Consider the following 57,671-nt stretch of genomic DNA (forward strand, 5'->3'; position numbering starts at 1 on the left):
TTCGGGAACGGGGAAAGAGGACCGATCACAAAGAAACTCCAAGTTGCATATGAAGAAAGTATTCGTTTGTTTAAAGTTACGAACTAATATTGAAGAAAAAAGCTGGTATTACTCCAGCTTTTTTTCATGATATAATTCAAACATAGGACAAGATTTGAAAACGCTGTAAAAAGGGGATTTAATGTATGAATTATGAAGATTTTAAAGAAGTAATTCACGGTAGACGAAGTGTTAGAAAGTTCACAGAACAAGAAGTATCCACTAGTGATATAAAAGAAATTATTGATTGTGCTCGTTATGCACCGAGTGATACGAACTCACAAACTTGGGAGTTCTTGGTCATTATGAACCGAGAGAAAATTAAAGAAATTGAACAAATGACATGGGATGCATTACATAAACTTGCGGCAAAAGCGGCAGAAAATGGAGAAGAGAAAGCAGGGAAATTACTTACACGTTCTTTTGGACCATATGCAACAGCTTTCTCGGAGGCACCAGTATTAATCGTATGTTTGGCAACGCCATATGAATCAAAGTTTCGTGAAAAAATATTTGATCCGATTGCTTTTGTTCCAAATTCAGTTTGGGAAGAAGAAGGAATTAAGAGCAGCTGTTTAGCGGCACAAAACTTAATGTTAGCTGCACATACGAAGGGGCTTGGTACATGCCCAATGACAGGACCGGTATTGTTAGCTCAAGATGAACTACGACAATATTTACAAATTGAGCCTGAAAAGCAAATAAATATGGTTATATCACTCGGTTTTCCGAAAGATAAGCCGAAGAAACTTCCAAGAAAAGAAGTAGATGAGATTACAACATTTGTTTTTTAAAGCCGAAAATAAAAAGACATTGAATGAAACAATGTCTTTTTATTTTGGATAGGTATGTAATTAATCCATTAGGCTAAAATGATAGATAAGAGGGAATTACTATTTATTTCATAAAAAAAATTAATGTTCTATTAAGGAAAGTATGATACATTAATCGTGAGCAAGATTCTAGTTGTTCATGAAAGTGTTGAAAGTAGTCTTAAAATTTAAAAGTTATTTTTGTATAATAAATTATAATGAAATGACAGGGGGGATGAATTTTGAAAAAATTCATAATCACTGGATTGTCTGTATTGTTATTAGTTGGTTGCGGTGCTCCAAAGGAAAAAGAGGGTACACAATCAAAGCCTGAAGAACAAGTCGTAAACGCAAGTAATGAGAATATAGTTGTATTTCCGGAAGGCGTAATGCCAATTGGAGAAGGAAAAGTAAAAGTTATTACACCAGACGGTACTTCTGAGAATGGTAATATACCAGCTGTATTCATTAAAAAGGATACTTTAATTCAACACGTTGAATTAGAGCTCTCTAATTTTCAGAATGATAAAGAAACATTCGTATTTGTAGATCGAGTGTTTGCAGATAAATATCAAGTAACTAGTACAACACAGACAACAGTACAATTAAAAGAAAAGACGCTTGAAACAGGTAGTCATACGATTACGGCAGTTCAGTATGAAAACAATGATCCGAAAGGAAAGGTTATTAGTTTTAATCAAGCAACATTCGAAACAAAACCAGCGTCATAAGAAGAATAAAAAGTACATTACTCAAAAAGTAGTGTACTTTTTTGTTTATACTAGAGGTTGTAATAGTGAATCACTTGTTTCGTTTTCTAATATGATTAAATTAGGAAGAGACCACTTGTTACTACTATGACAGAAAAAGCGGTTGAAGAGGTGAACTGGTGTATTTGTATCTTCTTGATTAATATGATGATGTCAGTAATTTGGTTTATGATGCAAGTTAAGTTCCATTATCAAATTTATGACGTATCGATAGGGTCTATTTGTTTTACCATTGTTTAGCTATTATATGATAAACTCGGAATAAGGTAAGTTTCAGAAGAAAAATGTAGGTATTTCATTTGAAATGTCGAATAGTACATACGATGTCGTAATAACAAATTTTCTATTGTTTACTGTGAAACAGGAGAAGGAGAGATAGTAATGAAACGAGCTCTTATAAATATTGATTATACATATGATTTTGTAGCTGAGAAAGGTGCTTTAACATGCGGAAAACCAGGACAAGAAATTGAGAAGGAAATTGTCCATTTAACGAAGCAATATATTGAAAATGGAGATTACGTAGTCTTTGCAATCGATAAACATGAAGAAAACGATGTATATCATCCAGAATCAAAGTTATTCCCGCCTCATAACATAGCCGGTACAAATGGAAGGGATTTATTTGGTGAATTACAAGATGTGTATGAAACATATAAAAATGCAGAGAATGTATATTATATGGATAAAACACGATATAGTGCATTTGCAGGAACAGACCTAGAGATGAAGTTACGAGAAAGAGGAATAGAAGAAGTTCATCTTGTAGGTGTTTGCACTGATATTTGTGTTCTTCATACAGCAGTAGATGCTTATAATAAAGGGTTTAAAATTGTAGTTTATGAAAAGGCGGTTGCATCTTTTAATGCGCAAGGGCATGAATTTGCACTTGGACATTTTAAATCTTGCTTAAACGCAGAAGTGAAGTGAAAAAAAGAGGCCTTTAAAAAAGGTCTCTTTTTGCGTTTAAATTGAGACGAGGTTTTGCTCAATTAACTTTTTTATAAATGGGCTAATATTCTCTGGTAGCTTATCAAAATCAAAAAATTGTACACTTAATGATTCGATCCCATCAGCTTTTAGCAAGCCGCCTTTAATGTCTTTGCAAAGATATGCGATTGTTATAGGATAAAACTCATCCCCGTTTGGTAATTTTACAAAAAATTCTTTTCCAGAAAATACGCTTATTAACTGTAAGCTTCCTATTTCAATCCCTGTTTCTTCGAGCACTTCTCGTCTCCCAGCTTCTTCTGTTGATTCACCAAGTTCAACGAATCCACCAGGAACACCCCAAATACCATTTCGCCTTTGTTGAAGTAATATTTGTCCTTGTTCATTGAAAACAGCTACAGCAACTCCTGCTAGATTGAGTGGTCTTGATCCGACAAATTTTCTAAGTTCTTCAATATACCCCATTGTATGTAACCTCCGTAAGAAAAAATAAGAGCAAATATACTATTCGTTGTTATGTGAATATTTTCCTCTTTATAAGAGGGAGAGAAGTCATATAACTTATTTGTTTTATTTGGTAAAATATACATCAAAAAAGGTCAAATAAAATCTTTGACCTTTTTTGACCAAGTGTTATAATAAAGGCAGAAAGAGATAATCTTTCATTCATAAATAATAAGGAGGAAAAAATATGCGTAATTTATTTCCAGAGATAACAAAACGTCAAAATGGTATTTTTGATTTTGGGCCTTCTTTATTAGAAGGGATGACAGATGCTTTCTTTAAACCGATGAACATGGATACTTTTAAAGTAGATGTTCATGAACAGTCTGATAAATATACAGTAAAAGCAGATTTACCGGGTTTTCAAAAAGAAAACATTCAAGTTGAATTTGAACAAGATGTATTAACGATTCAAGCAACTAATCATAATGAAGTAGAAGAAAAAAATGAGAATGGCATATATATTCGTAAAGAACGTTCTATAGGTTCTGTAACTCGACGCTTTAATTTTCAACGAGTTGAGGAAGAAAATGTTAAAGCAAATTATAAAGATGGCGTACTGACAATTGAATTGCCAAAATTGAAAGAAGAAAAAAACAGTAAAACAACAATTAATATCGAATAAAAGAGCTGATAAATTCAGCTCTTTTTTTATCTAGTTAATGAATAAATTAGTTGAAATCGTAATGAGTAGAATAAAGTTTTAACGTTTAAAAAATTTCACGATTAGCTCCCCTTAGGTTATTAAAAAGGGTATATTTAAAGGGAAAGGAAAAGAACATCTAGACATACTGTTTAAAGTGAATTAGTAATAAAGTCAAAATACATAGTAAGGGTAGCGACGTTTTAGAGAAGATAATAGATTTTCCTAGAATAAACTGAGACGATTATGAATTTTTTAATTAGTAAGGAAGTGGTTAGATGAGTTTATTAACGTATACTGAAGAATTTTTTAATTATGTAAGAGAGTTTTTACTTTTAAGATTTTTACTGTTTGCTTTCGTTCTAATCATTATTTCATTTGTCATAAACCGCATTATTGATTGGTTTTTTAGGAAATCAAGCTTTTTTGATGAAGAGGTAGAGCAAACGATTCAAAGTGTGATTCGATCTATTTTTAGATATATCATTATCATTAGTCTAATCATATATTTAATTAGCCAATTTGTAGATATAAAAAGTATCATTGCAGGTGCAGGGATAGCGGGGGTTGTTATCGGTTTTGCTGCACAACAGATGCTGAAAGATGTTATATTAGGCTTTGCGAGATTAGCGGACAAAGAGTTTCGTGTTGGCGATTTTGTTACTTTTAACGGAACAAACTCAGGAACGATTGAGGAAATTAGTATTCGTTTTATGCAAATTCGTGAATGGTCAGGAAAACTCCTTACCATACCACACGGAGAGATTAGAACGATACAAAATTTTAATAAAGGTTGGATGCGTGTAATTGAACGAATTACGGTAAGTTATCAGGAAGATCCGACAAGAGTTAAGGAATTGTTAGAGGAAGTTTGTGTGAATTGTAATGAAAAGTTGACTCCAAGTCTTTATAAAGTAGAGGATGAAGCTGTTGAACCTTTTAAATATGTAGGTGTTACAGATTTAAATCCGAATCTGAAATACGTTGGATATGAATTTTGTATTACAGGTTTAATAAAACCGGAAGATTATTTTGAAACTTCTAGACAAGTAAGATTTGAATTAATGTCTATGTTCCATAAGAATCAAGTGCAAATGCCAGCAGCAAATATGGTTGTTACTACTGAAAGTTTACAGCATAGCCAAGGTGGACAATATTTATCGGACAGCTAAAGTAGAATAGTTTGGTAACGGAAATGCTGCTTTCAGCATTGGATAGAAAAATAATAATAAAATGATTGATATAAAAAAGAGCTGAAGAAATTCAGTTCTTTTTAATTTGTAGAATTTAGAAATTTCTTAATGTTATAATGATAGATGGTGATGAAAATGAACTTTGAAGAAAAAGAGATGCATCGTTTAGAGGCATTAAAAGCAATTGCTGAATTATTAAATGAAGCAACAGACTTACAAGACATGTTGGAAAAAGTGTTACATACATTGTTACAAGTTATGAATTTGCAAACAGGCTGGATCTTTTTTATTGATGAAAGTGGAAAGCACCGTATGCTTGTGGATGAAAACTTACCGCCAGCTCTTACGTGGCAAGAGAAGAAGCCGATGTGTGAAGGAGATTGCTGGTGTGTAGAGCGTTTTGTGAATGGCAGGTTGGAAAAAGCGACTAATATTATTGAATGTAAGCGAATAGAGGATGCGATTGAATGTAATTGGGGAGATACCGAAAATGTTACGCACCATGCGACAATTCCCCTTAGGTCTGGATCAGAGAAGTTTGGTCTATTAAATGTGGCCTCGCCTCAAAAAACAAATTTTTCAGAGGAAGAATTAGCATTATTAGAATCAATTGCATTTCAAATAGGAACAACTATACAACGTATTCAGTTAGTAGAGAAAGAACGTAAATATGTAGTTGTAGCAGAACGAAATCGACTTGCACGTGATTTACATGATTCAGTAAAACAATTGTTATTTTCTATCATGTTAACCGCAAAAGGTACTCTAAATATGACGCAAGATAGAGACTTGCAAGAGATGTTGAGCTATATTGGAGAATTATCACAGGAAGCATTACAAGAGATGACACTCTTGATTTGGCAATTAAGACCGGAAGGATTAGAGAAAGGGTTAGCTGAAGCAATTAAAAATTACGGAAAGTTGTTAGGAATTCACGTGGAAGTTCGAATTGATGGAATGGTTTCAATTGGTGATGAAATAGAAGAGGTTTTATGGCGTATTAGTCAAGAAGCGATACATAATTGTAAAAAACATGCTTCATGTGAAAAGGTACATGTTCTTTTAAAAATAGAAGATAACCAGTTGTATTTTTACATAGAGGATAACGGAATAGGATTTATACAAGAGCAAGTAAGAGAGTCAGCACTCGGTTTAAAAAGTATGAAGGAACGTATTCAGTTAATGAGGGGATCATTTCAAATAAAAACGGAGCTGAAAAAGGGTACGAAAATTGAAATTCAATTGCCAGTTTGAAGGGGAGAAGAAGGTTGAAAATTAAATTACTACTAGTTGAGGATCATCATATCGTTCGAAGAGGACTTGTATTCTTTTTGAAAACGAGAGAAGAATTTGAAATTGTTGGGGAAGCAGAAAATGGAGAAGATGCGTTAACATTCGTCCAAACAAAAAGGCCAGATGTAGTATTAATGGATCTATCAATGCCGAAGATGGATGGTATTGAAGCAACAAAACAGATAAAACAATATGATGAAACAATAAAGATACTAATATTAAGCAGTTTTTCAGAGCAAGATTATGTTTTACCAGCACTTGAAGCCGGAGCAGATGGTTATCAATTAAAAGAAGTACAACCTGAGCAACTTGTAGCTTCTATTATTGCAGTACATGAAGGAAATACGAATTTTCATCCGAAAGTAACACCAGCACTATTAGGACGATCAGTAGTCAAGAAAGAAAAAGAAAACCCTTTTTCTATGTTAACGAAAAGAGAACAAGAAGTGCTTCGTGAAATTGCGAAAGGGCGAAGTAATAAAGAAATTGCAGCAGTGCTTCATATTACAGAACAAACTGTAAAAACACATGTTTCAAATATTTTAGCTAAATTAGAAGTAGATGATCGTACGCAAGCTGCATTGTATGCAGTGAAACATGGGGAAAATAATAATAAGTATGAATAAATGTTTCGTATAGTATGACAGAATACATAAGAGCAATTAAAATGTTATAGTTAAGTCTAATAAAGGTGCTTTTTAGCCAAAATCGAATAAAAAGTGAAAGGCAGAAATGTTGATTTTATAACGTTTCTGCCTTTTCAATTTCATGTGATCTTACTTCGAAAGAGACTTATGAGACAGCCCCTTTTTTATTAGTGAATAGTTTGTTTATTTATTTTCTTGTAGAAATATGTGACTTACTTATAGCCAGTGATGACTCTCATTAAAAAAATATAAAACGATTTATACAACAATTCAAACATTGTTCATAATTTCACAATTTGTTTTTGAAGTGTCATGTTATGATGAACATGTAATGATGATTGAACACTTAAACTTGGCACAATGATTAGCCAAACTAGTGAAGACAGAAGTTGTGAGATGAACTCATGAAAAATTCTAAAACACTAAAGGGGAGATCACATATGAAAGCAGTAGTAGTTAATAAAAATAGTAAAGCAAACATTGAAATTATTGAAAAAGAATTACGTCCGTTACACTCAGGTGAAGCGCTAGTAGATGTAGAGTATTGTGGAGTTTGTCATACTGATTTACACGTTGCAAATCATGATTTTGGAAATACAGATGGCCGTATTCTTGGTCATGAGGGTATAGGTATTGTGACGAAAATCGCTGATGATGTTACTTCACTAAAGGTGGGGGACCGTGTAAGTATTGCATGGATGTTCCAATCTTGTGGACGTTGTGAATATTGCGTAACAGGTAGGGAAACATTTTGCCGTGAAGTTAAGAATGCTGGTTATTCAGTAGATGGTGGTATGGCTGAACAATGTATTGTGACAGCTGATTATGCGGTGAAAGTACCAGAAGGATTAGATCCAGCTCAAGCATCATCAATCACATGTGCGGGGGTAACTACATATAAAGCTATAAAAGTATCCAATATTAAACCTGGCCAACCTATCGTCATCTATGGTTGTGGTGGATTAGGTAACCTAGCTATTCAATATGCTAAAAACGTATTTGGTGCAAAGGTAATTGCGGTAGATATTAATGACGATAAATTAGCCTTAGCAAAAGAGGTTGGAGCTGATATGACAATCAATCCAATTTCTCAAGGTCCTGCTGATAAGATTGTTCAAGATGAGTTTGGTGGTGCTTATGCTGCTGTAGTAACAGCTGTTTCAAAAGTAGCATTCAACTCTGCAGTTGATGCAGTACGTGCTTGTGGTAAAGTCGTTGCAGTAGGTTTACCAGTAGAAACGATGGATTTAAACATTCCGCGACTTGTATTAGATGGAATTGAAGTGGTTGGCTCTCTAGTCGGTACTCGTAAGGATCTAGAAGAGGCATTTATGTTCGGTGCAGAAGGAAAAGTAGTGCCTGTTGTTCAAACTTGTTCTCTAGATAAAGTACAAAATGTATTCGAAGAAATGGAACAAGGTCGAATTCAAGGACGTATGGTAATCGATTTTAAACAGTATAATTGTGATTGCAAATAATTCACATTAAATATAAAAAATATGAGTTTAACAAAGTACATGTAAAAAAGTTAGACTGCATAAAAAGATGATCCCTGTATGCAATAGGGATCATCTTTTTTATATTCTACTAATATCAATGCCAATCCATACTTGATTAATGAGACAGGATTAAAGGTTCACTTTATTTGCAAAAGAAAAAGAATCTTTACCTTTAACAAATTTTTTATGATCAGGAACGGTTTGAATCGCTACAGTTTGCGAATCTCTTGCTTTCAGTGCATCTTGAATCCCGATTGTCATAAGCTTAATAAATAGAATCGTAATAAAGAAAGAAGCGAGAGTATAAAAAATAATCCACCATGAAAGATTCATTTCATTACGATTTAAGCCAATAAGACCTGCCCAATCATTAGATAGAGAAACAGGTTTGAGTACTCCGTCATAGAGTTCACGCATTTGAATCCCGCCAATTACAATGTTAAGCAACGCTAAATGGATAACGAGTATGAGTGTTTGGACGATATGTTCCATAAATAATACAAATAAGCGGTCAAGTAATAAGACTCGTAAGTGTTTTTTCATAATATGAAAACGGCTAGCACCCAATAATTGTGAACTTAAAATGTAATCTCGTTTCATAAATTCATCAACCTCTGAGGATATATATAAAGAAAGTGTAGGCAGAGCGACGAAAATAAGTACGAGTACTTGATAAAACGTAAATGAAATATTTGGATTTAACCCATCAGCATTTGATGTGATTACAATATTAACGGGTGTGATGAGTATGAATGCGATAAATAGAGTTGGAATATAATAAAAAACTTCTGAGCATGCCTGGAAAAATCTCTTGAGTTTTGGAGCATATAAACTTAAGAGGATTCCTATACATGTTCCGCATAAAATTCGAAAGAAGCTAATTGCCACGGCTAATAGAATAGTAAATTTTGCTCCTTCTATAATTTGAAAGAAAACAGACTCTCCAAAACGATCAGATCCAAAAGGCGGAATTAACGACGGCGGAAAGGGAGCCTTTCCAAGTAATTCGTTATTGTCATTGTAAAGTAACTGAGGAGGTTTTGGGATGTTATCTTTAAAGAACCAACTATAAATAAAACTAGCTGAAATAAGTATAAATAAATAGGTAAAGCCGATTAAAAAGCGTTTTGATTTCCAAATAGATTTCATAATGCTACTCCTTTCAAGTGCTTTTGCCATCTATTCATCATGAATGAGATTATTTGAAAAATAGTATAAAACGGTAAAATAATCATAACCAGTATGATAAATGCAGCTGGAGGTGAAATAAACGCCTTATTAAATAAGAATTGAATAATGCCTTCCATATTAAAAACAAATTCTAAAATGAATAAATTAGAAAGTAAGAAAACAAAAATCGTTTTTAAATGGTGGAAGAAGTGGATAGATATATTTTTGAATAAATGAATGCATAGTATATAACTTGATGAAAGGCCTTTTCCATAGGCAACCTCTACATAATCTTTTCCATGTTCTTCTTTTATGTATAACACCATCATCCGAAACATTTGTAATGTAGGTAAGACTGCTAAAGATACAATTGGGAGTAAATAAGCTCGATTTTCATTAAAAGAAATAATGGTGAAAGGAGCTTCCCCGAATTTCCTAAGTACCCATATGAAAAATATTTGCAAACAAATCATCATCATCATATCAGGGACAGCTTCTAATATGAACACAATTCGGTTTATCCATTTTTTTATATAATCTTTTGCTAAAAAATAAAAAAATGCCATGCTGGATGATAGAAAGAGCGCAAGTAAAAAGGCTAAAAATAATACAGTAAATGAATATAGGTAAGGTTCTAAAACAGTTGGGAATAAGGGTATTTTTTTGAAACTACCAAATTTTGGATCTGATCCTATCACTACTAATGATTCAGGGGAGAAAACATCTTTTAACATAGTAACAATCTGATTAAAAAAAAGAATGGGTTGAAAGGTAAATCCATTTTGAGTGATAAATAAATAAGGTAAATTTAATAATAATAAGAGTGATAAAAGAATTGATGAAAGCTTAATTGTGAATTGAGATATTTTATGTAACATTAAATCCCTCCGACATCTTTTTACAACATTATACAATAAATTCTGGGATTTTTTTGTATTTTTCTGAAAAATAAGAAATTAATTAAGTTTTATAATTATAATACGTTATATATTTACATAAGGAAATTTCTATATTGAGGATCAGATTTCTATGTCTATCAAGAGGAATTCCTATTTTTTCTATTTTTGAAGCATTTACTTTACTTCAATTGATTGGCATTTGCTGTTATTCCAATGTTACCAAGTTAATAGAACTAAATTTTCTTAAAATAAAAAATACCGAAATATAGAAGTAGTTTTGAACGTAAGGAATTTGTAAGGAAGGAGTAAGAAAAAAGAGATTTTCAATGTGTATGATCAAAATATAGAGAAGAACGGGAGGGGGAGTAGTTACTATCTATTTATATAAAAACAAATATTGAATCATACAAGTGGTATTGCTGAATATATGAATTCAAAAGACTTCGATATTATGGATACAAAAAAATCGTATACGGCTGAAGAATTTGTAAAGATGGGGATTTCCCTTCCCCCAGACTTTGCCCCGGGAAAGGGTTGGTCTTATTCAAACACAGGATACGTATTACTGGGGATCCTTATTGAAAAAGTAACTGGCAACAGCTATGCGGAAGAGGTTGAAAATCGGATTATTGAACCTCTTGATTTGTCAAATACATTCCTACCTGGTAATTCAAGCGTGATTCCAGGCACCAAGCATGCCCGTGGTTATATCCAACTAGATGGAGCAAGTGAGCTAAAAGACGTTACGTATATTAACCCAGGTAGCTCGGATGGAGATATGATTTCTAATGCTGACGATTTAAATAAATTCTTCTCATACTTACTTAGTGGTAAATTGCTGAAGGAACAGCAACTAAAACAAATGCTTACTACAGTTCCTACAGATAGAGAAGGAGCGGGATATGGTCTTGGAATCGTTGAATTTAAGCTTCCGAACGGTGTCTCGGTATGGGGACACAGAGGTAGCGTCCTAGGGTTTTCCACTTTTGTTGGTGGAACACTTGGAGGCAAGCATACATTGGCCGTCAATTTGAACAGCTTTAACTTTAGTAATCCTGATCCTTTTAAAAGTATTTTACTTGCTGAATTTAGGAAGTAGGCAAAAAGGCGAAATGGATAAGTTTTGTCATAGGTTTATAGTTTAAAATATATCATTTTGGTGCAAAAAACAACTTGCTCTAAAAAAATTTAATACTCGTAATTAAGTATAAAAGAACGCTATCGTTTTAAGTAAATATTTCAGGAGGGTTTTATGAAAAAGAAAATGATTACTGCACTTGGTGTTTCTGCTATAATACTGACTAATTTTGTAGGAAGTACTTATGCAGACTCTAAAACAGGAGTTTCTGTTACAGCTCCCTACAATAAAAATCAAATAGCGGAATGGTTAGAAATGCACGCGAAGCCTTTAAAAACAACAAATCCAAATACACCTTTTAATGATTTAAAACCATTTAAGAATATGGTGGGTTCAGCTTCAATTGTAGGTTTAGGTGAAGCTACGCATGGGGCTCATGAAGTTTTTACGATGAAAAACCGTATTGTAAATTATTTAGTATCTGAAAAGGGTTTTACCAACCTAGTTTTAGAAGAGGGGTGGGACAGAGCTTTAGAACTTGATCGATATGTTCTTACTGGTAAGGGTAATCCAAGCCAGCATCTATCACCTGTATTTAAGACGAAAGAAATGTTAGATTTACTTGATTGGATTCGGCAATATAATGCTAATCCAAAACATAAATCTAAAGTGCGTATCATCGGGATGGACATTCAATCAGTAAACGAGAATGTTTATAATAATATAATAGAATATATTAAAAGAACCAATTCAAAACTTGTGCCGAGGATAGAAGAGAAGATAAAAGGTCTTATTCCTGTAACAAAGGATATGAATACTTTTGAAAGCCTTACGAAAGAAGAAAAAGAAAAGTATATTTCAGATGCTAAACAAATTAGTGCTTTATTAGAGGAAAATAAAAGTTATTTAAATGGGAAATCTAAAGAGTTCGCATGGATAAAACAAAATGCTCGTATTATTGAACAGTTTACTACAATGTTAACGTCACTTCCTGATAAACCATCTGATTTATATTTGAAACATGATATCGCAATGTATGAAAATGCAAAGTGGACTGAAGAACATTTAGGAAAAACTATTGTATGGGGGCATAATGGCCACGTTTCGAAAACAAATATGCTTCCTTTTGTATACCCTAAAGTAGCTGGGCAGTATTTAGCAGAGTATTACGGAAAACGGTACGTATCTATTGGAACATCAGTTTATGAAGGACAATACAATGTCAAGAATAGCAATGGTGAATTTGGCCCATATGGAATATTAAAATCGGATGATCCAAACAGTTATAACTACATCTTTGGACAAGTTAAAAAAGATCAATTTTTTATTGATTTACGTAAGGCAAACGGCGTGACAAAAACTTGGTTGAACGAACAACATCCAATTTTTGCTGGAGTAACTACCGAAGGGCCTGATATACCAAAAACAGTTGATATATCATTAGGTAAAGCGTTTGATATACTTGTTCAAATTCAAAAAGTGAGTCCATCTCAACTACATCAATAAATTTAGAATAATGTACCTTAATGAAGTGTAGTGTTAAGTGTCAATAGAGTTGTTTGAATATGTCAGTTAGGTTATTTTCATTAAAGGATTATTAAATGGAATAAATGTTTTCAAATTAGAGACGATGTGGGATAGAAGCACAGTATCATCAAGTTAACAAAATAAAATTCTACCTAAAATGAAAAAATACGCTATTCTTTCTATAGAATTATAGGAAAGGATGGCGTTTTTTTATTTAATCTATTATTATAATTTGCTCAAGGAATCTAAAACTTTTTCTCCCCTAACATATTACGCAATCTTGCTAAAAATTTTAAGTTTGTACAACAAACCACATATCCATTAAGCTAAAGAACAAGTTAATTAAAAACTAGAAAAAGAGTGTGTTTCGAAACGGATATTATGTAACTTTACCGGACGGAAAAGCTACATATAGTATGTAAATGAAATGGAATAAGGGGATTTATTTTTTGTGATGAAAAAAATTTTCTAATTGTTATGGATGAAAGAAGAGGAGCCAGAATTATATAAAAGTACTTATAAATTTATTTCTATTAAAGAGTATGGGATTTATCAATTATTTTCACGCTACGTAGTTGATGATTCTATTGCTTCTGCTACATGGTTATTCAATTTAGAAACGTTAAATTGGGATGTTGATGTGCTGGGAATATTAAATATTTCTACATAACAATTATCAACTCCAGTACCAACTACATATATTTTATCGGGTATGAAATCAGAATTAGCACCAAAGATGGGGATTCGTAAAGATACTCCAGTTGTTATTGGTGCAAGTGATGGAGTTCTTGCGAATGTAGGCGTTGGTGCAATATCGCCTGGCTCAGCTGCAATTACGATTGGAACTTCACCAAAAGATCCAGGGATTATTGATTCTATTAAACTAGGACTTGGTAATACGTTAGGATTTTTAGCAATAGTTTTAGCATGAGGAACGATGCATGAAATATATCCCAACATAAAAATAAGAATAAATAAAATGAAGTTTTCATAAATAGTAAAAGAATGATTATGTCATCAGTGTAGCTAAGAAATGATGTTACATATGAAAAGAGCGTGTTAATAAAATATGAGGTGGTTAAATGGGAAATGAGCAAGTGAAGAATGCAGGGGAAGAAAAAAAGTTATGTCTTTGTATGATCGTCAAAAATGAATCTAGAATTATGGAAAGATGTTTAAATGCTACGAAATCAATTGTAGATTTTGTTTCTATTTGTGATACTGGATCAACTGATCATACGCCTGAAATTATTGAAAATTGGTGTAAGGAAAATGAGATACCTGGGACGGTTCATCATGAGCCGTTTAAAAACTTTGGTTATAACAGAAGCTTAGCTGTATCGTTAGCGCAAAAAACATACCCAGAAGCAGATTATTTATTAATATTAGATGCGGATATGATTTTAGAGGTTGATCCGAATTTCGATAAAACGAGCTTAACGGAAGACCATTATCTTACATTACAATATGATATTCATATTAAGTATTGGCTTACACGGCTTTTAAAAGCGTCTTTACCATGGAAATCAGTCGGTGTTACTCATGAGTATTGGGATATAGATCGTTCCAAAGTTGGAGAGGATTACAATACGAGAGTAGCTAGACTGGAGACGCTTGTCGTTAATGACCCTGGTGATGGTGGGAGTAAAGCGGATAAATTTGAAAGAGATGAGAGGCTGTTGTTACAAGGGCTGAGTGATCCAGAAACTACGCCAGATTTGCATATAAGATATTTATTTTATTTAGCCCAAACGTATTTTCATTTAAGTCAATTTGAAGATTCGATTAAATGGTATAAAAAACGAGTGGAAGCAGGGGGATGGGTTGAAGAGGTATTTTATTCGTTATTGCGAATAGGATTTTGTTATGAACAATTAGCAACTCGTTCAGCAAATAAACAACTTGAAGTAACAGAAGTGGATGAAAAAGAAAATGCTAAGAAACAAGAAGAGCAATATACAGCATTAGCTGTTCTTTATTTTCAAAAAGCGTGGGAATATAGACCAACTAGGGCTGAGCCATTATATCAACTTGCAAGAATGTATCGATTAAAATCTCAAAATAATATTGCTTTGATGTATGCCCTGCAAGGGAAGGAAATTCCTTTTCCGAAAAATGATCTTCTATTTGTAGATTATCATGTGTATGATTACTTATTTGACTATGAAATTTCTATAAATGCTTTTTATATACCACATAAAAAGCATTTAGGTGCAGTGTCACAAAAATTTTTGGAATCGAAAAAAGATGAGTTACCGTTGCATATAGCAAATATGGTAGAAAGTAATGCGAAATTTTATTAAATACAATTTCGGTTAAAGGAGTAGTGGAGTAATAATGGAATTAATACGATGGGCGCTAGAACTAGGAGAATCTGTGCATGGAAATACGTATGAAGAATTGTTGCCACTACTAGATTATTATTATGATCGTGATCATTTAAAAGCGTATTGTATCGCAAATCTTCTGTTAAACATGGACGTATCAGATGAACATCAGCAAAGAATTGAATTAAGAAGGTGCATTGCTGCTTATTATGCTGGACTATATAAAGTAGCAAAAAAACATGCAAAGGATCTTTTACTGAAATATCCGGATGTAGATTTATATAAGAATAATTTAAGGCTAATGGAAGCTTATTTGAATAAAGAATATGATTATTGTTTGTTTATATGCCCAAAGACGTATGGTAGTTTTATAGATGTTGCGCGAGCTTTGAAATGGCGATTGGAGCAAGAGGGAAATACAGCAATCATATCAGAAACAATACTCGAAAATGTGGGGAATACAATTGTTTTTGGAGCGCATACATATGCACATAGCCCACATCTCCTTCCGAAAAATGCAATTATTTATAATTTAGAACAGCTATATGAAGGAAGCCCTTATGCGCATCCTCTTTATTTAATGTTATTAAAAGATAAGGAAATTTGGGATTATAGTAAACAAAATATAGAATGGTTAAAACAAAGAGGAGTAGGAAAAGAAATAAAACATGTAGGCATGAACTATGCACCAACTTTAGAAATAAAAAAAGATGCATTTGATGAAGAATTAATTGAAGACATTGATATACTGTTTATAGGTGCTCTTAACCCAAGGCGGCAAGCTATATTGGATCAATTAAAAGTCGTTGCCCCGAATTTAAATATTGTTTTTAAAAATAATGCATGGGGAATTGTTAGAAATGAGTTAATTGCCAGGTCTAAAATTATATTAAATATCCACTTTTACTTATCTGGTATTCTCGAAACTCCTCGAGTTTCTTATGCAGTGGCAAATAAGAAATTTATTATTTCGGAAAATAGCAACCCAGAGGACGAAATAGATTGGCCGGGTATTGTATTTACTCCGTATGAAAAAATAATTGAAAACGTAATGAAATATATAGAATTATCAGAAGAACGGAAAAGATTAGCGGAAAAAGCATATAACCATTTTAAAGCAAATGAAAGTTTAGGTACATTGAGCATGAGAGATGAAACAAAGTAATTGTACGAAACTCATACGAAAGTATGAGTTCTTTTTTGTTTATCATACTATTTTATGAAACAAGTTAACTCTTTATATTGTGTTTTGTGTAGAAATTTCTGATAATATATAAGTAGAAATTGAAAACAAAGGGGAGAAATAATCATGAAACTAGTTGTTATTAACGGTACACCAAGAAAATTTGGTAGGACTCGCGTGGTGGCAAAATATATTGCGGATCAATTTGAAGGGGAATTATATGATTTAGCAATTGAGGAGTTACCTTTATACAATGGAGAAGAGTCACAACGTGATTTAGAGGCAGTGAAAAAATTAAAAACGTTAGTGAAAGCTGCGGATGGGGTTGTATTATGTACACCAGAATATCATAATGCGATGAGCGGTGCGCTGAAAAACTCTTTAGATTACTTAAGTAGTAATGAATTTATTCATAAACCAGTTGCGTTGTTAGCGGTTGCTGGTGGCGGTAAAGGTGGAATAAATGCATTAAACAGCATGCGAACGGTCGCTAGAGGTGTTTATGCAAATGCAATTCCAAAACAAGTTGTTCTTGATGGATTACATGTGCAAGATGGTGAACTTGGGGAAGATGCAAAACCATTAATTCATGATGTAGTTAAAGAATTGAAAGCATATATGAGCGTATATAAAGAGGTGAAAAAGCAACTAGGGGTTGAGTGATATGTCATCTCTTTATAAAGATTCACGCTTGTATTTCATTCTAGGGGCCAATAGTCTATCAGCTATTGGTTCTGGTATTGTAATGATAACGATTCCATGGTTGTTAATTAAAGAGAGTGGAGGAGAGACAACGTTTGGTTATGTTTCCATCATCTCAACACTGATTATGTTTTTGTTAACTCCGTTTATCGGGCAAAGTATTGATCGTTTTTCAAGAAAATCTTTATTATTATGCAATGAAGGTATTGGGATAGCCGTAATCGGAATAATGGTTATATGGGGATTTGCTGGGCAATCCTATCATTCTATTCATTATATTCTTATTTATATAGCAGGCTCTTTTTACTATCTATTATTTTATCCTACAATTTTTGCGTTCAACCAAGAAATTTTTCAAGCAGAACATTATAAAAGTTTAAGTGGAACGATGGAAATACAAGGACAGTTAACACAAGTTATTTCAGGAGCAGCCGCGAGCTTCCTAATTGAAGTTGTGTCTTTGAAGTGGATATTGTTAGTAGATATGTTAACTTTTGCAGGAGCATTTTTGCTATTTTTATGTATACCGTATGTCAAGAAAAAAGAGATTAAAAAGAAAATAACATTTAAGAAGCAATTGTTCGAAGGAATTCACTTTATGAAAAACCGTCCTAAGCTCTTTTGGTTCTTACTTGCTACTTATATGCCGTTTATAGGTGTCATGATGGCAAATTATTTAATACCAGTTTATATTTCGGATATACTTAAAGCTAATGCCTCTGTATACGCGATAGAGGGAATGATGTACGGTGTTGGAGCTGTTGTTGCAGGAATCTGTATTCCACTCATAATGAAATATGTCAAAACAGAAGTTTCAATCGTTATGACGATGTGCATTTATGTAATTTCAATTACCGTAATGATTATCGAACCATCCGTATTATTTTTATATGGACTAGCGATTTTTCATGCGATTGGAAATGCGGGGACAAGAGTGGCGAGAAATGTATTGATGATGGAGGAAATTCCAAATGAAGTAATGGGACGTGTAGACAGCTTATTTCGCCTAATTGGTACTGGAATACGGATTGTATTATTAATGCTGTTTACAGCGGGTGTATCTAAAGCCGGAGTAATGCTTCCGTTTTACGTATTAAGCTGCATATTGATCTTCTCATTAGGAATCGCTATTTATTATGTACTATCACAACGTAAAGTAGCGGCGAATGTTTCTAATAAATCAATCGTTTGAAAAAACACTTCTGCCTCCCTTTCTTTTTTTATATAATAAAAAGAAAGGGAGCGAAAACTTATTTATGAACAAATGGATATTACCTATCATCTTATTATTACCTCCACTATACATCCTTTATATGACGTTTCGAATGAAGAAAGCTGCTCGTGAAAAGTTGAGTCATCACTCTCCATACGTTCTTATATTAGGTGCAAAGTTATTTGGAGATAAACCATCTTTATCTCTTCAAAATCGGTTAGATGTAGCGTTGGAATATTTATATTCTCATCCTGAAGTGAAAGTAATTGTTTCAGGTGGTCAAGGAGAAGATGAAGATATACCGGAAGCTCATAGTATGAGGAACTATTTAATGGTACATGGTATAGATGAGAGTCGTATTTTAATAGAAGATCAATCTACAAATACGTATGAGAATGTAAAGTTTAGTATAGATTTATATGATGTGAAACATGCGGTAGTTGTAAGCAATACGTATCATTTATATCGAACGAAAATAATTGCAAAACGTTTAGGAATGAAGATGGAGGCATTAGCTGCTGAAACACCAATACGTTCTAAGAGAAAAATGTATGTGCGTGAATATGCAGCAATAATGAAAACAATATTGTTCGACCGTTAGAGCTCAAATGTGAGCTCTTTTTTTGTAGAATAATGCGTATCATTTGAAATGAATTCCATATTCCATCAAAATAAAGGAAACAACGATAAAGGAGTTGTATTTGTGATTCGGTTTAATCAAGTGTCAAAATCATATGAAGATGGCACAAAAGCAGTGGATTCATTGCATTTAGAAATTAAAAAAGGAGAATTTTTTGTTCTCATTGGTCCGAGTGGTTGCGGGAAAACAACGACAATGAAGATGATTAATCGTTTAATTGAAACGACAGAAGGCTCAATTTTAATCGATGGAAAAGATATTCAACAATATAATATTAATGAATTACGCTGGGATATAGGATACGTGTTGCAGCAAATCGCTTTGTTCCCGCATATGACAATTGCAGAAAATATTGCAGTTGTTCCTGAAATGAGAAAGTGGAGCAAAGAAAAAACAAAAGCCCGTGTCGATGAATTGCTACAGATGGTCGGGCTAGATCCAGACGTATATCGCGATCGTATGCCTGATGAATTGTCAGGAGGACAAAAACAACGTGTAGGTGTCGTGCGGGCATTAGCCGCAAACCCGAAAATTGTTCTTATGGATGAACCATTTAGTGCGCTAGATCCGTTAAGTAGAGAGCAACTTCAGAAGGATATCGTACAATTGCAAAAGAAGATTCAAAAAACAATTGTATTCGTAACACATGATATGCAAGAAGCATTATCACTTGGAGATCGCATTTGTGTTATGAAAGAAGGAAAAGTTGTTCAATTAGATACGCCAGAAGGAATTATACATAACCCGAAAAATGAATTTGTAGAAGAATTCATTGGAAATCGTGGAAGACCTTGGTATGAGGGGAAAAGTATTGAAGATGTATTGCCACTTGATGAAAGTATGCGGATAGAAGGGGAGGCACTATCATTACATTCTTCTTTACAAGAAGCATTAGTTCGCCTGCGAGCTGATGAAGTCGTTCCAGTTGAAGAAAATGGTCGATATGTTGGAGCTTTAACAAGTCGTCATATTGTCAATTATATTGTTGAACAAATGAAGGAAAGAGGCTAAACAGTGACTGATTTTATACAGACGTTCCAAGAACGAAAAATAGAATTACTAACTGCATTAAGTGAGCATTTACAAATATCGCTTATTTCATTATTTTTTGCAGTAATTATTGCGGTACCGCTTGGCATTTTATTAACGAGAAAAGAGCGAATGGCTGAATTTATAATAGGAACTTCTGCAGTAATGCAGACGGTGCCATCACTTGCATTACTCGGACTATTAATTCCGTTAGTAGGAATCGGAAAAATCCCGGCCGTTATTGCATTAGTTGTGTATGCACTATTACCTATTTTACGCAATACATATACAGGAATACGGGAGTTAGATGAATCTTTAATCGAAGCAGCGAAAGCTATGGGGATGAATAGTTGGAGAAGACTGTGGAAGGTAGAGCTTCCTCTTGCGTTACCAATTATTATGGCCGGTATTCGTACGGCAATGGTATTAATTGTTGGAACGGCTACATTAGCAGCTCTTATAGGTGCTGGAGGGCTCGGTAAACTCATATTGCTTGGTATCGATCGGAATGATCATGCGCTTATCATTCTAGGGGCCGTACCAGCCGCGTTACTTGCTTTATTCTTTGATATAGTACTTCGGGTACTTGAGAGTCCAAAACGTTCGTCTAAGCGTGTTATATTGACGATTTGTATTGTTTGTATAATGGTTGCTTCTCCATTTCTTTGGAATACAGAAAAGAAAGATATTGTTATTGCGGGCAAACTTGGATCAGAACCTGAAATTTTAATTCAAATGTATAAGCAGCTTATTGAACAAGATACCGATTTACATGTACAATTAAAACCAGGTCTTGGAAAAACAGCATTTGTATTCGAAGCATTGAAATCAGGGGAAGTAGATATATACCCTGAGTTTTCGGGAACAGCTTTATCTACATTCGTGAAAGAAGAGCCAAAAAGTACAAATCGGGATGAAGTATATGAGCAGGCTCGCGTTGGAATGGAAAAGAAATATAGTATGGTTATGTTGAAACCAATGGAGTATAACAATACATATGCACTAGCTATGCCGAAAAAAATAGCAGATCAAAAGAATATAAATACAATTTCTGATTTAGGAAAAATTGCACAGGATGCGAAAGTAGGGTTCACATTAGAATTTGCTGATCGTGAAGACGGTTATAAAGGAATGCAAAAAATATATAACTATAAATTTTCAAATGTGAAAACGATGGAACCGAAATTACGTTATAGTGCAATTCAATCTGGGGATGTTAACGTAATTGATGCATATTCAACTGATAGTGAACTTGAGCAATACGGACTTAAAGTGCTAAAAGATGACAAAGGATTATTCCCACCATACCAAGGTGCACCGTTATTAAGAAAAGAGACGTTACAGAAATATCCTGAACTTGAAAAAGTATTAAATAAATTATCTGGGAAGATTACAGATGAAGAAATGCGAAAAATGAATTATGAAGTAAATGTGAATGGTAAAAGTAGTGAAGAAGTAGCAAAACGATTTTTACAAAAAGAGAATTTACTTCGTTAATTTTACAAGAAATATACAAATTTATATGTATGAAATGACCGTTCATTATAAAATGAACGGTTTTTTTTGTGCATACTTATACATTTTTTCAAAAAAGTATTCCATTTTTCTTCATTTTCTTTTAGAATAAGTAATGTTTTCCTGAAAAAATATAAGAGAAACGTCTATTAGAGAAAAAGGTGACTTTAATAGTTGAACGAACATAACACCTAGAATGACAGATGGGGTGGTACAAATAGAAAAGAAGTTAGGGTTTTTTCCATTAATTGCATTAGTAGTCGGAACAATGGTTGGTGGCGGTGTTTTTAGTTTACCGCATGATTTAGCAGTAGGAGCAAATAGTGGCTCTATCATAATTGGCTGGTGTATTACAGCGATGGGAATGATTCCACTCGCACTCGTATATCAAACGTTAGCAAGAAAAAAACCAGAGCTTGAGGGCGGAATTTATAGTTATGCACGTGCTGGTTTCGGTGAATATATCGGATTTAATAGCGCTTGGGGATACTGGTTAGCAGGAATTTTAGGAAACGTTGCAACAATCATGTTACTGTTTAGTACATTAGGTTATTTCTTCCCCATTTTTAAAGGTGGAAATAGTGTTGCGTCTATCGTAGGAGCATCACTTTTATTATGGACACTTCATTTTCTAATTTTATTTGGCATTCGTGAAGCATCTATTATGAATGTGATTGCAACAATAGGGAAATTGGTTCCAATCGTATTATTTATTGTTGTAATGGTAACAGCGTTTCGCTGGGATACATTTACACATGATTTTTGGGGAGAAGGAACTATTTCAGTTTCCTCTATACTTGGTCAAGTGAAGAATACAATGCTTGTAACTCTTTGGGTTTTCATCGGGGTTGAAGGAGCGGTAGTATTATCTGGAAGAGCGAAAAATAGTCGAGACGTCGGTAAAGCGACAGTATTAGGACTTATTTTAGTAATGTCTATTTATATTTTAATTTCTGTCTTGTCAATGGGAGCGATGACAAGAGGAGAGCTTTCTGTTTTAGAAACGCCGTCAATGGGACATGTATTAGAACATGTTGTTGGGACATGGGGCGCAGTAGCGATTAACATCGGGTTAGTTGCTTCACTTGTAGGTACATTAATAGGTTGGTTTTTACTTGTTTCTGAAATTTCCCATGTAGCAGGAAAAGATGGTGTGTTTCCGAAAGTCTTTACGAAAACAAATAAAAAACAAACGCCGCATATGGCATTATGGATCTCAAATGGCGTTGCCCAAGTTATATTTATAATCGTTCTGTTTTCAGAGTCAACATATCAAATTATGTATTTCATAGCGTCAACATCAATTTTAGTACCATATTTATTATCAGCGTTATTCCAATTCAAATTAGTGATTACAAATGAACTAAAAGATGCAAAAGTGAAAAATGGTTCGCTAGCTTTAATTGCTTCACTTTACTCTGTATGGCTTATTTATGCAGCTGGTTTGAAGAATTTATTGCTCGTTTCAATCGTATACGGAATTGGGATCATTGTTTATGTGTACGCAAGAAAAGAAAAAGGAAATCGTTGTTTTACTCGTATAGAGAGATATGTAATGTGGGCAATTGTTGTAGCAGCTGTTACATCTCTTTATATGTTATTGACTGGAAATATAAAAATGTAAAAGTCCTTTTCATTTAAAGGGCTTTTTTCTTTGTCTATAGAATATTTAATACATAAGATATTCAGGAGGGATGAAAATGGAAGGAAAAGAACAGTTGAACAGAATTGTTGATTTAGCGAGTGAAGTAAGGAAAGTGTTAGTGCAAGAATCTTTTTTTAATCATCATCCTGAACTGCGAGGAGTGATTGAAAATTTAGCGAGTGCGGTAGAGAATTTGGCGGAATTACAGCAACATAAAGATGAAAACGCTGAAGATCGTTTACGATATGTACTTGCTAAAATGAAAATTGCTCATAATGCCATCTTACAAGAGAAAAACGCATTTCCATCTCATTAATATACGATTTCATTTTGAACCTGGCGGATAACGTCAGGTTTTTTGTTTCTAGTTTTGCGTTTCTTTCATACACTAAGAATAGTATGAAAAAAAGAAGGTGACGAAGGTGAAATTACATAAAGCTCTTCAGCCAAGTTTTATAAAACGAATGTACTATATGAGGTTTATTGGGAAGTTTACAAAAGCAGAGAGTGAGAAGAGTGGAGAGAATTTCTTTGTACAATGCCTATCGCCAATACCATTCACGTTGCAAGAACAATTGAAAAATGAACCATATGTATTTGAAGGTTTATGTAGCAATAAAAAGAATGAAAAAGTCTTTTCGGAATTAAAGAAAAGAAAACTAGAAAAGCAATTGATTATGTTTCGTCTCTATTATGAAAGAGGACATATATACGTGGAGTTAATTTGTACAGAAGAAGCGCGAGAAATAGCAAACGGTTATAAAATGATTCCAGTACCTAAAGTTTCTGATTATAAAAAGGGAGAGTCTTTAGAAAGAAAACTTAGTAATGGTTATTTGTCATTTCTAATGCCAAAATATCCGAAAGACTTTGAGCCTCCTGAGTTATTTTGGCATGAGGGAAGGTTATATGGAAATATATCTTTAAAGTCATCGTCAATTAGTTCAATCGCATATTTTGAACAGCAGCGGGAATGTAAGTATATAGAACTTAATGATTGGATGAAGTATGTAGAAATAGCGGTAGAAGATCAATTATATTTTGTAAGCAATCATGTGTATGAGCAATTAAAAAAACGAATAACTGAAGAAGGTAAGCTTGTAGAGGTAGAGGAAATAAAAGTGCAAAAGGATGAATGGGAATGGGATGAGCGTGAATCCGTCTTTTTACAGTATGTGAAAAGTTTTGTACGTAATAAAGGGCTATATCTGGATGAAACAGATATTTATAACTTTCATATAAGTACAAAAACAAATATGTTGACGATTCTGGGGGGGATACCAGGTGCTGGAAAATCCCGTTTTGTGCAAGCTTATGCAGAAGCACTTGGATTACAATACGGGGAAGAATTGGTTTGGATCCCGATTTCACCATCATATCAAGAACCACATGATTTACTTGGTTACCTTCATCCAAATGGTACTTTTATTGAAAGTGAAACAAAATTAGTTAGGGCGTTAATGAAGGCAAAAGAAAATCAAAATCAGCTGTATATAATCGTTTTTGATGAAATGAATATGTCACATATTGAGCATTGGTTTACTCCATTTCTATCTGTTCTTCAACTTGAAAAACAAAATCGTATTTTAAATTTATATGAAGGTGTGCAAGAAAAAGAAAATTCAATTCCGCCAACAATTGAAATTGGAGAAAATATTATATTTGTTGGTACTGTGAATTTTGATGAAACAACGAAGGAGCTCTCAGATCGATTATTAGATCGGACGAATGTAATAACTTTACGAAAGATTCCGTTTTGTGAGATGTGTATGGAGCAAGAGAAAGTTGTATTACAACCACCTCTGAAAGTAACTGCAGGAGAATTTCGCATAAATTGGGTCAGGAATAAAACGATGATTGAGGTGTTTTCTGAAGAAGAGTTAGAGCTATTAGATAAGTTACATGGTGTATTGTCATCACACGATACGTCAAAGGGAATTTCTTTTCGATGTGCAAATGCAATTGCTACTTATTTGCAAAATATACCGTTCCAAAATAATCATTCTTATATGATTAGTAGAGAGGAAGGATTTGATTTACAAATAAAGCAACGTGTATTGACGAAAATAAGAGGGACTGAAATGATGGTTGGGTCTTTACTTTCAGAGGAAGTAAAAAGGGGGGCAACATTAGTACCTCTTTTGCAATCTCCACTTGCAAACAGAGTATCTACATTTGAACACTCTTTAGCATATATAAGAGAAAAGCGTAGAGAACTGGAGTTGTATGGTTATGCAAAATGATGGACGATACGAAACAGAAATCGTTGATACGAAAGAAACGTTTCCTTTTGTATTAAAGTTAATTATTGGAACGGAGTCAAAAGGAGAATATATTTTATTAAATCGTCTTTGTACCTCTGCAACAGCATTAGCTCAATGTATTTATAAAGTGCAAGAATTAAAACCAATTAGATTGCAATACCATTATGAAAATCCAATGAATATTACTTTTATATGGAATAAAGTCTATGAGGGACAGAAGAATATAAAAGAGACAAAATATGAAATAAATGACCAAAAACAAAAGGTATTAATATATGAACATGGAAAAACGGAATTCTTTTATCCATGGCGTTGTGGTTTATATCATTTTGAAGTGAATATAGAAGAGCGAACGTATTATGGCGCTTTTCAAGTCGTTCCCAAAAATTTTTTTGATGATCAATTTGAAATGATTCAAAACTATGTGAAGTCGATTTTAAATGAGTTGATTTTAGATAGAGGTTATTATAAAAAGACTTTCTCTGCACTTAGCGATATTGAAGATTCTTCTTATTTAGTGTTACTTAGAAAGTTGCCGCAAAAAATGAAAAAGATAAAGCAAATTTTTAAGAAAATAGAATCAAGTTCAAAATTTATACATGAATATAAATGGGAAGAAAAGGAGCGGAAAGCAACGAGGAAAGGAGCGGTAGTGGCGGAAAGAAAACCGTATGCAAAATATTATAATCGTAAGTTTATCGAACAAAAAAATAGTATAGAAAATGCATTTCTTAAATTTAAAGCGATGCAATTTTATCTCTATTTACTTGAAGCGGAAAATTTTTTGCGTCAAACAATTGAAATATTAGAAAGAGAAAAAAAGAAGAAATCAGAAGAATTTCAAGCTGTAAAAACGATTATACAAACAATTGAGCGTAATGGATCAGTGACCGATAGAGAGAAACAAAAATATAAAAATATACATTTACTAAAAGAGGCGGATTTACGAAAAAGTTCTATGAAGATACAAGAATATAAAATTTTAGCGCATTTTGTACATGATAGTGTACAATACTTTCAAACTTTAATGCATTCTCCATTTTGGAGAGAAGTTTCTGAAACAGGTAAGATGAATTCATATAATTTACCGATACCACATCAACAATTACTACAGCATTTAGATTTACTTCCACAATATACAGATCAATCTCCATCTTTATTATTTGTTTATAAACCAACTTTTTTAGTGTATGAATATTACGCTTTTTTTATCGTTATTTCCATGTTAGAGCAAATTGGTTTTGAAGCTAGAAATTCCATTCGTGAACAAATACAAGAACATTTTTATGTAGATGGATTACAAGATGGAACGACAGTAGTTTTACATCGAGATAATATGAAAGTCCATGTCGCATTTAATGATTTAATTGAAACACATCCTCTTATTGCATTAAGTAAAGGGAGTAATTTTTATAATGGAGAAGACACGAAGAAGCCAGATATTCGATTAGACTGTTATGTAAAGGAGGAAGAGAAATACGTATATCAATCTTCTATTATTATTGAAGTGAAGTATAGCCCAATGTACAATATTTTTCAGCACGTTGGAAATACGAAAGCAACTGAGCAAATGTATAAGTACTGGTCTATAAAATATGTAGAAGAACAAGATGGAAAGCGAATCTATCATCGAAGGGCCATTTATGAAGTCATTTGTGTATACCCAGGAAGTCATATGCATAGTAAAAAAATTGAGTCTGGATGCGGTGTTTTTTTGCAATTATATCCATATAAAACGAAACAAGGAGAAGAGAAATTAGCGGGGAAACATGGAATGGTACAAATTTTTGAGAAGTGGTTAAAAAGCATGAAGAAGTAAAAGAAATCCTTTTTTATAAAGGATTTTTTTAGATTAAGAAGAATTATATGCAGTATGGGAGACAGCTTCATATGATATGAATTTGCAAGTGATAGAAATATATTTTGAGAAGAACGGTACATGAGGGATAAAAGGCGATTATGATGGAATTTAATTTATTTTGCAGAATATAATAAGGCGTAAATATTTTTAGTTGCATACGAAGATTTGTTCTTATATGATAGATAGTGAAAGCGTTATCAAAAACAGAGCGGCGATGGGAAAGGCGGGGAAATATGTTCCAGCGTGTTCAAACAAAGGAAGAACATTTTTGGTTCGAGCAACTGTGGGGAGATTTTTGTGAAGAAAGAAACTTAATGTTCGTAGAACGTAATTTAAATCCATCACGATTTTTATTAATAGAAGATGAACATCATATCGGTACAGTAGAATGTATGAAGTATACGGTACCAGAACAATCAAATTCTGAGTTTTTCTATCCGTTTTCTAAAAATGATTTAGTGAAAGATTTGCAAAATGTATATGAAATAGGCAAGTTAAGTATCGCGAAAACGTCTCGTGGGAGAGGACACTTCAAAAGACTAACAGCTATTTTATTTATGCATGCATTAGAAACAAAAGCAGAATGGTATATCGCAGCGGTTACAAAAAGAATGTATATGTATTTATTAACACTCGGTTTCCCAATTGAACCGATAGATAAGCCATTTCAATTTCATGATACTTTACAAGGTGTACCAGTACGAATTCATGCCCGAAAAGGGGCTACGCATTTGTATTCTTTAAAAGAATTTCGAGATGTAATTCAAGGAAATGCCCATGCACAGGCATTAATCGCAGAATACAGTAAGAATATTATGTTAACCAAATAAAACGAAATGAATATGTATAATAAAGAGAATGCGATTTTAAAATGAAATCATTCTTCATGAAAAAGACCCTTATTATTTTAATAAGGGTCTAAAAATTATAATCCAAATATACTAAAAATCATTTTACGGCGCTTCGGTTTCTTTTCACGTTCATATATTGGCTTTGTATCGGGAGTAATATAGATTGGTTCTTCTTTCTTGAGTGTAGCTTCTAGTTTTTGAATTCGCTCTAACATTTCCTCCATTTCACGGCGATGTTGTAAAAGTTGGTACGTAACAACATCATTTGCCTTATCTTGCATTTGTTCTTCCATTCGATCTAGTCTTCTCGTAATTGTGTTTAATTGAGCGGTTAATTGCTCAAAATCATTTGAGGATGTTTTTTGAGTAGGGTGAGTGTTTTGGGACTTCTCTATTTGTGAAAGATGGTATTCTAACATTTGGTCTAAATCATCTTGTGTAAAAATAAAGTGACCATATTTATTTTTTTCTATAGTAAGATTTAATTGTTGTGCAATCCGGACAACAGCCTTTGGGCTAACACCTAATTTTTTTGCGATAAATGGTGTTTTATATTCCAAAATAATCCCTCCTATATATATCCTGTTGAATGATTTCGATCTATGAAGTAAGTTCCCTTCCAGTGTGACAAAAGAAGTGTGGAATCGGCAAAGAAAGTGTTTTTTCACGAAATGAAGCTAGGAAGAATATATCGTGAATATAAAAGTTTTTATCTTAAAATTTAGAATCATTTGACTGAGGGAAATGAATTAGATTATCATAATGATAAATATCTTTTTTATGTATGCATATAATATATAAAAAGGTGGTTGCAAATGTAGAATTTTGTTAGAGTATTAGAATGCTTACTTCACTTGAATAAAATTAAGTAGGAGGTGGCTTCCTTGCTTACAATGTAAGTAAGGAAAAGTATTTGGACATATATAGTATAAGTATAGTGATTGTTTTAATTGCCTTAACGGCATTTTTCGTTGCAGCAGAATTTGCAATTGTTAAAGTGCGAAGTTCAAAAATTGACTATTTAATTGCAGAAGGAAATAATCGCGCAACATCTGTCAAAACAGTCATTACAAACTTAGACGAATATTTATCTGCTTGTCAGCTAGGAATAACAGTTACAGCACTGGGAATTGGGTGGTTCGGTAAACCTGCGTTAAAGCAAATGTTTGACACATTTTTTGTGAATTTGAACATTTCTACTCAACTAGCAGATATTTTTGCTGTAATTTTAGTGTTTTTGTTTATTACATTTTTACATGTTGTAATAGGGGAATTGGCTCCAAAAACATTTGCGATTCAAAAAGCTGAACAGGTGAGTTTATTTGTTGCTAAACCGTTAACTTTCTTTTATCGTATGGCGTTTCCATTTATTTGGCTATTAAATGGATCAGCCCGAATAATTACGAAGTTGCTAGGGCTGAAACCACCGAAAGGGCACGATGAAGTTCATTCAGAAGAAGAATTACGGTTATTAGTTTCAGAAAGTTACAAAAATGGAGAGATTAATCAGTCTGAATATAAATATGTAAATAAAATCTTTGAATTTGATGATCGTATAGCAAAAGAGATAATGGTACCCCGAACCGAGATGCATATTATAAGTAAAGAAATGCCTGCTGAAGAAGCGTTGCAAAAAATGTCTCGGGAAAAATATACGAGATATCCAGTTGTTGATGGCGACAAAGATCACGTAATAGGCTTTGTGAATTTTAAAGATATTTTCACAGATTTTGTGCAGCATAATGCCGTTAGTAATAAGAAAGTAGAGCAATATATGAGGCCGATTATTTTAGTTATCGACTCTATCCCAATACACGACTTATTTTTAAAAATGCAAAAAGAAAGAACACATATTGCTATATTGATAGATGAATATGGTGGTACGTCTGGACTTGTTACTGTTGAAGACATTTTAGAAGAAATAGTTGGAGATATTCAAGATGAGTTTGATACAGATGAACAGCCAGAAATTCAACAAGTTAGTGAAACGAAAACGATACTAGAGGGAAAAGTACTTGTTAGTGAAGTAAATACGTTATTAGGTTTAACGATTGATGATAATGGTGTTGATACAATAGGTGGATGGATTTTAACGAAAAATATAGAAATTGCCGAAGAGGATTTCATTGAAATCGAAAACTATAAGTTTTGCGTGAAAGAATTAGATGGACACTATATAAAGAGACTAGAAGTTACAAAAACTGTAGAATCAATTGTTATTTTAGAAGATGAAAAACAAATTTCATTACAAGAACAAATTAGTTCGTAGACTCTGCTAGATGGCAGAGTTTTTTTTGAGCATAATGTTTTTGGCAGAATAAGGGCTATGTTACAATGAAATAAGTCAGACCTTTCACTAGGTGAAGTATTGTTGTATACATATATTTGAAAGGGGAAGAATTATGAAAAAGCATTTATATATAAATGGAGATTGGAAGTCTGTAAACACGTATAAACCATTATACGCACCATACTCTGAAGAAACATTAGCGGAAATTGCGCAAGGAACGGAAGAAGATGTAAAAGAGGCTGTTACTGCCGCAAAAAATGCAATGAAAGAAATGAATACATTATCTGCATATGATCGAGCGACTATTTTAGAGAAAGTCGCACAAAAAATGGATGAAAGAAGAGAAGAATTTGCAGAAATTATTGCAGAAGAGGCTGCAAAACCAATACGTGCTGCAAGGGGAGAAGTAGATCGTACTGTTCAGACATACAAATTTGCAGCTGAAGAAGCGAAGCGTATATACGGTGAAACACTCCCGCTTGATGCAGCACCTGGTGCAGATGGGCGCATTGCATACACAATACGTAAACCGATTGGGGTTATAGGGGCGATTACACCATTTAATTTCCCATTAAATTTAGTGGCACATAAAGTTGGCCCTGCAATTGCTGCTGGAAATACAGTTGTATTAAAGCCAGCTGATCAAACGCCTTTATCATCTTACGCATTAGTTGAATTATTTGAAGAGGCAGGATTGCCAAAAGGGGCTTTAAATATTATTTCTGGTCCCGGTTCAACTGTTGGTGAGGCAATAGTTACAAATGATGATGTTGCTTCCATTACTTTTACAGGAAGTCCGAAAGTTGGAATTGGAATTAAGGCAAAGGCTGGGTTAAAGCGAGTTACGTTAGAACTAGGATCGAATGCCGCTGTTATTATTGATGAAGATGTTGAATTAACAGATGAATTAATTGAACGAGTAAAATGGGGAGCATTTGTTAATAATGGACAAGTTTGTATTTCGGTACAACGTGTTTTTGTACATGAAGAGAGACTGGATGAATTTTTATCTAAGTTACAGAAAGCGATGGAAACAGTTGTTGTTGGTGATCCGTTGCTTGAGGAAACGGATGTATCAGCTTTAATTTCGAAAAAAGATGTCGAGCGTATCGATAACTGGGTGCAAGAAGCAGTTAAAGAAGGAGCGAACGTTTTGTATGGTGGTAACAAACGTGATGAAAGGATTTTTGAACCAACGGTATTAACGAATGTTCCAGAGCATGTATCTGTACAGTGCCAAGAAGTATTCGGTCCACTTATGACAGTAAATACATTTAAAGAATTTGATGAGGCTATAGAGCAAGTAAATCATTCACGTTACGGTCTACAAGCAGGCGTATTTACAAATAATTTGTTTAAAGCAATGCGTGCAATTGATGAATTAGAAGTTGGTGGTGTCATGATAAATGATATTCCAACGTTCAGAGTAGATCATATGCCTTACGGTGGTGTGAAAGAAAGTGGCACAGGGCGTGAAGGAATTAAATATGCAATAGAAGAAATGACAGAAATGAAATTAGTATGTATTAAAAAATAAAGTATATAGAATTTAAATAGCGCAATAAAAAACGAGTAGGAAATGTTTACGATTCCATACTCGTTTTTTATTGTTTGCTTTACGTTTTTCAGGACGATTTCATTTAATCAAGTGTACCATTTACTTCATTTCTTGTTTGAAAATAGCATCTTCTACATAAATTTGTTCTTTGTCGACAGCAGTGCTATGAGATAATACTAAACCGATTGGTGTTTCTGTACCTTTATTTTGAACAATTGTAAAAGGAACATTTTTTTCGTTCGCTAATTTAATGTATTTTGATAAATGTGGGTAAGCAATGCCACCATTTAGGAATATTTGTAATGATTGAGAAGAGCGCATGCTACTAGCTACTTCAGAATATACATTACTTTGCATTACTTGACCGATAGTTAAAGCGATTTCTACACGCTCACGTAATGTAGTTAAATACATATTACGTTCTTCTGGTTTGTTTTGCTTTTGGCCGTAAATGCCTTCTTGGAGATAATCTTCCACATTTTTATTTACCATATTTTTCACACCTTTCCTTTTCTATTGTACGAAAGAATGAAGCAGGATGCAAAAAAAGTCGCATCGAATATACAAAATTTGAATGAAAGGAAGGAAAATGGAATGTATCAATCTAAACAATTAATAAAGTTATAAAAATTTTATCAACACATATTAACAAAATGTGACAATAATCTATTAACGAATCATGTTTTTTGTGTTAATATTCAAAATATAAAGGGTGTTCGTCGCATGGAAATGGAGGAATGGAGGTTTTTCCAATCGATAAGGATATTAAAGAAGTATTTTGTTCGCACTTGAAAAACAACAGGCACCAATTCGTTGAGAACTGGAAAAACAAAATGATAATTTCCGATAAAGATCCATTTAGACTAGAAGCAGTTCAAAATGGAGAGGATTTATTAGAGTTTATTATTGAACTTACTATGGAAGAAAAAGATATAAATTATCTTCAGCCATTATGCGAGAAAATTGCTATTGAACGTGCAGGAGCAGATGCGAATATAGGTGATTTTGTTTATAATGCAAATGTAGGAAGAAATGAGCTTTTCGAAGCGATGTGTGAATTAGATGTTAGTGCACGTGAATTGAAACCAATTATGGCCCAAATACATACTTGTTTTGACAAATTAATTTATTACACTGTTTTAAAATACTCGGAAATTATATCAAGAAATTTAGAGGAAAAACAGCAATATATTAACGAAACACATAAAGAAAGGCTGACAATTTTAGGGCAAATGTCAGCTAGTTTTGTACATGAATTTCGTAATCCGCTTACTTCCATTATGGGGTTTGTCAAATTATTAAAGGCAGACCATCCTAGTTTATCGTATTTAGATATTATTTCTCATGAATTAGACCAATTAAATTTTCGCATTTCGCAATTTTTACTCGTATCGAAAAAAGAAATGTGGACTGAATCTGAACGGTTTTGGCTAAATGATTTGTTTCAAGACATTATACAGTTCTTATATCCGAGTTTGGTCAATGCAAATGTTTCTATTGAAAAGAATTTGCCATATCCAATTCCGCTTACTGGTTATCGGAGTGAAGTGAGACAAGTATTTTTAAATATATTAATGAACTCAATTGACGCTCTTGAATCAATGAAAGAAGAACGAAAAATTATCATTGATGTATTTGAAGAAGATCAATCGATTCGGATTGTAATAAAAAATAACGGGCCAATGATTCCAGCTGAAAATGTAGAAACGATTTTTGAACCATTTGTAACTACTAAAAAGTTAGGAACTGGTATTGGGTTATTTGTATGTAAACAAATTGTAGAAAAGCATAATGGGTCCATCATGTGTCGTTCAGATAATGATTGGACAGAATTTCAAATTGCATTTCAAAAATAAACAGTCTACACCAAATGAATGGTGTAGACTGTTTTAATTCGTAAGTATAACGGCTTCTAATTTAGGATCTTTCGTTGAATAACCTAAAATTGAAATTGTATAAATAATGTTCGGTTCGACTTTGAAATCCGGTATAGTTAGTAAGACACTTTGATGATCTGCGAGTGAAACTTCTATATCCGCTGTACCAGGGCTAACTTCTAAAAAATCTGTTATTTGTTTAAAGAGTACATTTTCAAATAAATGATCGCCAGCTTTTAAACTTACATTTACAACAGGGGTATCGGGAGAAAAGTGTGCAAAGCGTATTTTTGCCTGGCCTGCTGGTAAATGAGTATTATCAAGCATAGGTTGTAATTGTAGATGATTATCACTATTTATTGCAGCAAAAGTATAAGTGTGATTTCCCATTATTGGTACTAAAGCTGAAAAGATGGGCGTTTCATTTCCAACAGGAACGATATCTATTCGGTACTTACCTTGTACTAATGTTAAATAAGGACTAAATTGTTTAAATGAAATATTTTTAATTACCTTTTGCCCGTTTACTAAAATGTCAACGGCAGGTGTATTTGAAGCAGAGTGAAAAAATCTTATGTGCGATGGTAAAGCAGCTTCTTGTGAATTTCTTTTTTCGTATGCCTGTACAAGATTCGTAAGCGCATCATAATATTTCATATATAGTTCTACATATTTTTTTGGATTATGAAATTGATAGTAACGAGCGAGCTGTTCGTAACGTGCAGCTTCTTGTCCATATTTTTCGATTTCAGATTGAGACATGAACATTCCTCCTTTGTCATCATTAAAACTATATGCTTAGCAAGAATGAGGTTATGCGAAAAAATTGTTTTTTAAAGGAGAAAGGTTGAAAAATAATAATAAGTATTTTTTAAGGATAAGCTAAGTTTAGGTGAACGAGAGTTATAATTTTCTAGAGGATACAAAAATATATCATCCATATTGGCAGAGGAAGTGTGTATTTCGAAATGAAAAATTTGAGAGCATAACACGTGATATGTCGAAACCATGTCCTGAAACCCTTAGGAAACTAGGGATTTTTTTAATTATGGGCAAATACACATACAAAGTAATAATTGTCCTACATAAATTATAAAGGAAAGGTAGTTTGAAATTAAGGAAAGGAATGAAACTTTGGGATGGGGATATCCCGCAAGGAATTGTGAATGGAGTTATGGACGGTTTTGTGCTTTATACTGTAGGATGAATTGTGATTTTGTAATACTATTGTTTCTATTTATGTTAGCAAGTGACGGTATTAACTGATAACAGAGCGTCGTGCCGAACTGATTAATGTGGTTAATCGGTTCTTTTTTTATTGTATAAACCAGAGCGAAGTATATGTGAAATATTGGTTTCTATAAAAATAATTGCTATGCATTTAGTAGGATTAATTGTCGAGATTTGTTTAAAAATATGCAATATAAAGTAGGAGAATAGGAAGGAGTTTAAAGGGAGTTTCGTCGAAGTTTACACAATGTCGGCATTTGAGGGAAGCTGACATTATGTTAGAAAAACATTTAGTGAAGCGTTAATTTTATATAAGGGAGGGTTATTTGAGCGTATAGATAAGGGTTGGTCTTTGAATTAAGTTCTGAATTTTCTGTTTTTAAAATTGGTATTTAGCACTCATTTGTATATTTTATAATAGTTTTTTGATAAATTCACTGCTTTCGCAGAGGGTTCTTTTTTATGAAAGAAACGTCAATTTTCTTCATATATATATACAAATTGGAGAAATGGGGGAGCGCTATGCGCGATTACTTAATTAAACCACTTGTTGGTCAGCCGTATCCAATGATTTCACATGGAAAAGGTGTCTATTTGTATGATCAAAACGGAAATAAATATTTTGATGGCTCGTCAGGAGCAATTACGGCAGGTATTGGGCATGGCGTAAAGGAGATTGCGGACGTTATCAAAAAGCAAGCTGAGGAGATTGCTTTCGTTTATAGATCACAGTTTACGAGTGAACCAGCTGAAAAATTAGCTAAGAAACTAAGCGATTTAAGTGTAGGAGATTTGAACTGGAGCTTTTTTGTAAATAGTGGTACGGAAGCAAATGAAACAGCTATGAAAATTGCAATTCAGCATTTTCAAGAGCGAGGTATTCAAGGGAAACATAAAATATTGTCACGATGGATGAGTTATCACGGTATTACGATGGGAGCCTTATCAATGTCTGGGCATCCACTGCGTAGACAACGTTTCGTGTCAATTTTAGAAGATTATCCAACTATTCCAGCTCCATATTGTTTTAGATGTCCAGTACAAAAGGTATATCCAACTTGTCAGCTTGCTTGTGCGACTGAACTAGAAAGATCAATTGAAAGGATTGGAGCAGAACATATTGCGGCTTTTATTGCTGAACCGATTATTGGAGCAGCTGGAGGTGCAGTCGTTCCGCCGAAAGAATATTATAAAGTTATTAAAGACATTTGTAGTCATTACGATATTTTATTTATTGCTGATGAAGTAATGACTGGGCTTGGGCGTACTGGTGCATGGTTTGCGATGGAGCATTGGGGTGTAGAACCGGATATTATGACCCTTGGTAAAGGTTTAGGAGCTGGATACACACCGATGGCAGCGACGGTTGTAAGTGACCGTGTTATGGAGCCAATTTTACGAGGATCGCGTTCTGTTATGAGTGGACATACGTTAAGTGCAAATCCATTATCTGCAGCAACAGCTCTAGCTGTTATTGAATATATGGAGAAACATAATCTACCTGAAAAAACAGCGGAAAAGGGAGAGTATTTAATAAAAGGATTACAGAAAGTTCAGCAACAATCGACAATCATTGCTGATGTGCGTGGAAAAGGATTGCTGATTGGAGTAGAATTGCAACCGTTTACAAAAGCGTCGGAACTTATTTCGGTTGCAGCTAAAAATGGTCTTCTTTTATACCAAGCTGTTTCAGGGCAAGCAGGAAAAGAAGATAGCGCACTGCTTGTAGCACCGCCAATGACAACTACATATTCCGAGTTAGATGAATTACTTTCAATTTTTGCAAAAAGTGTTGAAGAAATGATGCAAAAAGGAGGGCATAGTATCGCATGACAACTATTACGAATACATTCAGTAAATTAAAAGAGATAGAGGAGGTAATTTCTTTATTCCACGATGATATGACATTAATGTTTGGGGGATTTGGGGGGATTGGCTCCCCTCCATCTTTAATACAGGCCATTTTAGAAAAAGGAGTTACAAATTTAAATTTAATTGGAAATGATACAGGATTTCCTGATGTAGGAATCGGTCGTCTCGTTACGAATGAAAGAGTAAAATCATTAATTACTTCTCATATTGGATCAAATCCCAATGCAGGAAGACAGCTAAACGAAGGAAGGTTACAAATTGAGTTTTCTCCTCAAGGAACATTAGCAGAGCGTATTCGCGCTGGTGGTGTAGGACTTGGTGGCGTATTAGTTGATGTAGGTGTTGATACGATTGTAGAAGAAGGAAAACGTACTGTTGAAATGAATGGTAAAACATATTTAGTTGAAACAGCATTAACTGCTGAGGTTGCGATTGTATATGCGAAAAAGGCGGATCCGTTCGGTAACCTTGTGTTTGATAAGAGCGCTCGTAACATGAATCCTCACGTTGCTATGGCCGGGGATATAACGATTGTAGAAGCAGAAGAAATTGTTCCACTTGGAAGTTTAGATCCAGAAGAAATTGTTGTCCCAGGAGTATTTGTAAATTATATCGTACCGTCGGAAGGAGTGAATTGGAAATGGGTATGGGCGTAGAAGTGAGAGATAAGATTGCTAGACGTGCGGCGAAAGAAATACAAAATGGCATGATTGTAAATTTAGGTATTGGTATACCATCGCTTGTACCGAATCATTTGCCTGACGATATAAACGTTATGTTTCATGCGGAAAATGGAATTGTAGGTATGGGACCTACGCCAAGCAAAGGAAATGAAGACGAAAATTTATGTAACGCAGCAGGTTTGCCAACTTCTCTTATTACAGGAGCAAGTTATTTTGATAGTTGCACAGCGTTTGGGATGATTCGAAAAGGTTTACTAGATATAACGATTCTTGGTTCATTACAAGTAAGCGAGAATGGTGATTTAGCAAACTGGATTGTTCCAGGGAAACGTGTTCCAGGTATTGGAGGAGCAATGGATTTAGCTCAAAAAGCGAAGCGGGTCGTTGTTGTGATGAATCATGTCGATAAATACGGAAATGCAAAAATTGTTTCGGAGTGTACATTACCATTAACTTCAAAAAAATGCGTAGATTTAATTATTACGGATATGGCAGTAATGGAAGTAACGCAGGGTGGACTTATTTTACAAGAATTGATGAGCCCATACACAGTGGAAGATATAAAACAACATACAGAAGCGGATTTTAAAATTGGCTCTAACTTACTAGTAATTGAATGAGGGGAGATATAATATATGGAGCAATTAAAAAAACAAGTTTGTGATTATATTGAGAGTCATGAAGAAGAAAGCGTAAAATTTTTAAAACGATTAATTCAAGAAAAGAGCGTATCTGGTGATGAAAGTGGTGCGCAGGCAATTGTGATTGAAAAATTACGTGAGCTAGGCTTAGATCTTGATATATGGGAGCCATCATTTTCTAAAATGAAAGATCATCCTTATTTTGTTTCACCGCGTACAAGTTTTTCAGATAGCCCGAACATTGTGGCAACCCTTAAAGGAAGCGGCGACGGGAAATCTATGATATTAAATGGGCATATTGATGTCGTACCAGAAGGAGATGTGAATCAGTGGGACTATCATCCTTATAGTGGTGAGAAAATAGGAAATCGTATATATGGTCGTGGAACGACAGATATGAAGGGCGGCAATGTCGCATTAATGCTTGCGATGGAAGCAATTATTGAATCTCGTATTGAATTAAAAGGAGATATTTATTTTCAAAGTGTAATAGAAGAAGAAAGCGGCGGAGCAGGAACATTAGCAACTATATTACGAGGATATAAAGCAGATGGTGTTATTATTCCGGAGCCAACAAATATGAAGTTTTTCCCGAAACAACAAGGATCCATGTGGTTTCGTCTACATGTGAAAGGGAAAGCAGCACACGGTGGGACGCGTTATGAAGGAGTAAGTGCAATTGAAAAAAGTATGTTTGTTATAGATCATTTGAGAAAGTTGGAAGAGAAGAGAAATGACCGAATTACAGATCCATTATTTAAAGGAATCCCGATCCCAATTCCAATTAATATTGGGAAAATTGAAGGCGGTAGCTGGCCAAGTTCTGTTCCTGATTCGTTAATTTTAGAAGGAAGATGCGGTATTGCGCCGAATGAGACTATAGAGGCAGCAAAAGAAGAGTTCGAGAATTGGATCGCTGAATTAAATGATGTGGACAGTTGGTTTGTTGAAAATCCTGTAGAAGTGGAATGGTTTGGAGCAAGATGGGTTCCAGGTGAACTAGAAGAAAATCATGAGTTAATTACAACGCTTGAACATAACTTTGTTGAAATCGAAGGGAACAAACCGATTATTGAAGCATCACCGTGGGGGACTGATGGAGGTTTATTTACACAAATCGCAGGTGTACCAACGATAGTATTTGGCCCAGGAGAAACGAAAGTAGCGCATTATCCAAACGAATATATAGAAGTTGATAAAATGATAGCTGCCGCGAAAATTATTGCATGTACATTACTAGATTGGTGTGAGGTGAAAAAATGAAATACTATGAATCTTTTAGAGAACAGACGAATGGCTATACAGTAGAAGGCGTTTTGGACTATTTTAATAAACGTATTCGAGTAGACCACTACACAGGAAATATTGAGAGAATCATCCAAACAATTGACGAATTAGCAGAGAAACATTCTTTCACTAAATGTATTGTTAAAGGAAAGGGAGAGCATGTTTCAACATGGCTCTCTTTCGGTTTTTTATTAGAAGCAACAATACCACATTATTTTCAAGGTCACGATGCATACTTCTTCGTGAAATTTAATAATGATGAAAGACGAAATAGTATTCATTGGGCTGAGGAAGATACCATTTTAAGCGGTGTAAAAGCAAAAGAAGTAAAGGAAAAAATAGTTCCGGAAAAATTCCTATTAAGAAAAGCGACAGAAGAGGACGCAGAAGAATTAGCAGCTGTCTTTGGAGAAGTATTTGAAGTGTATCCGACTCCTTTAAACGAAGCGAGTTATGTAAAACAAACGATGAAAGAAGACGATACAATTTACTATGTGTATGAATTCGAGGGGAAAATAATTAGTACAGCGTCTGCAGAAATGAATATAAAAGAAGGAAATGCAGAATTAACGAATTGTGCGACCTTACCCGAATATCGTAAACATGGGTTTATGAAAAGTTTATTAATTAAGTTAGAAGAAGAACTTCAAGAAAAATCGATTTTCTGTTCTTATACAATTGCTCGATCGCTTTCTTTCGGAATGAATGCAGCCTTTCATCAGTTAGGCTATACGTATACAGGAAGATTGGCGAACAATTGCTACATTTTTGATAAGCTAGAAGATATGAATATATGGGTAAAAGATTTGTCTAAATAGTACGTTATAAAAATAGAGCGGAATCGTCATGCTTATAATCGCACATAGGTATGCCGGAAATTCGGCATAGTATTTGCTGAATTTTCGGCAAGAGGGGGGATGACATTGCTAGCAGTTTCGACACAAGAAGTCATTGAGGCGATTTTGGGCAGTATTGATGAGGCTATACACGCAGTAGATGAAAATGGTATTACAATTTTCTATAATACTGTAGCTGCAAAACACGATGGATCAAAAATTGAAAAAGTGTTAGGTAAACATTTGTTAGAAGCGTTTCCTTCTTTATCTAGGGAAACAAGTACGTTGATGAAAGTATTAGATACAAAAAAGCCAATCGTTCATCAAGTGCAGCATTATCAAAACTTAAATGGGGAAGACATTTGTACAGTAAATACGACGTTACCTATTTTCATAGATGGAAATATTGCTGGAGCTGTTGAAATTGCAAAAGATTATTCCACAGTACAAAAACTTACCGATACAATAGTCGATTTGCAGTCGAAAATAAAGCGGTCATCTAGAAAAAAAGCGGTCAAAAAGGATGTTGCATTTGAGACGATCGTGACGAATGATGCTCGGTTTAAACAGACGAAAGAATTAGCACAAAAAGTAGCCCCAACTGATGCGAATGTTTTAATATATGGGGAAACAGGAACAGGGAAAGAGTTATTTGTACAAGCGATTCATGAAGCCTCTAAGCGGAAGAATAAGCCGTTTATTGCACAAAACTGTGCAGCTTTGCCAGAGTCTCTATTAGAAAGTTTATTGTTTGGAACGACAAAAGGTAGTTATACGGGGGCAATTGAACGAGCGGGATTATTTGAACTTGTAGATGGAGGGACATTGTTTTTAGATGAACTGAATTCAATGCCACTCGATTTACAAGCGAAAATGCTACGTGTATTAGAAGATGGTGTTATTCGTCGTATTGGTGATAATAAGACGAGAAAAGTAGATGTTCGCGTTATTACCGCAATGAATCAGCCGCCAGAAATATGTTTAAAAGAGAATAAAATTCGCACTGATTTATACTATCGATTAAATGTCTTTTCATTATATATTCCGCCGCTCCGTGAAAGAACGGAGGATGTATTATTGTTAGCGTCTTATTTTTTGAAAGAATATAATAAAAGTTATAAAAAAGGTGTACTTCAAATGGATAAGGAAGCGAAAGAAAGACTACAAGCTTACCAATGGCCTGGAAATGTTCGGGAGTTAAAACATACGATTGAACATGCTGTCATTATTGCAGAAGGGAATACATTAACAGCCAATTGTTTACCGCGTACATTTCGGAAAGAGAGTTTTCCAAAGAAGAAGGGCATATTGCCTCTTAGAGAAGCACTTCATCAAACGGAAAAAAAATTAATAGATCAAGCGTTAATTGAAACAGAAGGGAATATATTACAGGCTGCAAAAATGTTAGGTATCCCTCGTCAGACGCTTCAATATAAACTGAGTAAGTACGACAAAACCGCCGAATAATTGGCGGTTTTTGTGTGTTTGCACCAATAAAAGAGCGTTTACATATATAAAAAGTAATGAATATGATAGTATGTATGGATTTCATACAGTGCTTAAAAATATTTTTTTCGCTTATATAATAGGGTTATCCGTACGTTTACTTATCAATAAAGTAAAGTTGGCATAACTATTGCTTATATAAAGGATGAGCGTATAAAAAGGGGGAATAGCAATGTTACATGATGTATACAAACCAAATCGTCACTGGAAGGATATCGAATTATGGAAAGATGTTACTGAAGAGCAATGGAATGATTGGGTTTGGCAATTAACGAATACGATCAAAACGTTAGATGACTTAAAGAAAGTGATTAACTTAACACCTGATGAAGAAGAGGGCGTTAAAATTTCAACGAAAACGATCCCGTTAAATATTACACCGTACTATGCTTGGTTAATGAATCCTGATGACCCACGCTGTCCGATTCGGATGCAATCTGTACCGATCTCGGAAGAGTTATATAAAACAAAATATGATTTAGAAGACCCGCTTCATGAAGATGAAGATTCACCAGTTCCAGGGTTAACACATCGTTATCCTGACCGCGTACTATTCTTAGTAACGAATCAATGCTCTATGTATTGTCGTTACTGTACACGCCGTCGTTTTAGTGGACAAATTGGAATGGGTGTGCCGAAGAAACAATTAGATGATGCAATTGCTTACATTCGTGAAACACCACAAGTACGAGATGTATTAATCTCTGGTGGTGATGGTCTTCTTATTAATGATAAAATTTTAGAATATGTATTAAAAAATTTACGAGAGATTCCGCATGTTGAGATTATTCGTATCGGAACGAGAGCGCCGGTAGTATTCCCGCAGCGTATTACAGAAAACTTATGTAACATTATTAAAAAATATCATCCAGTATGGTTAAATACACATTTCAATACATCTATTGAAATTACTGAAGAATCGAAAAAAGCATGTGAAATGTTAGCGAATGCTGGTGTTCCAGTCGGAAACCAAGCCGTAATTTTAGCTGGTATTAATGACAGCGTTCCAATTATGAAAAAACTAATGCATGACTTAGTAAAAATCCGTGTACGTCCATATTATATTTATCAATGTGACTTATCTGAAGGTATTGGTCATTTCCGGGCACCAGTTTCTAAAGGTCTTGAAATTATTGAAGGTTTACGCGGACATACGTCTGGTTATGCAGTACCAACATTCGTTGTTGATGCACCAGGAGGAGGCGGTAAAATTGCGCTTCAACCAAACTATTTAATCTCGCAAAGTGCAGATAAAGTTGTACTTCGTAACTTTGAAGGTGTTATTACAACGTATCCAGAGCCAGAAAGCTACATTCCAGGAAGAGCAGAAGGGTACTTTAAAGAAATTTATCCAAACTACGAAGAAAAACGTTCAGATGTTGGTATCGCAGGCCTTATGAGCGATAAGAAATTTAATCTTGTTCCAGACGATTTACAGCGTATGAACCGTCGTAAAGACTATGAGGATAATGAAACGCATGCAACATTAAAAGATAAACGTGATAAGCGCGACCAATTGAAAGATAAAAAATATCAAGCACAAATGGCTAAATTAGAAGAAAACGACAAAAAAACTGAGGGTGATGCAGTATGAATTGTATGTGGTGTGACAGTACAGAAGCAAAAGAAAGCTTAAATACTGTATATTGGGAATTACCAGATGGTACGAAAGCCATTGAAATCCAAGAGACACCATGCATTTCTTGTTCCTCATGTGGTATGGACTATCAATCAGATCAAACAGTGAAAGAAATAGAAGATCAATTGTTTCTAATTTATACGAAAGACTTACCAAAACAACTAACATATGAAGAATTAATGGGAAGACCACGTCTATTAAAAAGAAATTATTTCGACTTTTAACCAGCTTTTATGCTGGTTTTTTTCTTTTTTGCCTTGTATAATGTACCCAAGCTAGAAAGGTAGGGAATATTTTTGAAAAAGACATTTTACCACTATATGATGAAGCATCGTGCAGCTTTATTTAGTAATGAAATATCGAATTTAGCAGAGGCAATGTATGATGATTTAAGTTTTCCGAAGCAATCTGAAGATTACGATGAAATTAGTTCATACTTAGAGCTAAGTGGAATGCTAGAAAGTATGTCTATATTTGATGAAGCGTGGGATTTATACATACAAGATAGATAAAAACTATATGAACTTTTTTCGACATGAAGCTAGTCTATTTGCTAGCTTTTTTTACGTTGTAAATAAATTTTCATATGATGATATTTTTTATTGAAAAAATTTATGAATATACGCTTCTGTGATAAGCGTTTTTAAGTAGGTTGCATATACTGTTATCAAAATCACGACGTCAAAAAAAGGAGAGATATAGATGGCAAGGAAAAAGCAACCTAAATATAACGTAGGGGACATAGTCGTGATTACGCTATATGGAACCGTTGGTAAAATCACAAATATGAAGGTTTTAGATGGAGTTTACGTATACGAAGTCAATAATCACGATGGATTTTACGTAGAGCAAACATTGCAGCACGTTACAGAGCAAGATATGAAAAAAGGTGAAACTGAGTGGATTGAATTAAACTATAATTTCACATTTGGTGATCTCGTGCAAGTAACAGGATACGATAAAGATGTGTTTCGAATTGTTGGTTTTCGTACAGAAGTATGGAGATATAAAAATGACGCATGGGAAGATACAATATATGAACTGTCACGAATTACGGATGGTGAATGGTTAGAAGCGGATGAGTCAGATTTAACGTTACTTGCCAATGCTCAAACGGCAAATGCAATTTTGAAGAAAATGAAACAAGATAAAGCAGGTATGAATAAATTAGATTTAGGAAAATTAAAGTCAATTAACAACTCGAAAAAAGTGAGTGTTAAGACAAATCGTCAAGAAATCATTGATGGATTACTTGATATTTATAACGATTATCAATTGTTATTTGATACATTTAAAGATGAAGAATACAAAATTGTTATGGATGTTGTTCATAATTATTTAGTTAAATTGACAGAGAAAAAATAGTTAACTAGAAAGAGAGAATGAATTGAACAACAACATATGCAGTATAAGGTATGCCTACAATTATTAAAAAAATAAAAAGCCATTTAATAAGAGAGTCTGCCCATTGATCTTCATGCATGAACTCTTCTTTTGTTTGTCCTACTTCTTGCTTTACCTCGTATTGATATTCCATAATTATAATCCCCCTTTTTGATAGCTTGTACTACCATCGTATGCACCTTGTCCAAAGGATATGACCTATAAAAAAGAAAAACTATTTTTCTAATCTCATATACATATTTTTGAGATTTTTTCATAAAACAGAAATAAAGGAGTGATGCTCATGAAGGAAATTGAAGTCGTAATTGATACGGAAGAGATTGCGGAGTTTTTTTATGAGCAACTAATTGAAAGAGGATACGTCCCAAAACGAGAAGAAATTGAAGATCTCGCAGATATTACATTCGAATATTTATTAGAGAAATGTATGATTGATGAAGTGTTTGATGAAGAGGATGAGTGAAAGTAACGACGGGCTTAACTCGTCGTTTTTTACTCTTTACAAACTTGTCACAAATGTAGCCAGCAATACTTGGTATAATTAAAAGAAAATTTTACTCAAGAGGTGAAGGGATGTTCAAAAAAATTATTGATTCTTTATTAGGAAAGAAAAAATATCGTTCGTATTCTAGTAGTGATTATCGCCATAGAGGTCGCTCTTATTCAAGTAGCGATTATAAACGACGTTCATCTGGTTATGGGCATCATCATTATAAAAGAAAACGTAAAAGCCGTAGCTTCTTTTCAAGTAGTTGATGAAATGGCGTCGTATACTAGCTTTATTTGATAGACCACTGCGAAAAAATACAATTGTTGTAGAACGTTATAAAATTGAATCAGTAATTGGAATGGGTAGTTATGGGGTTACATATGTCGTTAATGATTTACAAATAAATAGATATAAAGTCTTAAAACAATTAAGACAAAGTAAACAAAGATATGAGTCTGGTAGAAAATCATTTGAACAAGAGAAAATGATTTTACAAACATTAAATCATCATGCAATTCCTAGTTTATATGATCATTTCGTATGGGAGAAAAAAAGCTTTTTTGTGATGGAATATATGCCTGGTAAAAATTTTGAAGATTATATTTTCTTAGATGGACATGTATATACAGAACGTGAAGTTTTAAAAATTTTATATGAAATATTAGAAATTGTATCAGTGTTTCATAGTAAAGGTATTATTCACCGAGATTTACGCATTCCAAACATATTAATGAAAGAAAACCAAATTAGTATTATTGATTTTGGGTTGGCGAAATTGAAAGGTGAGGGTGATGAACGAGCTACAACGTATGAAGGTGAACAAGCTTTGATGCGAGAAGTTCACTTTCGTAGCGATTTTTATGCGCTTGGTCATTTCTCATTATTTTTATTATATGCAGGCTATGAATCTAATGAAAAATATGAAAAACCATGGTATGACGAATTAACTTTGGAAAATTACAACCGTGAAATGCTGATGCGAATGTTACAAATGAAAACGCCGTACTATGAGAATGTACGAGATTTAAAAAAAGATGTAGCTTTTGCTTTAGAAAGGATGGAGGATCCATGTTTCAAAAGTTTTTAGCAAGCGTTGGTATCGGTAATGCAAAAGTAGATACAGTTCTTGAAAAAGATGAGTATATTGTTGGTGAAGAGATATACGGAAAGGTTCATATAACTGGAGGTTCCGTTAGCCAACAAATTGAAAGCATTTACTTAACGCTATCAACATCGTATGTACGAGAAGTAGATGATAAAAAAGTAACAACAACATATGATTTAGAGCGAGTTCGTTTAACAGAACCTTTTTCTGTTGAGCCGAATGAAAAAAGAGAAATTCCATTTTCATTTAAAATGCCAGTTGAAACACCGCTTACTCTTGGAATGAAAACAGTTTGGATACACACAGGCCTTGATATTAAACGTAGTATAGATCCAAGTGATCGTGATTACATTCAAGTGTTGCCAAATGCACTATTAAATAGTGTGTTAGAGAGTGTCAATCAATTAGGCTTTAAAGCGCGTCATATTGAGTGTGAAGAATTACCGTATCGACTACGTAAGCAAGTTCCATTCGCACAAGAATTTGAGTTTGTTCCTGTTTCCGGACAGTATTATGGGAAATTAGATGAACTAGAATTGTTGATTTTGCCAAGTGCTTACGATCGCCTAGAGATTATTATGGAAGTAGACAGAAAATCTCGCGGATTAGCAGGTTTATTTGCAGAAGCACTTGATCTTGATGAGAAAGTGATTCGCTTTACAGTAACGAATGAAGATATTCCAACAATGAAAGAAACAATTAACAATTATATTTTTTAATAAACTATGCATAAAAAAGAAATGGAGAGGAAAACTAAAACAACCGCTCCATTTTTTTGCATAGTGAGGTTATGTATGTGAAACGATATCGACATTTATACTTGTTAAGTTCAACGCTACTCATTTGTTTTGTCGTATTATCACTTTCGTATCATACCGCTTGTATTGAGAAATTTGACAATATAGTCGCGCATTTTATTCAAAGTTTTCGAAACGATTATTTGACAGCCTACTTTACTTGGGTGTCTTTTATCGGTTCCAAAAGAATATATTTTCCGTTACTCATTATTCTTGTAATGTATTTTCTCGTTAGAAAAAAGTTGCTTAGTGCATTACTTCTAACAATTAATTATTATGGATCTCGTTATTTAAACAGTATGCTTAAACTATGGTACGAGCGAGCAAGACCTGATGTGTCGCAGCTTGTTACTGCAACTGGATATAGTTTTCCGAGCGGTCATACGATGAATGCTACTGCTTTTTTAGGATTTATTGCATACGTCACGATTACAGAAGAACGTATTACGTTGCATAAAAAATTGTTGATTATTTTTATAGCGAGCTTTGTTGTATTATCTATTTCAGTTAGCCGAATATATTTTGGCGTTCACTATCCATCTGACATATTAGCAGGATGGGCAGCTGGCGGTAGCTGGCTCGTTTTATGTGTTATATTTCATAAAACGTTCATTAAAAAAGAACCTATGTCATAATAGGTTCTTTTTCCATTGGTTCAACATGAATGTGCGCATGATAAATGCCAAACTTTTTCCGAAGCATTGCCTCGATGTTGTCAGTAATACAGTGACTTTCTCCAACATCCATACGAGCATCTACCTCAATTGTAATATCAACGTACGTTTGATTCCCGTACATACGAGCGCGAATATCTACGATGTTTTCCACGCCACCAATATGTTCAATCGCATCAGCGTACTCTTCCATCTTATCTGGATCGATTCCATCCGTTAACATATGAGAAGCTTCTACGAAAATCTCCCATGCAGTTTTACAAATAATAAGACCGACAATTAAAGCAGCAATAGGATCTAAAATAGGCATTTGGAACTGCGAACCGACAATACCTACTACTGTACCAATACTTACGAGAGCATCTGATAAATTATCCTTTGCAGCTGCTTCTAATGATTTACTTCTTGTTCGTGCTGCAATCTTTTTCGTATACAAATACACACAGTACATAACGACAGCAGAAAATAAAGCTACCCATGCAGCAAGTACATTAGGTGCTGCTTGTTTCGGATTTAAAAAAGATTGAATGGCACTAATAACAACTTCTAATCCGACCGTTGCCATAATAAAAGAAGCAACAAGTGATGCAATTTGTTCTGCACGCGAATGCCCATATGGATGATCTGGATCACGAGGTTTCCGAGAGATTTTTAGACCAATTAATATCGCTAAAGAAGCACCGATATCCGTTAAGTTATTTAAACCGTCAGCACGTAATGCGCTAGAGAGGGTAATATAACTGATGATGATTTTCATAGAGGATAAAAATATGTAGGCCAAAATGCTGACAATAGCACCTTTATCAGCTTCTTTATGAGAAAGAGTATCCATTTTAATCACTCACCTTTCTACAAGGAATTTCTTTCTATAAATAGAGTATCAAACGAAAGTCGTGTGGGTCTATACAAACATTGTTGACGTTTTATAGCTTTTTAAGAAGTGGATAACAAAGTTTCATGAAGGAAAAATATGTTGGAAAGTGCAAAGTTAGGGTATGCAAGCGATTTAGATCTATGTATAACCGGGGAAGGAGAAGGGAGTACAAATATGTACACTTCTGGCAGCTGATTTGGAAAAAATAAAAAAACCCTCTAGAAAATATTTTTCAGAGGGTTTTCATCTTAGTATGCTTCTAAAAACTCAGTAACTTGCTCTTCAGTTTTTGCGTTAGCACTATGTAAGTGGCCTAGCTTCTCCCCATTTTGATATACAAGTAAACTTGGAATACCCATTACTTGATACTCTTCAGCGATATTTGGGAACTCATCTTTATTAATAGAATACCATTCAAACTTATTGAACTCTTCCATCACATCTCCGATAAAGTTGTCCATACGCACGCAATCTGGACACCATGTAGTAAAGAACTTAACAACTACTGGCTCCTCGCTTGCGATGATGTCTTTGAATTCCTTGTCAGACTTGATTTCTTTCATGTTTTGTTTCTCCTTTTTCGTTTATGAATTTTGGGATAATTTAGGTGGTGTTTTTGCTTGAAAACGAAAACTTCTAACGAAATTCTAACGAGAATTTTTTTTACCGAATAATTCGCTTGCAAATTGATCCACCGCAGTCTCTTGAAGTCCTGGTACAACATGCGAGTAGGTGTCCAGTGTGATACCTACTTTTTTATGTCCTAATCGTTCACTTACGATCTTCGGATGTATACCTTGTTTCAACATTAATGTTGCATGGGTATGCCTTAAATCATGGAACCGAATATCAGGAACTCCACTTTTCTTTATAAGCTTTTTCCAGAGCTGTGTCAAACTTCTGAAATTACATGGGTTACCGTTATATGTCGGACAAACCAAATCATAGTCGTTATAGTCTTCACCATATCTCTCTTTTTCTTCATTTATTTTCAGAAGATGCTCTTGGAGAGCCAGTAAAGTGATTTCAGGCAGAACAATCAATCTCTTTCCTGAAAATGTTTTAGGTTCATGAAATTCTTTGGTGATATGAGAGAGGGAACGGTTAACCGATAGAGTTCTTCTCTCAAAATCTATATCCTTCCATTGGAGACCTAAAATTTCACCTTTACGCATTCCACACGTAATTGCAAGAAGGTAAGCAATATAATAACGGCTTTCTTTTGCGTTCTCCAAAAAAAGAAGAACTTCTTCCTCAGTCCATGTATTTACCGTTCGTGCATCGGCACCAGCAGTAGGAGGGCTGATGACATCAGCAACATTCTTTTTTATAATCTCATGACGCACGGCATATGCTAAAGCCGTGCGAACAATTTGGTGAATACTTCGAACTGTGACAGGCTTCATACCCTCAGATAAATCAGCATAAAATTTCTCGAGATCCACGCCTTTTAATTTTTGCATTGGAATGTTTCCGAGTTTTGGTATAATATGTTTTCGATAGTTGTAGTACGTGGTTTCTCGTAAATTTATCTTTCTGGCTTCAAGATATTGAAGGGAAAATTCACGTACTCACATTTTTGTAGGCTCGATATATGAGCCTTCTTCTATTTCTACGATTTTTTTAGCTAAGTCTGTTTGTACCTCTTTTTTTGTTTTGTACCCAGAAAACCACCTCTGTCTTCTTTCACCCGTTTCTGGATGAGGTCCTATATCCAAAACGAAGCTGTACTTACTTCCTCTTTTTATAATATGCCCTTTCACTGTATACACTCCTTCATCTCATATTGATTCATGTTGTGTAAGTCTAGTTGTAATTTTGCTGCTATGAAAATTACATAGTTGGACATATCAGCGATGGATATATTTTAACACATAGAAAATACCATAGTATAATTTTGAAAGAACTAATTTAGGCATTAGATGTAAAGTCATGAACTATTACAATAATGTACTATACGCATTGTGTATATATATATTAAAATAGTGTTATAAATATATAGAAAAGAGGGGAATTATGATTTTTTTAAGCCATACATATAAAGATAAGCCAATTATTGATCCTATCGCACGAACATTTGCAAATGTATTTGGAACAGAAAACGTTTTTTATGACAGTTGGTCTATTCAGCCAGGAGATGGAATTATAGATAGAATGTCAGATGGATTATCGAAATGCACGCATTTCTTTTTCTTCGTTTCAAAGAATAGTTTAGAAAGTAAAATGGTACAACTTGAGTGGCAAAATGCTTTAATGAACTCAAGTAATAATAAGGAAATAAAGTTTATTCCAGTAAAGCTAGATGATTGTTTAATGCCTATGATACTTTTACAAACTTTGTATATTGATGTGTTTGGAAAAGGTTTAGAAATGGCAATGCGTCAAATGATAGATGTGGTGCAGGGAAGAAATACTTATGTACCAGATCCAGGGTTACAGACATATGAAAATATTCGTGGATATGTTGAAGATAATAATAAAAATGATGTGACTATTATCTTTAAAGCAGAATCATATGCAGAACCAATTTCTAGATTTCTAGTGTTATTAGATGATGGGGAAGGTGATATAGAATATTCATGCCCTACAGATAATTTGTATACAAACAGTTTTAATGAAAATGTGCCGTTAAACAATGGAGTTATGACAAATGCAATATATATTGCAGTATCAAGAAGTACTACCCCGGGATTCCCTGTAAAGGTGAATATTAAAAATAAAAAAGGGGTTCCTTTAAAGTTGAAAGGTTTAATGAGAGCTGATACAGAAGAAAACTTCAGAATAATACCAATGATTAGTTCAAGTGAAATCATTAGTTGATTAACTGCAAAAAAAGAGCCAAAAGGCCCTTTTTTTGTTCTCATGTAAACAAAATTAAAATCGTTTTATAGGCAGCTGCCATTGTACACACTGTCGCGATCACATTAGCTAACGTTTTCGGAGCATGGATTTTTAATAGCATGTAGTAAACTAATCCACCAGTAACTCCCATGGCAAGGAACATAATGGCTACTTGCAAAGCTAATTGATTAACGGGTGATTGTATAGAACTAAAGTCAATTTGATTCATTTAATGTACTCCTCGTAATCATTTTATATGTATATTATTATATTTAATTTTAAAATTAAAGTGTAAAATCCCACAAAATTCCAAAATAGTGAATTTGCAGATGTAGAACATGTGAGCTAAAATAATTGTAGATTCAAATTGGGAAGGAGGGAAGAAGCCATGAGGAATACATATACAAAAGATCCCGGTGGCTGGTCCTACGCTCAAAAGAGTAGCGAAGTCGGACCAGGTGGTGGTGCAGGCTATGCAGACCCGGGAACGGGTGTGTAATATTTGTGTTCGGTATTACGAAAAAACTTTCTCAATAATTTTTTGTAATTAAATAGAACTAATGTTCTGTTTTGTGGTAAAATAAAGAAAAGTAAAAGACCTCACGTTATGTGAAGTCTTTTACATCGTTTTTGAGGAAACGGGCATAACGCATTAAATTTCTCGTAATTTCATTTTGTTGTTCTACTGTTAAATTCGTTAAGATATCTGATAAAGAAGTATATAAATATCCGATCTGATCCGTCGGTGCATAAGTACGTCTTTCATCAGTTAAACCTAACAAGAAGTCAGTAGATACATCAAAGAAATTTGCATATTGCACAAGAGTGTCAAAGTCAGGTGCTGATATAGCATTTTCATGTGAATTTACTCGACTGCGAGAAATGAGTCGGCTTTTATTCTTTAACTATGACAACAATTCCTCTACTCCGACACCATCTATTAACAATGCTTTTAATGAAGGAGCTATTTTAAATGCTTCTTCAATATCTAAATCTCCAAAATCCACTGTATATAATCCGAATCCTTCTTTTCCATCTACATATAATAATGCTTTTCCGCCTTCATCATCACCGATTGCCAGTGAATTCGGTATATATTTTTGAATATCATGTGCTTCATTCATCTCTATGCAATCAGTAGGGCCCCAAATACGTATATAAAGTTCATTTTGCACATTAAACTCTGCATTTGTACAATTTTGGATTACTTCTAAATAATCTAATGGTACATCTATTGATGAGAACTTTTGTAATTCTTGAATGGCCTCTTTACTCGCTGGTGATTCCTGAGCTTCTAATGTGAAGGAATCATTTAATTTTTCTAGAATATTCATTAATAATCAATCCTTTCATACTTTACCTTTAATTTATCAAGCATTTTATATTGCTGTTCTAAAGTTTCTGAAATGTTTTCTTTAGAGAATCCGGCGCGTTCAAAATCAGATACTAGATTTTTTAATTCATCTTGTAAAGTAGAGCTCCATTTTCCATTGCCTGAACTTAAACGCTCATCACGCCTTAGATTCTGTGCATTAGAAATAATGGTGTGAGGTAATCCTTTTCCGGTTTCAATAGTAACTGTTGGTGCGAGCTTTGGGTCATATCCATACTTACCTAAATTTTCTTTTGCCCATTGTTGCTGTAAGCCATGATGAGATTGTAAATTACCGCCATTTGGTCCTCGGCCCTTAGGCTTAGGCATTGAATCACGATGTGTTTTATTAAATAATACAAAATTTGGTTTTGCGCGGGTTACAGTTTTAGTAGCCTCAACCGCCTCAGTGGTCATTTTTATCCCTTTTCCTACTTTAGCGAGTTTCCCGAGTGGTGTAATACCAGCTACGACCATTCCGCCTGCAAAAATTCTATCCCAGGTTGACAGTTTTTCTCCAGTATAAGGGTCAACTCCATCCCACGCTTTTTTAATATCATACTCACCACTTAATTCACCAGCGATATCTCGAGCTAGTTTACCGCTATCAAATCCTTTTTCTTCAGAAGAAGGTTTACCACACATTGCACCTTCTTCCATTGTAACATCTTGATTATCTGCATTGCGGAATTTTTCAGCAATCCGTTTCAAGTCTTCTTCTACTTTTACAAGTGAATTAATAGATGTAAAAGCTTTTGGTCTCGCATCATTGAACATTTGAATGAACTGTTGATTAGAGGCACCAATCCATTGAAAACACAATTGATCTATTTCGTTACATAAATTATTATGTATAGATTCTAATGCGATTCTGGTATTATTTACACGATTAGCTACTTCTTCTAGCATTTCAGGTGTTACTTTGATTTGAACCATTTTTTTCCTCCCTTTCCCAATTAAAATTATGAGATAAAAAGAAAAAAATGTAAACATGGAAATTTTAGATTAGTATAATAATATTTATGTGAAGTGAAATCTGTTTAATTATAAATAAACCCTATGTGTACGTGAAGTAAAAAGAGCCGTCCTGTTGGGCGGCTTTTTTAATATCTATCAATTATTTTCTTTTAATACCTATGAATAATGAATCATAGCCTTTTGTTTGAGGCCTTGTGTGTAACTCGATTTGGTATTTCCCTTTATCTAAGTAAGTGTGATAATCTCGCCCTCTTGCTTTTTGGGAAGGCATTGCTACAACATCATTAATTTCTTTATCTAGATTAAGATCTGAATTTATTAAAGTAATCCAACTTTTTGCTAATTCAACAGTTGCGTTATCAATTATAAACATAATATAGAAATCATGTTCATTTTCACCTTCTACAAAGAACTGTTCTTGTCCTAAATCATAAATCCTTCCCAAATTAGGGTTAGAAGTACGTAACTGTACACTTTCAGGAAGGCCCATATTGCTGACAGATGCGCTTTCATATTTATAATCTTCATTATATTTCTTGTTTATTTTTGTAATTAGATTTTGCGCTTCATTAGATACAGATTTTTTTAGCACCGGTGAAGCATTTTTCCAATTGTTACTGTTGTAATAAAAATCATTTGTAATCATAGAGCTAGGTATACCGAAAGGTGTTAATTCAGGTTTAACTTCTACCTTATTCATTGCATTGTATAGAAATTGTGCATACTGCTCACGAGTTACAATATTTTTAGGTTCAAATAGATTATCCCCTGTGCCAGCAGCAATTTTATTTTCTTGTAATGCACTAATAGCATTTGTCGCCCAGTAATTTTTATCTACATCTTTGAAAGTGGTAGTAGATGTCGCTTTGAAGTTAAAAGCCTTTGTTAATACAACAGCTAATTGTTCACGTGTTAAAACATTATCTGGACCAAATTTTCCATCGCCAAAACCATTCATAATACCTGCTTTACTAAGACTTAAAATTTCTTTTTCAAACATATGTCCTTTGACATCAGTGAAAGGATTGGATGCATTATGTTCTTCTGCTGGTTTCAAGTAGGCATATATCAGTCTAGCTACTTGACCTCGTGTGATATTATCCCCAAAACCAAACATTCTGTTTCCGTAGCCAGCCACAATATTTTTCTCTTTTAAATCCATAATTGCATTATAAGACCAATGATCTGAAGGAACATCGCGAAATCCAGTCTCAGCTTGTGCATTTGTTAAAGAGGTAAACGTTGATGTAGCAAGAACGGCGCCTGCTAAAATAATTTGTTTGAATTTCATTAGTGAGCTCCTTTTAATTAATTTTTTACAAATTAATTATTATTTTCATTATTAAATTTAAATATAATAATTAATAGTATATTTGCGTTTGTAAATTAAATCAATATTTAGTTGTAAATGGATATTGAGGTAGATTACAAATAAATTTCGATTACTATCCATAACTACTAGGAAAGGCATACTATGTAAGTTTGATTAAGTGCAGAAACTTGAATGAAATCAGTGTCAGCATTACGGAATAAAGGACCTGATGTTAACGTTTGGTAGCGAGGTTCACAATGACAATCACAGTCGCATTTTTTCGGTTTCTTCCGATAACACTTATGTGAACGGTCGTAATAATAGTTTGACATATTAAGTACGTACCTCCTTTTTAATACATGTTATGCGAAGAGTAGGTGGGGGGGTGGACAATGGAATAGATATGATAGAATCGAAAAACTGAAAGAATAGCAATGTAGAAAAGGTATTAGTCAATTTTGCAATGTTCTATATTTAAAGATGTCTTTGGAGATAGTTAGTTGCTTGGAAAAATTAAATAAATCTATATATTTGTAAAGATTTTTTCGTTAAAATGTTTATATATATAAATTATAAGGAGTTGATTTGATGGATAAGAACGGAAATGTAGATTCTCAGAATGAACTGCAGTTAATCCAAAAGCATGAGGAATTACAAGCGATAAAAAATAAATTTGAATCACAAGTTATGGACACTGCATTAGAGTTAGCAGAAAAGGAATCAAGCCTATTGAAATTTAGAATGGAAGAAATTAATGTTGCAGTTAAAAATGATATTGGTATAAATATTGATGAACTTTCAGAAAAAGCGGAAGAAATACTTAATTTGGATAGAAATCAATCTAATGAAGAAATTGCAATTAAACTATTAGAAGATATTTCGTTAAATAGTAAAAGTAAATTTTTACGAAGTATAGCTAAAAGTATGTTAAAAGAAAAGTGGTGGGAGAAGTAATGTTAAAATATATAAAAGGGAAAATTCAGAATTTGTTAATTAGATTATTCAATAGTGAAAAATTTAAAGAAATTCTTTGGGAGTTATTAATGCTGATTATTGATATTGTTAGAGGTAATGATGGGAAAACAAAAACCGACTCATAAGGAGCCGGTTTTTTAATTTTATCTTTTTGATGCTCTATATCCAGCAGCTTTTGCTTCAGCTGCTGAACAAAACGTTTCTTCAGCATTCGTTTTATCATAGAACTGTTGACCAGGCATATGATAAATTTTTTCGCCTTTACTATTTTTATTACCTTTAATATTACAAGTACAATCTTGCTCTGATGCTTGATTTGTTTTTGGATGAGAATTAGCTTCTTGCTGCTTGTTTTGATAATGCATGTATTGAATCATTCTTCTCACATTTAAAAACAGAGAAGTTGTATTTAGTGCGCCCAAAAACATATGAAATGGCTTACCAAGCAATTCAAGAATACATTCAATTCTATAATATAGAAAGGTTCCAAGAAAAACTTCACGGCCTTTCCCCGATAGAATATCGGGAAAAGGCCGTGGCATAATACTCTTTTTATGACTGTCTACTTGACAGGGAGATGACCACAATGCTCTCTTTTTTTTGATGTGGTAATTAATCACAAATTGGTATTCCAAGCACTCTTAGAGCCAATGCTACTTGAAGCGAAATCTCTAATCTAGCAATTTCGATACCAGCTACTGAAAGAACTAAAAAAGGTTGTCCATTTACAAACACAACGCAACTATCCATGGTTACGCCTCCTTTCTAGTAATCTACTATAGTATATGAACAGATTATTAATATGTAATAGTTGAATTGATTGATTTTATAGAATTAATAGATTAGTCTGTTTAAACAAAACAAACGAACTTAACGAATTGAACAGGAAAAACAAAGATTAGAAGAGGAAAAGAGACAGAAGTTCGCAGCAGAAGTACGTGATCTACAAAACAAAAGAGCTAGAAAAAGAGAAAAATTAAAAAAAGATTTATTAAGGCTGGTTGGTGGGAAAGCTATGTTTTATCCGACTTTAATGGGCAGTACGACCCCCACCTCAAAATGCAGCGAAAGCAAAGAAGTTAGATGGGGGATCAACTGCCCATAAAAGTCCGATTGGTTCAACGAAAAATCAGTGGGGGATGAACAAAATCCCCACTGATTAAAGTTTCACTTTA

Annotated in this window: 61 protein-coding genes and 4 pseudogenes (1 of these 65 cut by a window edge); 46 read left to right on the forward strand and 19 right to left on the reverse strand. The window is 33.9% G+C overall.

Annotation, left to right across the window (positions count from 1 at the left end; translation table 11 throughout):
- The 4 genes from dat to MR070_RS13485 form a co-directional block, all read left to right on the forward strand.
- On the forward strand, positions 1–87 hold the end of the coding sequence (gene dat / locus MR070_RS13470; RefSeq protein WP_000648366.1) for a D-amino-acid transaminase. 789 nt of this gene lie to the left of the window's left edge; the window shows 87 of its 876 coding nt (coding positions 790–876); its start codon lies beyond the left edge, outside the window; its stop codon occupies positions 85–87.
- 98 nt (positions 88–185) lie between these two features.
- Positions 186–833, forward strand: coding sequence for a nitroreductase family protein (locus MR070_RS13475; protein WP_242261467.1), 648 nt, complete (start codon positions 186–188; stop codon positions 831–833).
- Positions 834–1,093: 260 nt separating this feature from the next.
- Complete coding sequence (locus tag MR070_RS13480; protein WP_000713490.1) at positions 1,094–1,582, forward strand: hypothetical protein; 489 nt, start codon at positions 1,094–1,096, stop codon at positions 1,580–1,582.
- A gap of 420 nt (positions 1,583–2,002) precedes the next feature.
- On the forward strand, positions 2,003–2,551 hold the full coding sequence (locus MR070_RS13485) for a cysteine hydrolase family protein (protein ID WP_044790700.1): 549 nt from the start codon (positions 2,003–2,005) through the stop codon (positions 2,549–2,551).
- Between the two features lie 36 nt (positions 2,552–2,587).
- Here MR070_RS13485 and MR070_RS13490 read toward each other — a convergent pair whose 3' ends face one another.
- The gene (locus MR070_RS13490; protein ID WP_000540509.1) at positions 2,588–3,037 is read right to left on the reverse strand and encodes an NUDIX hydrolase; all 450 of its coding nucleotides are present in this window, start codon (positions 3,035–3,037) and stop codon (positions 2,588–2,590) included.
- A 226-nt stretch (positions 3,038–3,263) separates the two neighbouring features.
- On the opposite strand from MR070_RS13490, the gene MR070_RS13495 reads away from it, so the two are divergent.
- From MR070_RS13495 to adhP, 5 genes are all read left to right on the forward strand, one after another.
- The gene (locus MR070_RS13495) at positions 3,264–3,701 is read left to right on the forward strand and encodes an Hsp20/alpha crystallin family protein (protein WP_001245061.1); all 438 of its coding nucleotides are present in this window, start codon (positions 3,264–3,266) and stop codon (positions 3,699–3,701) included.
- A 296-nt stretch (positions 3,702–3,997) separates the two neighbouring features.
- Entirely contained in the window at positions 3,998–4,891 is an 894-nt protein-coding gene (locus MR070_RS13500) for a mechanosensitive ion channel family protein (protein ID WP_000055420.1), read from the forward strand.
- Positions 4,892–5,047: 156 nt separating this feature from the next.
- Positions 5,048–6,166, forward strand: a complete 1,119-nt coding sequence (locus MR070_RS13505; protein ID WP_472927049.1) for a GAF domain-containing sensor histidine kinase — start codon at positions 5,048–5,050, stop codon at positions 6,164–6,166.
- A gap of 14 nt (positions 6,167–6,180) precedes the next feature.
- Complete coding sequence (locus tag MR070_RS13510) at positions 6,181–6,831, forward strand: response regulator (protein WP_101167090.1); 651 nt, start codon at positions 6,181–6,183, stop codon at positions 6,829–6,831.
- A 461-nt stretch (positions 6,832–7,292) separates the two neighbouring features.
- Complete coding sequence (gene adhP, locus MR070_RS13515; protein ID WP_138322068.1) at positions 7,293–8,330, forward strand: alcohol dehydrogenase AdhP; 1,038 nt, start codon at positions 7,293–7,295, stop codon at positions 8,328–8,330.
- Positions 8,331–8,480: 150 nt separating this feature from the next.
- Here the strand turns inward: adhP and MR070_RS13520 are convergent, their stop codons facing one another.
- Together MR070_RS13520 and MR070_RS13525 are read right to left on the reverse strand one after the other, a co-directional pair.
- Entirely contained in the window at positions 8,481–9,500 is a 1,020-nt protein-coding gene (locus tag MR070_RS13520) for an ABC transporter permease (RefSeq protein WP_000836560.1), read from the reverse strand.
- Positions 9,497–10,399, reverse strand: coding sequence for an ABC transporter permease subunit (locus MR070_RS13525; protein ID WP_000902489.1), 903 nt, complete (start codon positions 10,397–10,399; stop codon positions 9,497–9,499). The genes MR070_RS13520 and MR070_RS13525 overlap by 4 nt, the downstream gene beginning before the upstream one ends.
- A 409-nt stretch (positions 10,400–10,808) precedes the next feature.
- On the opposite strand from MR070_RS13525, the pseudogene MR070_RS13530 reads away from it, so the two are divergent.
- The 16 genes and pseudogenes from MR070_RS13530 to MR070_RS13600 all read left to right on the forward strand — a co-directional run.
- Positions 10,809–11,519, forward strand: a pseudogene (locus MR070_RS13530) (serine hydrolase domain-containing protein); the annotation flags it as partial.
- A gap of 153 nt (positions 11,520–11,672) precedes the next feature.
- Positions 11,673–13,004, forward strand: a complete 1,332-nt coding sequence (locus tag MR070_RS13535; protein ID WP_242261468.1) for an erythromycin esterase family protein — start codon at positions 11,673–11,675, stop codon at positions 13,002–13,004.
- Positions 13,005–13,506: 502 nt separating this feature from the next.
- Positions 13,507–13,695, forward strand: a complete 189-nt coding sequence (locus tag MR070_RS27120) for an FGGY family carbohydrate kinase (protein ID WP_041184216.1) — start codon at positions 13,507–13,509, stop codon at positions 13,693–13,695.
- A gap of 42 nt (positions 13,696–13,737) precedes the next feature.
- A complete protein-coding gene (locus MR070_RS27125) occupies positions 13,738–13,956 on the forward strand; it encodes a hypothetical protein (RefSeq protein ID WP_014481653.1) in 219 nt (72 codons plus the stop codon).
- 151 nt (positions 13,957–14,107) lie between these two features.
- Positions 14,108–15,328 carry a tetratricopeptide repeat-containing glycosyltransferase gene (locus MR070_RS13545; RefSeq protein WP_000526207.1) on the forward strand — a complete coding sequence of 407 codons (1,221 nt, stop codon included), beginning with the start codon at positions 14,108–14,110 and terminating at the stop codon, positions 15,326–15,328.
- Between the two features lie 34 nt (positions 15,329–15,362).
- Positions 15,363–16,517 (forward strand): CgeB family protein, encoded by a 1,155-nt coding sequence (locus MR070_RS13550; protein WP_000420435.1) that lies wholly within the window; start codon positions 15,363–15,365, stop codon positions 16,515–16,517.
- 144 nt (positions 16,518–16,661) lie between these two features.
- Complete coding sequence (locus tag MR070_RS13555) at positions 16,662–17,198, forward strand: NADPH-dependent FMN reductase (RefSeq protein ID WP_000780354.1); 537 nt, start codon at positions 16,662–16,664, stop codon at positions 17,196–17,198.
- Between the two features lies 1 nt (position 17,199).
- Positions 17,200–18,429 (forward strand): MFS transporter, encoded by a 1,230-nt coding sequence (locus tag MR070_RS13560; protein ID WP_242261469.1) that lies wholly within the window; start codon positions 17,200–17,202, stop codon positions 18,427–18,429.
- A gap of 64 nt (positions 18,430–18,493) precedes the next feature.
- On the forward strand, positions 18,494–19,051 hold the full coding sequence (locus MR070_RS13565; RefSeq protein ID WP_014481654.1) for a YdcF family protein: 558 nt from the start codon (positions 18,494–18,496) through the stop codon (positions 19,049–19,051).
- A 102-nt stretch (positions 19,052–19,153) separates the two neighbouring features.
- The gene (locus MR070_RS13570) at positions 19,154–20,101 is read left to right on the forward strand and encodes an ABC transporter ATP-binding protein (protein WP_242261470.1); all 948 of its coding nucleotides are present in this window, start codon (positions 19,154–19,156) and stop codon (positions 20,099–20,101) included.
- Positions 20,102–20,104: 3 nt separating this feature from the next.
- Positions 20,105–21,616, forward strand: coding sequence for an ABC transporter permease/substrate-binding protein (locus tag MR070_RS13575; RefSeq protein WP_242261471.1), 1,512 nt, complete (start codon positions 20,105–20,107; stop codon positions 21,614–21,616).
- 214 nt (positions 21,617–21,830) lie between these two features.
- The gene (gene arcD, locus MR070_RS13580) at positions 21,831–23,258 is read left to right on the forward strand and encodes an arginine-ornithine antiporter (protein WP_000129464.1); all 1,428 of its coding nucleotides are present in this window, start codon (positions 21,831–21,833) and stop codon (positions 23,256–23,258) included.
- Positions 23,259–23,334: 76 nt separating this feature from the next.
- The gene (locus MR070_RS13585; protein WP_000398576.1) at positions 23,335–23,595 is read left to right on the forward strand and encodes a hypothetical protein; all 261 of its coding nucleotides are present in this window, start codon (positions 23,335–23,337) and stop codon (positions 23,593–23,595) included.
- A 106-nt stretch (positions 23,596–23,701) separates the two neighbouring features.
- Positions 23,702–25,522, forward strand: a complete 1,821-nt coding sequence (locus MR070_RS13590) for an AAA family ATPase (protein ID WP_242261472.1) — start codon at positions 23,702–23,704, stop codon at positions 25,520–25,522.
- Positions 25,512–27,362 (forward strand): hypothetical protein, encoded by a 1,851-nt coding sequence (locus MR070_RS13595; protein WP_044790686.1) that lies wholly within the window; start codon positions 25,512–25,514, stop codon positions 27,360–27,362. Before MR070_RS13590 ends, MR070_RS13595 begins: the two co-directional genes overlap by 11 nt.
- Positions 27,363–27,637: 275 nt before the next feature.
- The gene (locus tag MR070_RS13600) at positions 27,638–28,234 is read left to right on the forward strand and encodes a hypothetical protein (RefSeq protein ID WP_000487805.1); all 597 of its coding nucleotides are present in this window, start codon (positions 27,638–27,640) and stop codon (positions 28,232–28,234) included.
- Positions 28,235–28,329: 95 nt separating this feature from the next.
- Here MR070_RS13600 and MR070_RS13605 read toward each other — a convergent pair whose 3' ends face one another.
- On the reverse strand, positions 28,330–28,815 hold the full coding sequence (locus MR070_RS13605) for a chromosome segregation protein (RefSeq protein ID WP_242261473.1): 486 nt from the start codon (positions 28,813–28,815) through the stop codon (positions 28,330–28,332).
- Between the two features lie 353 nt (positions 28,816–29,168).
- On the opposite strand from MR070_RS13605, the gene MR070_RS13610 reads away from it, so the two are divergent.
- Both MR070_RS13610 and MR070_RS13615 read left to right on the forward strand, forming a co-directional pair.
- The gene (locus MR070_RS13610) at positions 29,169–30,524 is read left to right on the forward strand and encodes a hemolysin family protein (protein ID WP_242261474.1); all 1,356 of its coding nucleotides are present in this window, start codon (positions 29,169–29,171) and stop codon (positions 30,522–30,524) included.
- 133 nt (positions 30,525–30,657) lie between these two features.
- The gene (locus tag MR070_RS13615) at positions 30,658–32,082 is read left to right on the forward strand and encodes an aldehyde dehydrogenase family protein (protein ID WP_242261475.1); all 1,425 of its coding nucleotides are present in this window, start codon (positions 30,658–30,660) and stop codon (positions 32,080–32,082) included.
- 120 nt (positions 32,083–32,202) lie between these two features.
- On the opposite strand, the gene MR070_RS13620 is transcribed toward MR070_RS13615, so the two are convergent.
- Positions 32,203–32,595 carry a YueI family protein gene (locus MR070_RS13620; protein WP_000247572.1) on the reverse strand — a complete coding sequence of 131 codons (393 nt, stop codon included), beginning with the start codon at positions 32,593–32,595 and terminating at the stop codon, positions 32,203–32,205.
- A 245-nt stretch (positions 32,596–32,840) separates the two neighbouring features.
- Here MR070_RS13620 and MR070_RS13625 point away from each other — a divergent pair, with 245 nt between their 5' ends.
- Positions 32,841–33,959, forward strand: a complete 1,119-nt coding sequence (locus MR070_RS13625) for a BA2291 family sporulation histidine kinase (RefSeq protein ID WP_000451748.1) — start codon at positions 32,841–32,843, stop codon at positions 33,957–33,959.
- Positions 33,960–33,992: 33 nt separating this feature from the next.
- Here MR070_RS13625 and MR070_RS13630 read toward each other — a convergent pair whose 3' ends face one another.
- On the reverse strand, positions 33,993–34,742 hold the full coding sequence (locus tag MR070_RS13630; protein ID WP_000083263.1) for a DUF4397 domain-containing protein: 750 nt from the start codon (positions 34,740–34,742) through the stop codon (positions 33,993–33,995).
- A 990-nt stretch (positions 34,743–35,732) separates the two neighbouring features.
- On the opposite strand from MR070_RS13630, the gene MR070_RS13635 reads away from it, so the two are divergent.
- The 10 genes from MR070_RS13635 (at position 35,733) to MR070_RS13680 (ending at position 45,039) form a co-directional block, all read left to right on the forward strand.
- Positions 35,733–37,043: an aspartate aminotransferase family protein gene (locus MR070_RS13635; RefSeq protein WP_001205894.1), complete on the forward strand. Its 1,311-nt coding sequence runs from the start codon at positions 35,733–35,735 to the stop codon at positions 37,041–37,043.
- Entirely contained in the window at positions 37,040–37,738 is a 699-nt protein-coding gene (atoD, locus tag MR070_RS13640) for an acetate CoA-transferase subunit alpha (RefSeq protein ID WP_000208119.1), read from the forward strand. Before MR070_RS13635 ends, atoD begins: the two co-directional genes overlap by 4 nt.
- The gene (locus MR070_RS13645; RefSeq protein ID WP_000525283.1) at positions 37,723–38,385 is read left to right on the forward strand and encodes a CoA transferase subunit B; all 663 of its coding nucleotides are present in this window, start codon (positions 37,723–37,725) and stop codon (positions 38,383–38,385) included. The genes atoD and MR070_RS13645 overlap by 16 nt, the downstream gene beginning before the upstream one ends.
- A gap of 15 nt (positions 38,386–38,400) precedes the next feature.
- Positions 38,401–39,669: a peptidase gene (locus tag MR070_RS13650; protein WP_242261476.1), complete on the forward strand. Its 1,269-nt coding sequence runs from the start codon at positions 38,401–38,403 to the stop codon at positions 39,667–39,669.
- The gene (gene ablB / locus MR070_RS13655) at positions 39,666–40,511 is read left to right on the forward strand and encodes a putative beta-lysine N-acetyltransferase (protein WP_000878613.1); all 846 of its coding nucleotides are present in this window, start codon (positions 39,666–39,668) and stop codon (positions 40,509–40,511) included. Before MR070_RS13650 ends, ablB begins: the two co-directional genes overlap by 4 nt.
- A 99-nt stretch (positions 40,512–40,610) precedes the next feature.
- Entirely contained in the window at positions 40,611–41,996 is a 1,386-nt protein-coding gene (rocR, locus tag MR070_RS13660; protein WP_001997445.1) for an arginine utilization transcriptional regulator RocR, read from the forward strand.
- Between the two features lie 211 nt (positions 41,997–42,207).
- A complete protein-coding gene (gene kamA, locus MR070_RS13665; protein ID WP_000902136.1) occupies positions 42,208–43,629 on the forward strand; it encodes a lysine 2,3-aminomutase in 1,422 nt (473 codons plus the stop codon).
- Positions 43,626–43,898: a YokU family protein gene (locus tag MR070_RS13670; RefSeq protein ID WP_000995764.1), complete on the forward strand. Its 273-nt coding sequence runs from the start codon at positions 43,626–43,628 to the stop codon at positions 43,896–43,898. The genes kamA and MR070_RS13670 overlap by 4 nt, the downstream gene beginning before the upstream one ends.
- 72 nt (positions 43,899–43,970) lie before the next feature.
- The gene (locus MR070_RS13675) at positions 43,971–44,186 is read left to right on the forward strand and encodes a YozE family protein (protein WP_000750724.1); all 216 of its coding nucleotides are present in this window, start codon (positions 43,971–43,973) and stop codon (positions 44,184–44,186) included.
- Between the two features lie 190 nt (positions 44,187–44,376).
- Positions 44,377–45,039: a hypothetical protein gene (locus MR070_RS13680; protein WP_000101501.1), complete on the forward strand. Its 663-nt coding sequence runs from the start codon at positions 44,377–44,379 to the stop codon at positions 45,037–45,039.
- Between the two features lie 4 nt (positions 45,040–45,043).
- Here MR070_RS13680 and MR070_RS13685 read toward each other — a convergent pair whose 3' ends face one another.
- A complete protein-coding gene (locus MR070_RS13685; RefSeq protein WP_000456537.1) occupies positions 45,044–45,211 on the reverse strand; it encodes a DUF3930 family protein in 168 nt (55 codons plus the stop codon).
- Between the two features lie 150 nt (positions 45,212–45,361).
- On the opposite strand from MR070_RS13685, the gene MR070_RS13690 reads away from it, so the two are divergent.
- From MR070_RS13690 to MR070_RS13710, 5 genes are all read left to right on the forward strand, one after another.
- Positions 45,362–45,541 carry a YozD family protein gene (locus tag MR070_RS13690; RefSeq protein WP_000658451.1) on the forward strand — a complete coding sequence of 60 codons (180 nt, stop codon included), beginning with the start codon at positions 45,362–45,364 and terminating at the stop codon, positions 45,539–45,541.
- A 110-nt stretch (positions 45,542–45,651) separates the two neighbouring features.
- The gene (locus tag MR070_RS13695) at positions 45,652–45,834 is read left to right on the forward strand and encodes a hypothetical protein (RefSeq protein WP_000473370.1); all 183 of its coding nucleotides are present in this window, start codon (positions 45,652–45,654) and stop codon (positions 45,832–45,834) included.
- Complete coding sequence (locus MR070_RS13700; protein WP_000872045.1) at positions 45,834–46,655, forward strand: serine/threonine protein kinase; 822 nt, start codon at positions 45,834–45,836, stop codon at positions 46,653–46,655. Before MR070_RS13695 ends, MR070_RS13700 begins: the two co-directional genes overlap by 1 nt.
- Positions 46,637–47,392, forward strand: a complete 756-nt coding sequence (locus tag MR070_RS13705) for a sporulation protein (RefSeq protein ID WP_000486607.1) — start codon at positions 46,637–46,639, stop codon at positions 47,390–47,392. Before MR070_RS13700 ends, MR070_RS13705 begins: the two co-directional genes overlap by 19 nt.
- A gap of 77 nt (positions 47,393–47,469) precedes the next feature.
- On the forward strand, positions 47,470–48,105 hold the full coding sequence (locus MR070_RS13710) for a phosphatase PAP2 family protein (RefSeq protein ID WP_242261477.1): 636 nt from the start codon (positions 47,470–47,472) through the stop codon (positions 48,103–48,105).
- Here the strand turns inward: MR070_RS13710 and MR070_RS13715 are convergent.
- From MR070_RS13715 to MR070_RS13735, 5 genes and pseudogenes are all read right to left on the reverse strand, one after another.
- Positions 48,095–48,976: a cation diffusion facilitator family transporter gene (locus MR070_RS13715; RefSeq protein ID WP_000380376.1), complete on the reverse strand. Its 882-nt coding sequence runs from the start codon at positions 48,974–48,976 to the stop codon at positions 48,095–48,097. The genes MR070_RS13710 and MR070_RS13715 overlap by 11 nt on opposite strands.
- 290 nt (positions 48,977–49,266) lie before the next feature.
- A complete protein-coding gene (locus MR070_RS13720; protein ID WP_174100783.1) occupies positions 49,267–49,581 on the reverse strand; it encodes a thioredoxin family protein in 315 nt (104 codons plus the stop codon).
- A gap of 84 nt (positions 49,582–49,665) precedes the next feature.
- Positions 49,666–50,325, reverse strand: coding sequence for a site-specific integrase (locus MR070_RS13725; protein ID WP_396021590.1), 660 nt, complete (start codon positions 50,323–50,325; stop codon positions 49,666–49,668).
- A 120-nt stretch (positions 50,326–50,445) separates the two neighbouring features.
- Positions 50,446–50,574 (reverse strand): annotated as a pseudogene (locus tag MR070_RS27060) (tyrosine-type recombinase/integrase); the annotation flags it as partial.
- Positions 50,575–50,589: 15 nt separating this feature from the next.
- Positions 50,590–50,781 carry an Arm DNA-binding domain-containing protein gene (locus MR070_RS13735; protein ID WP_242261479.1) on the reverse strand — a complete coding sequence of 64 codons (192 nt, stop codon included), beginning with the start codon at positions 50,779–50,781 and terminating at the stop codon, positions 50,590–50,592.
- A 253-nt stretch (positions 50,782–51,034) separates the two neighbouring features.
- Here MR070_RS13735 and MR070_RS13740 point away from each other — a divergent pair, with 253 nt between their 5' ends.
- On the forward strand, positions 51,035–51,838 hold the full coding sequence (locus MR070_RS13740; protein ID WP_097852347.1) for a toll/interleukin-1 receptor domain-containing protein: 804 nt from the start codon (positions 51,035–51,037) through the stop codon (positions 51,836–51,838).
- A gap of 40 nt (positions 51,839–51,878) precedes the next feature.
- Here the strand turns inward: MR070_RS13740 and MR070_RS13745 are convergent, their stop codons facing one another.
- From MR070_RS13745 to MR070_RS13765, 5 genes are all read right to left on the reverse strand, one after another.
- Positions 51,879–52,088, reverse strand: a complete 210-nt coding sequence (locus tag MR070_RS13745; RefSeq protein WP_097852346.1) for a hypothetical protein — start codon at positions 52,086–52,088, stop codon at positions 51,879–51,881.
- 376 nt (positions 52,089–52,464) lie between these two features.
- The gene (locus tag MR070_RS13750; RefSeq protein WP_242261480.1) at positions 52,465–52,680 is read right to left on the reverse strand and encodes a hypothetical protein; all 216 of its coding nucleotides are present in this window, start codon (positions 52,678–52,680) and stop codon (positions 52,465–52,467) included.
- Positions 52,681–52,764: 84 nt separating this feature from the next.
- Positions 52,765–53,193, reverse strand: coding sequence for an SMI1/KNR4 family protein (locus tag MR070_RS13755; RefSeq protein ID WP_097852345.1), 429 nt, complete (start codon positions 53,191–53,193; stop codon positions 52,765–52,767).
- Positions 53,193–54,167 (reverse strand): WXG100 family type VII secretion target, encoded by a 975-nt coding sequence (locus MR070_RS13760; RefSeq protein WP_097852396.1) that lies wholly within the window; start codon positions 54,165–54,167, stop codon positions 53,193–53,195. The genes MR070_RS13755 and MR070_RS13760 overlap by 1 nt, the downstream gene beginning before the upstream one ends.
- Positions 54,168–54,348: 181 nt before the next feature.
- Positions 54,349–55,500 (reverse strand): S-layer homology domain-containing protein, encoded by a 1,152-nt coding sequence (locus MR070_RS13765; protein ID WP_242261481.1) that lies wholly within the window; start codon positions 55,498–55,500, stop codon positions 54,349–54,351.
- 609 nt (positions 55,501–56,109) lie between these two features.
- On the opposite strand from MR070_RS13765, the gene MR070_RS13770 reads away from it, so the two are divergent.
- On the forward strand, positions 56,110–56,475 hold the full coding sequence (locus MR070_RS13770) for a hypothetical protein (RefSeq protein WP_000360001.1): 366 nt from the start codon (positions 56,110–56,112) through the stop codon (positions 56,473–56,475).
- A gap of 164 nt (positions 56,476–56,639) precedes the next feature.
- Here MR070_RS13770 and MR070_RS13775 read toward each other — a convergent pair.
- Positions 56,640–56,852 (reverse strand): annotated as a pseudogene (locus MR070_RS13775) (sunset domain-containing protein); the annotation flags it as partial.
- On the opposite strand from MR070_RS13775, the pseudogene MR070_RS13780 reads away from it, so the two are divergent.
- A pseudogene (locus MR070_RS13780) lies at positions 56,846–57,040 on the forward strand (IS3 family transposase); the annotation flags it as partial. The pseudogenes MR070_RS13775 and MR070_RS13780 sit on opposite strands and share 7 nt — an antisense overlap.
- Before the next feature lie 68 nt (positions 57,041–57,108).
- Here the strand turns inward: MR070_RS13780 and MR070_RS13785 are convergent.
- Complete coding sequence (locus MR070_RS13785; protein WP_000376554.1) at positions 57,109–57,246, reverse strand: DUF3956 domain-containing protein; 138 nt, start codon at positions 57,244–57,246, stop codon at positions 57,109–57,111.
- Between the last annotated feature and the right edge of the window lie 425 nt (positions 57,247–57,671).

Source organism: Bacillus cereus group sp. BfR-BA-01453 (assembly GCF_022662915.1).
Lineage (GTDB): Bacteria > Bacillota > Bacilli > Bacillales > Bacillaceae_G > Bacillus_A > Bacillus_A paranthracis.

Excerpts from the sequence above, each read along its gene's own strand:
- MR070_RS13595 (WP_044790686.1), top strand. The coding sequence starts at position 25,512 with ATGCAAAATGATGGACGATACGAAACAGAAATCGTTGATACGAAAGAA.
- MR070_RS13755 (WP_097852345.1), bottom strand. The coding sequence starts at position 53,193 with ATGAATATTCTAGAAAAATTAAATGATTCCTTCACATTAGAAGCTCAG.
- MR070_RS13550 (WP_000420435.1), top strand. The coding sequence starts at position 15,363 with ATGGAATTAATACGATGGGCGCTAGAACTAGGAGAATCTGTGCATGGA.
- MR070_RS13520 (WP_000836560.1), bottom strand. The coding sequence starts at position 9,500 with ATGAAATCTATTTGGAAATCAAAACGCTTTTTAATCGGCTTTACCTAT.
- kamA (WP_000902136.1), top strand. The coding sequence starts at position 42,208 with ATGTTACATGATGTATACAAACCAAATCGTCACTGGAAGGATATCGAA.
- MR070_RS13745 (WP_097852346.1), bottom strand. The coding sequence starts at position 52,088 with ATGAATCAAATTGACTTTAGTTCTATACAATCACCCGTTAATCAATTA.
- MR070_RS13535 (WP_242261468.1), top strand. The coding sequence starts at position 11,673 with ATGAAAAAGAAAATGATTACTGCACTTGGTGTTTCTGCTATAATACTG.
- MR070_RS13555 (WP_000780354.1), top strand. The coding sequence starts at position 16,662 with ATGAAACTAGTTGTTATTAACGGTACACCAAGAAAATTTGGTAGGACT.
- MR070_RS13760 (WP_097852396.1), bottom strand. The coding sequence starts at position 54,167 with ATGGTTCAAATCAAAGTAACACCTGAAATGCTAGAAGAAGTAGCTAAT.
- MR070_RS13565 (WP_014481654.1), top strand. The coding sequence starts at position 18,494 with ATGAACAAATGGATATTACCTATCATCTTATTATTACCTCCACTATAC.
- MR070_RS13685 (WP_000456537.1), bottom strand. The coding sequence starts at position 45,211 with ATGGAATATCAATACGAGGTAAAGCAAGAAGTAGGACAAACAAAAGAA.
- MR070_RS13500 (WP_000055420.1), top strand. The coding sequence starts at position 3,998 with ATGAGTTTATTAACGTATACTGAAGAATTTTTTAATTATGTAAGAGAG.
- adhP (WP_138322068.1), top strand. The coding sequence starts at position 7,293 with ATGAAAGCAGTAGTAGTTAATAAAAATAGTAAAGCAAACATTGAAATT.
- MR070_RS13505 (WP_472927049.1), top strand. The coding sequence starts at position 5,048 with ATGAACTTTGAAGAAAAAGAGATGCATCGTTTAGAGGCATTAAAAGCA.
- MR070_RS13495 (WP_001245061.1), top strand. The coding sequence starts at position 3,264 with ATGCGTAATTTATTTCCAGAGATAACAAAACGTCAAAATGGTATTTTT.
- atoD (WP_000208119.1), top strand. The coding sequence starts at position 37,040 with ATGACAACTATTACGAATACATTCAGTAAATTAAAAGAGATAGAGGAG.
- MR070_RS13680 (WP_000101501.1), top strand. The coding sequence starts at position 44,377 with ATGGCAAGGAAAAAGCAACCTAAATATAACGTAGGGGACATAGTCGTG.
- MR070_RS13560 (WP_242261469.1), top strand. The coding sequence starts at position 17,200 with ATGTCATCTCTTTATAAAGATTCACGCTTGTATTTCATTCTAGGGGCC.
- MR070_RS13695 (WP_000473370.1), top strand. The coding sequence starts at position 45,652 with ATGTTCAAAAAAATTATTGATTCTTTATTAGGAAAGAAAAAATATCGT.
- MR070_RS13600 (WP_000487805.1), top strand. The coding sequence starts at position 27,638 with ATGTTCCAGCGTGTTCAAACAAAGGAAGAACATTTTTGGTTCGAGCAA.
- MR070_RS13690 (WP_000658451.1), top strand. The coding sequence starts at position 45,362 with ATGAAGGAAATTGAAGTCGTAATTGATACGGAAGAGATTGCGGAGTTT.
- ablB (WP_000878613.1), top strand. The coding sequence starts at position 39,666 with ATGAAATACTATGAATCTTTTAGAGAACAGACGAATGGCTATACAGTA.
- MR070_RS13525 (WP_000902489.1), bottom strand. The coding sequence starts at position 10,399 with ATGTTACATAAAATATCTCAATTCACAATTAAGCTTTCATCAATTCTT.
- MR070_RS13475 (WP_242261467.1), top strand. The coding sequence starts at position 186 with ATGAATTATGAAGATTTTAAAGAAGTAATTCACGGTAGACGAAGTGTT.
- MR070_RS13670 (WP_000995764.1), top strand. The coding sequence starts at position 43,626 with ATGAATTGTATGTGGTGTGACAGTACAGAAGCAAAAGAAAGCTTAAAT.
- MR070_RS13705 (WP_000486607.1), top strand. The coding sequence starts at position 46,637 with ATGTTTCAAAAGTTTTTAGCAAGCGTTGGTATCGGTAATGCAAAAGTA.
- MR070_RS13625 (WP_000451748.1), top strand. The coding sequence starts at position 32,841 with ATGGAGGTTTTTCCAATCGATAAGGATATTAAAGAAGTATTTTGTTCG.
- MR070_RS13545 (WP_000526207.1), top strand. The coding sequence starts at position 14,108 with ATGGGAAATGAGCAAGTGAAGAATGCAGGGGAAGAAAAAAAGTTATGT.
- MR070_RS13630 (WP_000083263.1), bottom strand. The coding sequence starts at position 34,742 with ATGTCTCAATCTGAAATCGAAAAATATGGACAAGAAGCTGCACGTTAC.
- MR070_RS13765 (WP_242261481.1), bottom strand. The coding sequence starts at position 55,500 with ATGAAATTCAAACAAATTATTTTAGCAGGCGCCGTTCTTGCTACATCA.
- MR070_RS13740 (WP_097852347.1), top strand. The coding sequence starts at position 51,035 with ATGATTTTTTTAAGCCATACATATAAAGATAAGCCAATTATTGATCCT.
- MR070_RS13650 (WP_242261476.1), top strand. The coding sequence starts at position 38,401 with ATGGAGCAATTAAAAAAACAAGTTTGTGATTATATTGAGAGTCATGAA.
- MR070_RS13645 (WP_000525283.1), top strand. The coding sequence starts at position 37,723 with ATGGGTATGGGCGTAGAAGTGAGAGATAAGATTGCTAGACGTGCGGCG.
- MR070_RS27125 (WP_014481653.1), top strand. The coding sequence starts at position 13,738 with ATGAAATCAGAATTAGCACCAAAGATGGGGATTCGTAAAGATACTCCA.
- MR070_RS13635 (WP_001205894.1), top strand. The coding sequence starts at position 35,733 with ATGCGCGATTACTTAATTAAACCACTTGTTGGTCAGCCGTATCCAATG.
- MR070_RS13715 (WP_000380376.1), bottom strand. The coding sequence starts at position 48,976 with ATGGATACTCTTTCTCATAAAGAAGCTGATAAAGGTGCTATTGTCAGC.
- MR070_RS13700 (WP_000872045.1), top strand. The coding sequence starts at position 45,834 with ATGAAATGGCGTCGTATACTAGCTTTATTTGATAGACCACTGCGAAAA.
- arcD (WP_000129464.1), top strand. The coding sequence starts at position 21,831 with ATGACAGATGGGGTGGTACAAATAGAAAAGAAGTTAGGGTTTTTTCCA.
- MR070_RS13770 (WP_000360001.1), top strand. The coding sequence starts at position 56,110 with ATGGATAAGAACGGAAATGTAGATTCTCAGAATGAACTGCAGTTAATC.
- rocR (WP_001997445.1), top strand. The coding sequence starts at position 40,611 with ATGACATTGCTAGCAGTTTCGACACAAGAAGTCATTGAGGCGATTTTG.
- MR070_RS13490 (WP_000540509.1), bottom strand. The coding sequence starts at position 3,037 with ATGGGGTATATTGAAGAACTTAGAAAATTTGTCGGATCAAGACCACTC.
- MR070_RS13615 (WP_242261475.1), top strand. The coding sequence starts at position 30,658 with ATGAAAAAGCATTTATATATAAATGGAGATTGGAAGTCTGTAAACACG.
- MR070_RS13485 (WP_044790700.1), top strand. The coding sequence starts at position 2,003 with ATGAAACGAGCTCTTATAAATATTGATTATACATATGATTTTGTAGCT.
- MR070_RS13620 (WP_000247572.1), bottom strand. The coding sequence starts at position 32,595 with ATGGTAAATAAAAATGTGGAAGATTATCTCCAAGAAGGCATTTACGGC.
- MR070_RS13720 (WP_174100783.1), bottom strand. The coding sequence starts at position 49,581 with ATGAAAGAAATCAAGTCTGACAAGGAATTCAAAGACATCATCGCAAGC.
- MR070_RS13785 (WP_000376554.1), bottom strand. The coding sequence starts at position 57,246 with ATGGATAGTTGCGTTGTGTTTGTAAATGGACAACCTTTTTTAGTTCTT.
- MR070_RS13585 (WP_000398576.1), top strand. The coding sequence starts at position 23,335 with ATGGAAGGAAAAGAACAGTTGAACAGAATTGTTGATTTAGCGAGTGAA.
- MR070_RS27120 (WP_041184216.1), top strand. The coding sequence starts at position 13,507 with ATGAAAGAAGAGGAGCCAGAATTATATAAAAGTACTTATAAATTTATT.